At 64.5% G+C, this 56,946-nt stretch carries 54 protein-coding genes (1 of these 54 only partly in view); 25 read left to right on the forward strand and 29 right to left on the reverse strand.

All coding sequences use genetic code 11. From position 1 onward, the window contains the following. Positions 1–96 precede the first annotated feature (96 nt). The 4 genes from G8O24_RS17820 to G8O24_RS17835 form a co-directional block, all read right to left on the reverse strand. Positions 97–3,033 (reverse strand): multidrug efflux RND transporter permease subunit, encoded by a 2,937-nt coding sequence (locus G8O24_RS17820; protein ID WP_244645888.1) that lies wholly within the window; start codon positions 3,031–3,033, stop codon positions 97–99. A 6-nt stretch (positions 3,034–3,039) separates the two neighbouring features. Next, positions 3,040–4,233, reverse strand: coding sequence for an efflux RND transporter periplasmic adaptor subunit (locus G8O24_RS17825; protein ID WP_188101477.1), 1,194 nt, complete (start codon positions 4,231–4,233; stop codon positions 3,040–3,042). A gap of 353 nt (positions 4,234–4,586) precedes the next feature. Then, a complete protein-coding gene (locus G8O24_RS17830) occupies positions 4,587–5,615 on the reverse strand; it encodes an SAM-dependent methyltransferase (protein ID WP_188101478.1) in 1,029 nt (342 codons plus the stop codon). Continuing rightward, complete coding sequence (locus G8O24_RS17835) at positions 5,612–6,421, reverse strand: DUF1295 domain-containing protein (RefSeq protein ID WP_188101480.1); 810 nt, start codon at positions 6,419–6,421, stop codon at positions 5,612–5,614. Before G8O24_RS17835 ends, G8O24_RS17830 begins: the two co-directional genes overlap by 4 nt. A gap of 183 nt (positions 6,422–6,604) precedes the next feature. Here G8O24_RS17835 and G8O24_RS17840 point away from each other — a divergent pair, with 183 nt between their 5' ends. From G8O24_RS17840 to G8O24_RS17860, 5 genes are all read left to right on the forward strand, one after another. Next, on the forward strand, positions 6,605–7,627 hold the full coding sequence (locus G8O24_RS17840; protein WP_188101482.1) for a flagellar motor protein MotA: 1,023 nt from the start codon (positions 6,605–6,607) through the stop codon (positions 7,625–7,627). A gap of 16 nt (positions 7,628–7,643) precedes the next feature. Next, positions 7,644–8,015, forward strand: coding sequence for a VOC family protein (locus tag G8O24_RS17845; RefSeq protein WP_188101484.1), 372 nt, complete (start codon positions 7,644–7,646; stop codon positions 8,013–8,015). Positions 8,016–8,039: 24 nt separating this feature from the next. Further along, positions 8,040–9,068: a peptidoglycan -binding protein gene (locus tag G8O24_RS17850; protein ID WP_188101485.1), complete on the forward strand. Its 1,029-nt coding sequence runs from the start codon at positions 8,040–8,042 to the stop codon at positions 9,066–9,068. Then, the gene (locus G8O24_RS17855; RefSeq protein WP_188101487.1) at positions 9,068–9,514 is read left to right on the forward strand and encodes a GNAT family N-acetyltransferase; all 447 of its coding nucleotides are present in this window, start codon (positions 9,068–9,070) and stop codon (positions 9,512–9,514) included. The genes G8O24_RS17850 and G8O24_RS17855 overlap by 1 nt, the downstream gene beginning before the upstream one ends. Before the next feature lie 73 nt (positions 9,515–9,587). After that, positions 9,588–9,842 carry a hypothetical protein gene (locus G8O24_RS17860; RefSeq protein ID WP_188101488.1) on the forward strand — a complete coding sequence of 85 codons (255 nt, stop codon included), beginning with the start codon at positions 9,588–9,590 and terminating at the stop codon, positions 9,840–9,842. A 28-nt stretch (positions 9,843–9,870) separates the two neighbouring features. Here G8O24_RS17860 and G8O24_RS17865 read toward each other — a convergent pair whose 3' ends face one another. Together G8O24_RS17865 and G8O24_RS17870 are read right to left on the reverse strand one after the other, a co-directional pair. Further along, positions 9,871–10,185 carry a hypothetical protein gene (locus G8O24_RS17865; protein ID WP_188101490.1) on the reverse strand — a complete coding sequence of 105 codons (315 nt, stop codon included), beginning with the start codon at positions 10,183–10,185 and terminating at the stop codon, positions 9,871–9,873. Positions 10,186–10,307: 122 nt separating this feature from the next. After that, entirely contained in the window at positions 10,308–12,158 is a 1,851-nt protein-coding gene (locus G8O24_RS17870; RefSeq protein WP_188101491.1) for an ABC transporter ATP-binding protein/permease, read from the reverse strand. A gap of 219 nt (positions 12,159–12,377) precedes the next feature. Between G8O24_RS17870 and rpmE the strand changes: the two genes are divergently transcribed. After that, positions 12,378–12,605 carry a 50S ribosomal protein L31 gene (gene rpmE / locus G8O24_RS17875; protein ID WP_024337552.1) on the forward strand — a complete coding sequence of 76 codons (228 nt, stop codon included), beginning with the start codon at positions 12,378–12,380 and terminating at the stop codon, positions 12,603–12,605. A 250-nt stretch (positions 12,606–12,855) separates the two neighbouring features. Here the strand turns inward: rpmE and rcdA are convergent, their stop codons facing one another. Then, complete coding sequence (gene rcdA / locus G8O24_RS17880) at positions 12,856–13,365, reverse strand: protease adaptor protein RcdA (protein ID WP_188101493.1); 510 nt, start codon at positions 13,363–13,365, stop codon at positions 12,856–12,858. Between the two features lie 502 nt (positions 13,366–13,867). Beyond that, positions 13,868–14,059, reverse strand: coding sequence for a DUF1192 domain-containing protein (locus G8O24_RS17885; protein ID WP_188101495.1), 192 nt, complete (start codon positions 14,057–14,059; stop codon positions 13,868–13,870). A 114-nt stretch (positions 14,060–14,173) separates the two neighbouring features. On the opposite strand from G8O24_RS17885, the gene G8O24_RS17890 reads away from it, so the two are divergent. Then, positions 14,174–15,172, forward strand: a complete 999-nt coding sequence (locus tag G8O24_RS17890) for an NAD(P)H-quinone oxidoreductase (RefSeq protein ID WP_188101497.1) — start codon at positions 14,174–14,176, stop codon at positions 15,170–15,172. A 165-nt stretch (positions 15,173–15,337) separates the two neighbouring features. Beyond that, positions 15,338–18,214 (forward strand): EAL domain-containing protein, encoded by a 2,877-nt coding sequence (locus tag G8O24_RS17895; RefSeq protein WP_188101499.1) that lies wholly within the window; start codon positions 15,338–15,340, stop codon positions 18,212–18,214. A 144-nt stretch (positions 18,215–18,358) separates the two neighbouring features. Here the strand turns inward: G8O24_RS17895 and G8O24_RS17900 are convergent, their stop codons facing one another. Then, positions 18,359–18,628 (reverse strand): DUF7662 domain-containing protein, encoded by a 270-nt coding sequence (locus G8O24_RS17900; protein WP_188101501.1) that lies wholly within the window; start codon positions 18,626–18,628, stop codon positions 18,359–18,361. 144 nt (positions 18,629–18,772) lie between these two features. On the opposite strand from G8O24_RS17900, the gene G8O24_RS17905 reads away from it, so the two are divergent. Further along, positions 18,773–20,266 carry a sensor domain-containing diguanylate cyclase gene (locus G8O24_RS17905; RefSeq protein ID WP_188101503.1) on the forward strand — a complete coding sequence of 498 codons (1,494 nt, stop codon included), beginning with the start codon at positions 18,773–18,775 and terminating at the stop codon, positions 20,264–20,266. Between the two features lie 3 nt (positions 20,267–20,269). On the opposite strand, the gene galU is transcribed toward G8O24_RS17905, so the two are convergent. Then, positions 20,270–21,145, reverse strand: coding sequence for a UTP--glucose-1-phosphate uridylyltransferase GalU (galU, locus tag G8O24_RS17910; RefSeq protein ID WP_188101505.1), 876 nt, complete (start codon positions 21,143–21,145; stop codon positions 20,270–20,272). A gap of 203 nt (positions 21,146–21,348) precedes the next feature. Between galU and G8O24_RS17915 the strand changes: the two genes are divergently transcribed. Both G8O24_RS17915 and G8O24_RS17920 read left to right on the forward strand, forming a co-directional pair. Beyond that, positions 21,349–22,734, forward strand: a complete 1,386-nt coding sequence (locus G8O24_RS17915) for a lytic murein transglycosylase (protein WP_188101670.1) — start codon at positions 21,349–21,351, stop codon at positions 22,732–22,734. Positions 22,735–22,880: 146 nt separating this feature from the next. Next, positions 22,881–24,572, forward strand: a complete 1,692-nt coding sequence (locus tag G8O24_RS17920) for an SGNH/GDSL hydrolase family protein (protein WP_188101507.1) — start codon at positions 22,881–22,883, stop codon at positions 24,570–24,572. A gap of 112 nt (positions 24,573–24,684) precedes the next feature. Here the strand turns inward: G8O24_RS17920 and G8O24_RS17925 are convergent, their stop codons facing one another. Together G8O24_RS17925 and G8O24_RS17930 are read right to left on the reverse strand one after the other, a co-directional pair. Beyond that, positions 24,685–25,059, reverse strand: a complete 375-nt coding sequence (locus tag G8O24_RS17925; protein WP_188101509.1) for a CsbD family protein — start codon at positions 25,057–25,059, stop codon at positions 24,685–24,687. Positions 25,060–25,132: 73 nt separating this feature from the next. Beyond that, complete coding sequence (locus tag G8O24_RS17930) at positions 25,133–25,870, reverse strand: SDR family NAD(P)-dependent oxidoreductase (RefSeq protein WP_188101511.1); 738 nt, start codon at positions 25,868–25,870, stop codon at positions 25,133–25,135. Positions 25,871–25,968: 98 nt separating this feature from the next. Between G8O24_RS17930 and G8O24_RS17935 the strand changes: the two genes are divergently transcribed. Further along, positions 25,969–26,748 (forward strand): SDR family NAD(P)-dependent oxidoreductase, encoded by a 780-nt coding sequence (locus tag G8O24_RS17935; RefSeq protein ID WP_188101513.1) that lies wholly within the window; start codon positions 25,969–25,971, stop codon positions 26,746–26,748. Positions 26,749–26,846: 98 nt separating this feature from the next. Then, positions 26,847–27,734 (forward strand): TauD/TfdA dioxygenase family protein, encoded by an 888-nt coding sequence (locus G8O24_RS17940; RefSeq protein WP_188101515.1) that lies wholly within the window; start codon positions 26,847–26,849, stop codon positions 27,732–27,734. Between the two features lie 91 nt (positions 27,735–27,825). Here G8O24_RS17940 and G8O24_RS17945 read toward each other — a convergent pair whose 3' ends face one another. Beyond that, the gene (locus G8O24_RS17945; RefSeq protein WP_188101517.1) at positions 27,826–28,470 is read right to left on the reverse strand and encodes a YqgE/AlgH family protein; all 645 of its coding nucleotides are present in this window, start codon (positions 28,468–28,470) and stop codon (positions 27,826–27,828) included. A 143-nt stretch (positions 28,471–28,613) separates the two neighbouring features. Between G8O24_RS17945 and G8O24_RS17950 the strand changes: the two genes are divergently transcribed. Beyond that, the gene (locus G8O24_RS17950; RefSeq protein ID WP_188101519.1) at positions 28,614–29,453 is read left to right on the forward strand and encodes a protein-disulfide reductase DsbD domain-containing protein; all 840 of its coding nucleotides are present in this window, start codon (positions 28,614–28,616) and stop codon (positions 29,451–29,453) included. 111 nt (positions 29,454–29,564) lie between these two features. Then, on the forward strand, positions 29,565–30,947 hold the full coding sequence (locus G8O24_RS17955) for an oligosaccharide flippase family protein (RefSeq protein ID WP_376708083.1): 1,383 nt from the start codon (positions 29,565–29,567) through the stop codon (positions 30,945–30,947). Positions 30,948–31,064: 117 nt separating this feature from the next. Here the strand turns inward: G8O24_RS17955 and G8O24_RS17960 are convergent, their stop codons facing one another. The 12 genes from G8O24_RS17960 to cysG all read right to left on the reverse strand — a co-directional run bounded on the left by G8O24_RS17960 (position 31,065) and on the right by cysG (position 42,370). Further along, entirely contained in the window at positions 31,065–31,853 is a 789-nt protein-coding gene (locus tag G8O24_RS17960; RefSeq protein ID WP_188101523.1) for a 3-hydroxybutyrate dehydrogenase, read from the reverse strand. A 1-nt stretch (position 31,854) separates the two neighbouring features. Next, on the reverse strand, positions 31,855–33,030 hold the full coding sequence (locus G8O24_RS17965; RefSeq protein WP_188101525.1) for a DUF3734 domain-containing protein: 1,176 nt from the start codon (positions 33,028–33,030) through the stop codon (positions 31,855–31,857). Between the two features lie 79 nt (positions 33,031–33,109). Beyond that, positions 33,110–33,613, reverse strand: coding sequence for a CAP domain-containing protein (locus G8O24_RS17970; protein WP_188101526.1), 504 nt, complete (start codon positions 33,611–33,613; stop codon positions 33,110–33,112). Between the two features lie 176 nt (positions 33,614–33,789). After that, on the reverse strand, positions 33,790–34,824 hold the full coding sequence (locus tag G8O24_RS17975) for a sulfate/molybdate ABC transporter ATP-binding protein (RefSeq protein ID WP_188101529.1): 1,035 nt from the start codon (positions 34,822–34,824) through the stop codon (positions 33,790–33,792). After that, a complete protein-coding gene (gene cysW / locus G8O24_RS17980) occupies positions 34,814–35,725 on the reverse strand; it encodes a sulfate ABC transporter permease subunit CysW (RefSeq protein WP_188101531.1) in 912 nt (303 codons plus the stop codon). The genes G8O24_RS17975 and cysW overlap by 11 nt, the downstream gene beginning before the upstream one ends. Positions 35,726–35,736: 11 nt before the next feature. Then, the gene (gene cysT, locus G8O24_RS17985; protein ID WP_188101533.1) at positions 35,737–36,573 is read right to left on the reverse strand and encodes a sulfate ABC transporter permease subunit CysT; all 837 of its coding nucleotides are present in this window, start codon (positions 36,571–36,573) and stop codon (positions 35,737–35,739) included. 36 nt (positions 36,574–36,609) lie between these two features. Then, positions 36,610–37,623: a sulfate ABC transporter substrate-binding protein gene (locus tag G8O24_RS17990; RefSeq protein WP_188101535.1), complete on the reverse strand. Its 1,014-nt coding sequence runs from the start codon at positions 37,621–37,623 to the stop codon at positions 36,610–36,612. Positions 37,624–37,735: 112 nt separating this feature from the next. Then, the gene (locus G8O24_RS17995) at positions 37,736–38,467 is read right to left on the reverse strand and encodes a phosphoadenylyl-sulfate reductase (RefSeq protein ID WP_188101536.1); all 732 of its coding nucleotides are present in this window, start codon (positions 38,465–38,467) and stop codon (positions 37,736–37,738) included. Beyond that, on the reverse strand, positions 38,464–38,979 hold the full coding sequence (locus G8O24_RS18000; protein ID WP_188101539.1) for a DUF934 domain-containing protein: 516 nt from the start codon (positions 38,977–38,979) through the stop codon (positions 38,464–38,466). Before G8O24_RS18000 ends, G8O24_RS17995 begins: the two co-directional genes overlap by 4 nt. Continuing rightward, complete coding sequence (locus G8O24_RS18005) at positions 38,966–40,621, reverse strand: nitrite/sulfite reductase (RefSeq protein WP_188101540.1); 1,656 nt, start codon at positions 40,619–40,621, stop codon at positions 38,966–38,968. Before G8O24_RS18005 ends, G8O24_RS18000 begins: the two co-directional genes overlap by 14 nt. Positions 40,622–40,631: 10 nt before the next feature. After that, complete coding sequence (locus tag G8O24_RS18010; RefSeq protein WP_188101542.1) at positions 40,632–40,949, reverse strand: DUF2849 domain-containing protein; 318 nt, start codon at positions 40,947–40,949, stop codon at positions 40,632–40,634. Beyond that, positions 40,946–42,370 (reverse strand): siroheme synthase CysG, encoded by a 1,425-nt coding sequence (cysG, locus tag G8O24_RS18015; protein ID WP_188101544.1) that lies wholly within the window; start codon positions 42,368–42,370, stop codon positions 40,946–40,948. The genes G8O24_RS18010 and cysG overlap by 4 nt, the downstream gene beginning before the upstream one ends. Before the next feature lie 236 nt (positions 42,371–42,606). Between cysG and cysD the strand changes: the two genes are divergently transcribed. The 3 genes from cysD to G8O24_RS18030 all read left to right on the forward strand — a co-directional run bounded on the left by cysD (position 42,607) and on the right by G8O24_RS18030 (position 47,782). Further along, positions 42,607–43,401, forward strand: coding sequence for a sulfate adenylyltransferase subunit CysD (gene cysD / locus G8O24_RS18020; protein ID WP_188101672.1), 795 nt, complete (start codon positions 42,607–42,609; stop codon positions 43,399–43,401). Between the two features lie 19 nt (positions 43,402–43,420). Continuing rightward, a complete protein-coding gene (cysC, locus tag G8O24_RS18025) occupies positions 43,421–45,337 on the forward strand; it encodes an adenylyl-sulfate kinase (protein WP_188101546.1) in 1,917 nt (638 codons plus the stop codon). A gap of 279 nt (positions 45,338–45,616) precedes the next feature. Next, positions 45,617–47,782, forward strand: a complete 2,166-nt coding sequence (locus G8O24_RS18030) for a malate synthase G (RefSeq protein WP_188101548.1) — start codon at positions 45,617–45,619, stop codon at positions 47,780–47,782. Positions 47,783–47,851: 69 nt separating this feature from the next. Here G8O24_RS18030 and G8O24_RS18035 read toward each other — a convergent pair whose 3' ends face one another. Further along, complete coding sequence (locus tag G8O24_RS18035; protein ID WP_063694217.1) at positions 47,852–48,007, reverse strand: Thivi_2564 family membrane protein; 156 nt, start codon at positions 48,005–48,007, stop codon at positions 47,852–47,854. Between the two features lie 271 nt (positions 48,008–48,278). Between G8O24_RS18035 and G8O24_RS18040 the strand changes: the two genes are divergently transcribed. Next, the gene (locus G8O24_RS18040; protein WP_188101549.1) at positions 48,279–50,372 is read left to right on the forward strand and encodes a methyl-accepting chemotaxis protein; all 2,094 of its coding nucleotides are present in this window, start codon (positions 48,279–48,281) and stop codon (positions 50,370–50,372) included. Between the two features lie 5 nt (positions 50,373–50,377). Here the strand turns inward: G8O24_RS18040 and G8O24_RS18045 are convergent, their stop codons facing one another. Together G8O24_RS18045 and G8O24_RS18050 are read right to left on the reverse strand one after the other, a co-directional pair. Further along, positions 50,378–51,031, reverse strand: a complete 654-nt coding sequence (locus G8O24_RS18045) for a DUF2865 domain-containing protein (protein WP_188101551.1) — start codon at positions 51,029–51,031, stop codon at positions 50,378–50,380. A gap of 6 nt (positions 51,032–51,037) precedes the next feature. After that, positions 51,038–51,832, reverse strand: coding sequence for a L,D-transpeptidase (locus G8O24_RS18050; RefSeq protein ID WP_188101553.1), 795 nt, complete (start codon positions 51,830–51,832; stop codon positions 51,038–51,040). Positions 51,833–52,035: 203 nt separating this feature from the next. On the opposite strand from G8O24_RS18050, the gene G8O24_RS18055 reads away from it, so the two are divergent. The 6 genes from G8O24_RS18055 (at position 52,036) to G8O24_RS18080 (ending at position 56,603) form a co-directional block, all read left to right on the forward strand. After that, the gene (locus G8O24_RS18055; protein ID WP_188101555.1) at positions 52,036–53,148 is read left to right on the forward strand and encodes an AI-2E family transporter; all 1,113 of its coding nucleotides are present in this window, start codon (positions 52,036–52,038) and stop codon (positions 53,146–53,148) included. 77 nt (positions 53,149–53,225) lie between these two features. Beyond that, a complete protein-coding gene (locus G8O24_RS18060) occupies positions 53,226–53,597 on the forward strand; it encodes an ElaB/YgaM/YqjD family protein (protein ID WP_188101556.1) in 372 nt (123 codons plus the stop codon). A gap of 90 nt (positions 53,598–53,687) precedes the next feature. After that, positions 53,688–54,140, forward strand: coding sequence for a hypothetical protein (locus G8O24_RS18065; protein WP_188101558.1), 453 nt, complete (start codon positions 53,688–53,690; stop codon positions 54,138–54,140). 189 nt (positions 54,141–54,329) lie between these two features. Next, positions 54,330–55,472 (forward strand): OpgC domain-containing protein, encoded by a 1,143-nt coding sequence (locus G8O24_RS18070; protein ID WP_188101561.1) that lies wholly within the window; start codon positions 54,330–54,332, stop codon positions 55,470–55,472. Positions 55,473–55,567: 95 nt separating this feature from the next. Next, positions 55,568–56,182 carry a TetR/AcrR family transcriptional regulator gene (locus G8O24_RS18075; protein ID WP_376708082.1) on the forward strand — a complete coding sequence of 205 codons (615 nt, stop codon included), beginning with the start codon at positions 55,568–55,570 and terminating at the stop codon, positions 56,180–56,182. A gap of 61 nt (positions 56,183–56,243) precedes the next feature. Then, on the forward strand, positions 56,244–56,603 hold the full coding sequence (locus tag G8O24_RS18080) for a RidA family protein (protein WP_188101563.1): 360 nt from the start codon (positions 56,244–56,246) through the stop codon (positions 56,601–56,603). Between the two features lie 13 nt (positions 56,604–56,616). Here the strand turns inward: G8O24_RS18080 and G8O24_RS18085 are convergent, their stop codons facing one another. Continuing rightward, positions 56,617–56,946, reverse strand: the 3' end of a protein-coding gene (locus G8O24_RS18085; RefSeq protein ID WP_188101565.1) for a CHASE domain-containing protein. The gene runs 1,329 nt beyond the window's last position; only the last 330 of its 1,659 coding nucleotides appear in the window; the start codon falls outside the window, past its right edge; the stop codon is at positions 56,617–56,619.

Consider the following 56,946-nt stretch of genomic DNA (forward strand, 5'->3'; position numbering starts at 1 on the left):
ACAGCAGCGACAGCGCGTCGATTTCGAGCGGCAGCTTGTTGATCAGCGCCATCCTGCCCTCGGCCTCCGCCCTGGTCGCGGCGCAGACCGGCGTCGTCAGATTGCAGAGGAACATCTCATCAGGATCGGGCGGAAGCGCAAGCGGCAGGCTTCGATGGTCGCTTCGACCAGCGGCTTGCCTTCCTTGCGCAGATCCTTGGCGAACTCGATGATCAGGATCGCGTCCTTGGCGGCAAGGCCGATGATGGTGATCAGGCCGACCGTGAAATAGACGTCGTTGGGCAGGCCGCGCAGCATCGCCGCGACCACGGCACCGACGATGCCGAGCGGCACGGTGAGCAGCACCGCGAGCGGAATGGTCCAGCTCTCGTAGAGTGCGGCGAGACACAGGAACACCACGAACACGGACAGCGCGAGCAGGAACGGCGCCTGCGAGCCCGACAGCTTTTCCTGCAGCGACTGGCCGGTCCATTCGTAGCCGAAGCCGCGCGGCAGCTTGCCGGCCAGCTTCTCCATCTCGGCGATGGCATCGCCCGAGGTGAAGCCGGGCTTGGCCTCGCCGGAGATGCGCACGGCCGGATAATAGTTGAAGCCGGCGATCTGGGTCGGGCCGCGCGACCATTCGACCGTCGCGAAGGAGGAGAACGGCACCAGCTTTCCGTAGGCGTTCTTGACGTTGTAGTTGAGGATGTCCTCGGTCTTCATGCGATCGCGGCTGTCGGCCTGCACCACGACGCGCTGCATGCGGCCGCGATTCGGGAAGTCGTTGATGTAGTTCGAGCCGAGATTGGTCGAGATCGTGTTGTTGATGTCCTCGAAGGTGACGCCGAAGGCGCCGGCCTTCTCGCGGTCGATCACGAGATTGACGACGCCGGCCTCGGGCAGGCCTTCGATATAGACCTTTTGCAGCACCGGGCTGGCATTGGCGTCCGCGATCAGCTGGTCGGCGGCGCGCATCAGGGCCGGATAGCCCTTCTGGCCGCGGTCCTGCAGGCGGAACGAGAAGCCGGAGGAGTTGCCGAGATTGTCGATCGGCGGCGGCTGCAACGCGGAGATTTTTGCGTCGCGGATCGATGATCCGAGGTCGCGGTTGATGCCGTCAACGATCGCCGCGGCGGACTCCTTCGGTCCGCGCTCCGACCAATCCTTCAAGGTGATGAAGGCCTGCGCCGTGTTCATGCCCTGGCCGGAGAAGCTGAAGCCGGTGAGGAAGGTGACGTTGTCCACGCCCGGCCGCTGCGCCAGATATTTTTCCACCTTCTCGATCACCGCCTCGGTGCGGCCGTAGGACGAATCCGATGGCGTCTGCACGTCGGTCGTCACAAAGCCCTGGTCGTCTACGGGTAGGAAGCCGCCGGGCAGGCTGACGAAGGCGAAGGACAGGCCGACCAGCAGCGCGGCGTAGACCAGCATCAGGCGGCCGGTGCGCTTCAGCGAGAAGCCGACGGTGCGGGAATAGCCGTCCTTGCCGCCTTCGAGCATACGGTTGAACCAGCCGAACACGCCGCGCCTGGCGTGGCCGTGGCCGGCCGCGACGGGCTTGAGCAGCGTCGCGCACAGCGCCGGCGTCAGCGACAGCGCCAGGAACGCCGAGAAGCCGATCGCCGCGACCATGGTGACCGAGAACTGGCGATAGATGATGCCGACCGAGCCCGGGAAGAACGCCATCGGCACGAACACCGCCATCAGCACCAGCGTGATGCCGATGATGGCGCTTGATATCTGCGACATCGCCTTGCGCGTCGCCTCCTTCGGCGGCAGGCCTTCCTCGGCCATGATGCGTTCGACGTTCTCGACCACGACGATGGCGTCGTCGACGAGGATGCCGACCGCCAGCACCATGCCGAACATGCTGAGCATGTTGATGGAGTAGCCGGCGAGCAGCAGCGTGGTGCAGGCGCCCAACAGCGCCACCGGCACCACGATGGTCGGGATGATGGTGTAGCGGATGTTCTGCAGAAACAGGAACATCACCACGAACACCAGCACCACCGCCTCGAGCAGCGTCGTCAGCACCTTCTTGATCGAGGCCTCGACCACGGGCGTGATGTTGTAGGGGATTTCATAGGAGATGTTGGCCGGGAAGAAGCGCGACAGCTCCTTCATCTTCTCTTCCACCGCGCTCGCGGTCGCCAGCGCATTGCCGGTCGGCGACATCAGCACGGAGAGGCCCGCGGTCGGCTTGCCGTTCAGGCGGGTGTTGAACTGATAGCTGAGACCGCCGACCTCGATGCGCGCGACGTCGCGTAAGCGCACGGTCGAGCCGTCGGCATTGGCGCGCAGGATGATGGCGCCGAATTCCTCCGGCGAGGACAGCTGGCCCTTGACCAGCACCAGCGCCGACGTCCGCTGGGTCGCGGTCGACGGCTCGGCGCCGATGCTGCCCGAGGCGACCTGGGCGTTCTGCGCCGCGATCGCCTTGTTGACGTCATCAGCGGTCAAGCCATAGCCGACCAGCTTCGCCGGATCGACCCAGACGCGCAGGCTGCGTTCGGTCGAATAGAGCGTGGCGCGGCCGACGCCGGGAATGCGCCTGATCTCACCGAGCACGTTGCGGATCATGAAGTCGCCGAGGCCGACTTCGTCCAGGCTGCCGTCGGTCGAGTTCAGCGTGATGATCTGCAGCACCGCGCTGGAGGCTTCCTCGATCAGAATGCCCTGCTGGATCACCGCGCGCGGCAGGCGCGCCTCGACGCGCTTGATGCGGTTCTGCACCTCGACCGAGGCCGCGCTGGTGTCGGTGCCCGGCTGGAAATTGGCAATGATCTCGACCTGGCCGAGCGAGTCGCTGGTCGATTCGAAATTGAGGATGCCGGAGGCGCCGTTGAGCTCCTCCTCGATCAGCCGCGTGACGCTGTTGTAGAGATTCTCCGGCGAGGCGCCGGGGTAGCTCGTCGAGATCGAGATCGAGGGCGGCGCGATGATCGGATATTGCGCGACCGGGAGCAGCGGGATCGAGATCGCGCCGATCAGACAGATGAACAGCGCGACGACCCAGGCGAAGATCGGCCTGTCGATGAAGAAGCTCGGCATGATCGATTACCGCGTGACCTTGAGCGCGTGCCTGTCGTCCGCGCTCGCCTCGGCCTCGGACCAGGATTGCGGCTTGACCTTGTCGCCGGCCGCGAACTTCTGGAAGCCTTCGACCACGACCTTGTCGCCGGCCTTGAGGCCCTCGGTGACGAACCAGATCCCATCCTGCACCGAGCCGGTGCGTACAGGCTGCACCGCGATACGGTTGTCGTCCTTGACGACAAACACCTCGCTGCCGCCGCCGCCATTGCGCTGGACCGCCTGCTGCGGCACCGCGATGGCATCGGAATCGAGGCCCTGGTCGAGGCGGACGCGCACATACATGCCCGGCAGCAGCTCGCGCCTGGGATTGCGAAACTCGCCGCGCAAGGTCACCTGGCCGGTATGGGCATCGACCTTGGCGTCGGAGAACAGCAGCTTGCCGTCGAGCCCATAGAGGGTGTTGTCGTCGAGCACGAGCCGCACCTTGACGGCATCGGCCTCGATGCGATCGAGATCGCCGCTTTCGAAGGCGCGGCGGAGCTGATTGAGTTCCGTCACCGACTGGGTGAAGTCGGCATAGACGGGATCGAGCTGCTGCACGGTGGCAAGATTGGTCTCGTTCTGCACCACCAGCGCGCCCTCGCTGACGAGGGCCGCGCCGACCACGCCGTCGATCGGCGCGCGCACGGTCGCGTAATCCAGATTGAGCTTGGCCCGCGCGAGCTCGGCTTTGCGGCCTTCGACCTCGGCCTTGGCTTGCAGCTCGGCGGCGATGGTCTTTTCGTTCTCGGCTTCGGGCGCGGCGCGCTGGCTGGTCAGCGTCGCGATGCGGCGCGCCTGCTGCTGCGCCTGCATCAGGGCGGCATCAGCCTTGGCGAGCGCGGCCTCATTGGCCATCACCTCGACCTCGAACGGACGCGGATCGATGCGATAGAGCGGATCGCCCGCCTTCACCTCGCTGCCCTGGCGGAACAGCCGCTCGACCACGATTCCCGAGACGCGCGGGCGCACCTCGGCGACGCGCGTCGGCGAGATCCGGCCGGGCAGCTCGCGCACCACGGCGCGCGGCTGCGGCTTCACGGTGACGATGCTGACGTCGGGTTCGGAAGGTTGGGCGGCGGAGACGGCGGAGGAAGATTCATCGCAAGCAACAAGCAGCGGCGCAAAGGCCGCGAGCATCATTGCAACGCATGCCGATCGCGCGCGAAGTCCTGACATGAAGTGGGGTGCCCCAAAATTGTTGAAACAGATCACGCATCGCGCAACGCCCGTCCTGGACAATTTCTGCGCGGCTGATGCGATCAAAATAGAATGCAGCTGCTGCGACGCAACGCATGCGGCGGGCGGCTCAATGTCACATCAGCTATCGCGCTGAGTTTTGGATGCTTTTCTGGACTCACCCGATTGTGAGTCGGGTTCCATCGTCACACACTGCGACAGAACATCGCAATCGGTCAGCGTCCGTGGAGCTTTTGATCCGTCGCCCTTCGAGGCCGCTGAAGGAGCGACCACCGTCGGGGTGACGGTGTGCAAGTCGGCGAAGCCGCGAACCCGCAAGCTGCTGAGGCTGATCAATCGGCCGCCTTCATCCGGTAGTGGCTGACGCCCCACTCGGTGCCATCGGCGTAGCCGAACAGGCCGGCGGTGGCGAGGAAGAACCAGCGCCAACGCCGCATCCACAACGCCGTTTCCTCGCCATAGACGTTGCGCAAGCAGGCCTCGATCGCGTCGCGATGGGCGTCGAAATTGGCGAGCCAGTCCATCGCCGTGCGCTGGTAATGCGTGCCGCTCCAGCGCCATTCCTTCTCGATCTCGAAGATGTCGTCATATTGCCTGACGAGCTGATGGCTCGGCATCACGCCGCCGGTGAAGAAATGCTGCGCGATCCAGTCTTCGCGATTGGCGCGGTCGAACAGATAGGAGCCCGCGCGGTGGGTGAAGATGTGCATGAAAAAGCGCCCGTCCGGTGCGAGCCATGAGCGCACGCGCGTCATCAGCTTGCGCCAGTTCATCATGTGCTCGAACATCTCGACCGAGACGATGCGATCGAACTGGCCTTCCGGCGCGAACACGTTCATGTCTGCCGTGACGACGCGCAAATTCAGCAGGCCGCGCTGCCGGGCGATGTCCTCGATATAGGCGCGCTGCGACTGCGAGTTCGACACGGCGGTGATCTTGGCATGCGGAAATTGCCGCGCCATCCGGAGCGACAGCGATCCCCAGCCGCAGCCGAGCTCGAGGATGGTCTGGCCGTCGGCGAGGCCGGCGTGCTCGACGGTCTGGCGCAGCGCCTCCTCCTCCGCCTCCTGCAGAGTCGTTGCACCGTTGCTGTAGAAGCAGGAGGAGTATTTGCAGGTGGGGCCGAGCACCTGCGCGAAGAAGCTTTGCGGCACCTCGTAGTGCTGGGTGTTGGCGGCGTCGGTATGCTCGGCGATCGGCCGCAGCATCATCTTGCCCGCGAAGGCCGCATCGTCCGACGCGCCGTGCGCGGCGAGGCGCGTTGCGGTGCGCGAGCACAGGCGCTGGATGGCGGCGCGCACGATCAGGTCCGGCAGCGGCACGCGTTCGGCAGTCCCGATGATCGTGGACACGACGCTCATGCGGCCATTCCCTCTCGCGGTGGCAACGGAAAGAACATGCTGGTTCGGGATTGATAGACGCGGTAACGCTCGCCGCGCGATCGCAGCATCTGCGCTTCCAGAGGCGGGATCCCGGTGACGTGGACCAGGATCCAGTACATGAAGACGGGAGCCAGTAGGCTGGCCCAACCCCAGGGGTAGCCGGCCGAGAGGCCAATCACGGGATAGGCGAGCCAGCCGAGCCATTCGAAGAAATAGTTTGGGTGACGCGACCAGCGCCAGAGGCCCACATCGCAGACCTTGCCGCGGTTGGCGGGGTCGTGCCGGAAGCAGCGCAGCTGCGCATCCGCCAGTGCCTCGCCGGCGATCCCGATCAGCAGGATCGCGGCGCCGACGACGTCCTGAACGCGCAGGGCGGGCAGCGGGACATGCGCGGCGACGAAGATGGCAAACACCAGCGGTACCGAGCCCAGTGCCTGGTTCTGCAGGAAGACGAACATCCGCCTGGGCGCATTGAGCCCCCAATCCGCGGCGAAGGCGGCATAGCGGGGGTCGTCGGTAATCCCGATGGTGCGAATCGCGATATGCGTCCCCAGCCGGAGCGACCAGATCGCGACGAGGCCGGCGACCAGCCATTGCCTGGCACCGGACCCCTCTCCCGCGATTGGCCACAGCGCGCTGCACGCTCCGACCAGCCCGACCGAGAAGGTCCAGATCGTGTCGACCCAGCCGGAATTGCCGGTCCGCTGCTGCACCACCCAGGCGAACGCCATCAGGGCCGCGAGCGAGAGCGCGATGGAAGCCAATCCCCAAAGAAACGTCGCCATGCAAAAAATCCGACTTAAGCCTGTGGAATGCCGAAGTTTTGCAAAATACGCAGGTATCAAAGCGCGGTTTCAGCCTGGGGTTCCCACCGCCGTCCCGAAATCCGCACATCCGGCGCTTTTTTTGGGCGAGCGCTGTGCCATAGTGCGGAGGCAAGCAAGCTTTCGTAACGGATGACACTGGCCATGCCGTCTGGCGCCTCGCCCCGCTCCACCATCGACATCGAGTACACGAAACTGTCCTCGCCCAGCGTCTTCCTGGTGCGGATGCTGGTCTTCCTAGTGCTGTGCGCCCTGGTTGGCGTGGTGCTCTACAAGCAGATCGTCCAGGCCTTCTTCGCCAATCCGGGGCTCAACGCCCTGATCGGGGCAGTGCTGTTCATCGGCATCGTGCTGGCCTTCCGTCAGGTCATCCGGCTCTACCCCGAAGTCTCCTGGGTCAACAATTTCCGGATCGCCGATCCCGGCCTGGCGCCGGCGCGGCACCCCAAGCTGCTGGCGCCGATGGCGGCGATCCTCGGCGGCGAGCGCTCGGGGCGGATGAGCATCACGCAGACGACGATGCGGCACCTGCTCGATTCGATCGCAACGCGCCTCGACGAGGCCCGCGACATCTCCCGCTACATGACCGGCCTCCTGGTCTTCCTCGGCCTGCTCGGCACGTTCTGGGGCCTGATTGAGACGGTCGGCTCGGTCGGCAAGGTGATCGACGGTCTCAAGGTCGGCGGCGATGCCGGGGCCCTGTTCGACACGTTGAAGGAGGGCCTGGCCGCCCCGCTCGGCGGCATGGGCATCTCGTTTTCCTCATCGCTGTTCGGCCTCGCCGGCTCGCTGATCCTCGGCTTCCTCGACCTGCAATCGAGCCAGGCGCAGAACCGCTTCTACACCGACCTCGAAGACTGGCTCGCCACCACCGTGCGCGAATACGGCAGCGGCGAGGTCGCCGCAGTCGCGAGCAGTGGCGGCGGCGTCGCCAGCGGCGAGCTCCAGGCCGCGGTCGAGCGCCTGCGCTCCGTGCTGGAAGAAGGCAGCGCCAGCCGCGGCACCACGGCGGCGATGGCAAGCCTTGCCGAAGCGATCCAGGCGCTGGTCTCGCACATGCGGACCGAGCAGCAGATGATCCGCGAATGGGCCGACGGCCAGGGCGAGCAGAACCGCGAGATCCGTCGCCTCCTGGAGCGCATCGCACGCCAGCCCGAGAAGAGTTAAGCGAACGGGACCGGCCATGCTGGATCACGTCACCATCGGCATCACCGACATCGAGAGATCGAAGGCGTTCTACGACCAGGCCCTTCGCCCCCTGGGGATCGCACGCCTCTATGCCGAAGGCGAGCGCTTCGCCGGCTATGGCGTCCGCCCGAAAGCCTTCTTCTGGATCGGCCTGCGCGAGCCGGCCCAGACGGGCGCGCACATCGCCTTCACGGCACCCGACCGGGCGGCGGTCGAACGCTTTTACGATGAAGCGATCGCCGCGGGCGGCAAGGACAACGGACCTCCCGGGTTGCGTCCGCATTACCACGCCAACTACTACGGCGCGTTCGTGCTCGATCCGGACGGCCACAACATCGAAGCCGTCTGCCACCTGCCGCAAAGCTAGCGCAGACAACGCAAAGGCACTCCAATGGCTCTTGCCCGTACCCGCCGCAGCGAAGGCGCCTTCAACTACTGGCCCGGATTCGTCGACGCGCTGTCGACGCTGGTGCTGTCGATCGTGTTCCTGCTCTCGGTGTTCCTGGTCGTGCAGTTCTTCCTGTCGCAGGAGGTGACCGGCAAGGACAAGGCGCTGGAGCAGCTCAACGCCAGGATCGCCCAGCTCACCGAGCTGTTGTCGCTGGAGAAGCTCGGCAAGCTCTCGCTTGACGACCAGGTCTCGCAGCTCAAGGCCGGCCTGGCCTCGGCCGAGAGCGAGCGCGACCGCATGAAGGGCCTCTATGAGGGTCTCGCCAATGCCGGTAACGACGCGCAGGGCAAGACCGCCGAGCTCGGCAAGGCGTTGGATTCCGAGAAGGCGGTCTCGGCGCGGGCGCTGGCGCAGATCGAGGTGCTGAACCAGCAGATCAGCGCGCTGCGCCGGCAACTGGCCGCGCTGGAAGAGGCGCTGGACGCCAGCGAGAAGCGCGACAAGGAATCGCAGAACCGCATTGCCGATCTCGGCTCCCGCCTGAACGTCGCGCTGGCGCAGCGGGTGCAGGAATTGTCGCGCTACCGCTCCGAGTTCTTCGGGCGCCTGCGCGCCATTCTCGGCAACCGTCCTGATATCCGCGTGGTCGGCGACCGCTTCGTGTTCCAGTCCGAAGTGTTCTTCGACACCGGCCAGGCAACGCTGCTGCCCGAGGGCCGCGCCGAGCTCGACACCGTCGCGGCCGCGCTGATCGAGCTCGACAAGAAGATCCCGAACGAGATCGCCTGGGTGCTGCGCGTCGACGGCCACACCGACGTGCGGCCGGTCAACGGCCCGAACTTCAAGTCGAATTGGGATCTGTCTGCGGCGCGCGCGATCTCGGTGGTGCAATATCTTGTTACGCTCGGCGTGCCGGCGCAGCGCCTGGTCGCCGCCGGCTTCGCCGAATTCCAGCCGCTCGACACCGGCAACACCGAAGATGCCTACAAGCGCAATCGCCGTATCGAGCTGAAGTTGACGGAACGGTAGTGAGCACGCTCCGCCTCCGCCCCTACGAGGCCGCCGACGAAGCGGCGGCGATCGACCTGTGGCATTGCACCTGGCAGCGGGCCTATCCGCAGATCGACTTCGCCGCGCGCCTGGACTGGTGGCGCGAGCGCTGGCGCAAGGACCTAGTGCCGAAGGCCCAGATCGTGGTCTCGGAACAAGACGGCACACTCACCGGCTTCGTCACCATCGACGCCGACGGCTATCTCGATCAACTCGTGGTCGATCCCCATCATTGGGGTTCGGACGCGGCAAGGCTGCTGGTGGACGAAGCCAAGCGCCTGTCCCCGTCAGGCGTGACGCTGCTCGTCAACAAGGACAACGCCCGCGCCATCCGCTTCTATGAGCGCAATGGCTTTGCCCCAGCCGGCGACGACGTGAACCCCACCTCGGGACGGCCGGTGCTGAAGATGGCGTGGCGGCCGTGACGTCCGTCACGGAAAATCCCGACAGGCCTGCTAAGGGTAGCCCACCGGACGCAGCAATGGTGGGAGACGATCGATGCGGTTGAGCGATTTGGCCAAGGGGTCCTCGGTGTTTCTGGCCGTCATCGTCGCCGGCTACGTGTCGACTGTCTATGTCGACCAGCATCTGGTGCCGCCGACCAAGACGGCGAGTGCGCCCGCGCCGACGAGCACTTCCGATCCAACCGGCAGCCCCCCTCCGAGCGGTGGGGCAGCCTGCATCGGCGAGGGCGGCAGCTGGAAGAACTGGCCGTTTCCAAACGTGCCGATGGGCTCGCCGAAGTGCCCGTGATGTCCGCTCGTCGGGGTTCCCAAGCTCGCTATTTCTTCGGCGCCGAACCGTCCTTGAGCGAAGCGTTGTAATCGGCCTGCGAGCTGTTCATGTTGGAGCTGTTGCTGTCACGCGCTGCCCCAACCGTGTTGGCCTCCCCTGGTGCGTGTGAAGCCGTGCCGGGCTTGTCCTGGTTTGCGACGTAGCCGGACTCACCGGAATTACGGGTCTTGATGCCCTTGTCGGCGTCAGTTTGCACGTTCTGATTCACCCCGGCCTGAGGGGTCGGGCCGGTTTGCTGAGCGGCAACAGGTGTCGCGATGAGCGGAAGCACGGCAAGTAGTGCGGCGACATGCGATCGCATCGGCTATCCTCCATTGAGCCCCTGCCCAATGCGACAACGTTCGCGTCTTCGAACATTTCCGTGACGATCGCCAAAAACTTGCGACCGCAACGCTGACACAGTTCAGATGGCCGGAAGCGCCCTCACGCCCCCTCGAACTGCAACCTCGCGAGCCGCGCGTAAAGTCCGTTCGCTGCGACGAGCTCGGCATGGGTGCCCTGCTCGACGATCCTGCCCTGGTCCATCACCAGGATGCGGTCGCAGGACAACACGGTGGCGAGACGATGCGCGATCACCAGCGTGGTGCGGTGGCGCATCAGTTCCTCCAGCGCGGTCTGCACCAGGGTCTCGCTTTCGGCATCGAGCGCGGAGGTGGCTTCATCGAGCAGCAGCAGCGGCGCATCGCGCAGGATCGCGCGGGCGATCGCGATGCGCTGGCGCTGGCCGCCCGACAGCGTCACGCCGCGCTCGCCGAGCGGGGTCTCGAAACCTTCGGGCAGGCGGCGGATGAACTCGGCGGCGTGCGCGAGCTCGGCGGCACGCTCGACCTCGGCATCATCAGCATCGGGCCGGCCAAAGCGGATGTTCTCACGCGCGCTTGCGGCGAACACGTTGGATTCCTGCGGCACCAGCGCGATGCGGGAGCGGAAGTCGCAGGGATCCGCCGATTTCACCGGCACGCCGTCGAGCGAGATCGCGCCGCCCTTGGGATCATAGAACCGCAGCAGCAGATGGAAGATCGTGCTCTTGCCGGCGCCGGAGGGACCGACGATCGCAACCTTCTCGCCGGGGCGCACCGTGAACGATACCGCGTCGAGCACCTTGACATCGGGCCGCGCAGGATAGGCGAAACTGACGTGGTCGAAGCCGACCTCGCCGCGTCCCGGCACCGGCAGCGCGCGCGGCGATGCGGGCGGTGCGATCTCCGGCTTGACGTGCAGGATCTCGAACAGGCGTTCGGCCGCGCCCGACGCCGCCGACACCTCGCCCCAGACCTCGCTGAGCTGGCCGAGGCCGGCGGCCGCAAAGGCCGCATAGAGCACGAACTGGCCGAGCCGGCCCGGCGTGATGGTGCCTGTCAGCACGTCGTGAGAGCCGATCCAGAGGATCCCGACCACGCTTGCGAACACGATGAAGATGACGATGGCGGTGAGAACGGCGCGGGCTTGCGTCGACGTGCGCGCGGCCTCATAGGCCTGTTCGACCTCGCCACCAAAACGCTTCGCAGCCAGTCCCTCGCTGGTATAGGCCTGCACGGTACGGATCGCGCCGACCAGCTCGCCGGCATAGGCGGAGGCATCGGCCAGCGTGTCCTGCGCATTGCGCGACAGGCGCCGCACCCAGCGACCGAAGGCGACCAGCGGCAGCACGATCAGGGGGATCGCCAGCAGCACGAAGCCCGAAAGCCGTGGGCTCGTAATCACCATCATGGCTGCCGCGCCGAAGAACATCATCAGATTGCGCAGCGCGATCGACACGGACGCACCGACCGCGGACTTGATCTGCGTGGTGTCGGCAGTGAGGCGCGACACCAGTTCGCCGCTGCGTGCGGAATCGAAGAAGGACGGCGACAGCGAGAGCAGATGCGCAAACACGTCGCGCCGGAGATCGGCGACAATGCGCTCGCCGATCGTCATCACGAGGTAATAGCGCGAGGCGCTCGCCAGCGCGAGCACGGCGACGACGGCGATCATCACCGAGAAATAGCTGTTGATCAGCGCGATGCCCTCGGGGGTGAGGCCGAAATCGATCATCCGTCGCACCGCGACCGGCACCAGCAGCGTGGTCAGCGCCGCGACCGTCAGTGCGACGAAGGCAAGCGCGGCGCGGCCACGATAGCGGCTGACATAGGGCGCAAGCGCCATCAGCGGGCGCAGCTTCGCCCGGCCCTTGGCGGGCTGCTCGATCAGTTCGGCTTCGAGCGAGGCGGCCTCGGCGGGAGCGGTTTGGCCCTCGTCGGGATACTGGTCGTCAAGCCGTTCCACTGCGCTCATGAGATCGGACCCAGGAAGTGAGATCAGCTCCACATAGGCCGGTGCAAGGGTAGTGGCAAATCCGGTAAGTCCCTTAGGGGACGGCCCGGTTCACCTGTCCGCACAATGGCTTGTTTCAAAGGGAGCAGCTTGTCTTGAAGGGGTCTCTGGGGTATAGACCCCGCCAAATCCGTCATTCAATAGTCACTCAAGCCGGGCGCGGGCGCCCTAGGAATTGCCATGAAAGCCGAAATTCATCCGGATTATCATACGATTAAGGTCGTGATGACCGACGGAACCGAGTACCTGACCCGCTCCACCTGGGGCAAGGAAGGCGACACGCTGAACCTCGACATCGACCCGAAATCGCATCCGGCCTGGACCGGCGGCAGCGCTCAGATCATGGACCGCGGCGGCCGCGTCTCGCGCTTCCAGAAGAAGTTTTCGGGCTTTCTCAAAAAGGATTGATCTGGCCGAAAAGGCTGGAGACGAAAAACGCCCCCGGAGCTCCCGGGGGCGTTTTTGTTTGTTGGGTTGCGCGATCCGTTCCGCTGCCAGACCCCTCATCCTGAGGCGCGATTGGCGCGATGCGAAGCATCGCGCTGGGAGCCTCGAAGGATGAACGGCCGAGATGCAGCCGGGCCGTCGCCCTTCGAGGGCCGCTGAAGAAGCGGCCACCTCAGGATGACGGTTCGACGACCGAGACTGTTGATCGCCCCTACCGCTCGAACGCGGCCTTCAGCGCGTTGAGATGCGGCACCAGCGGATTGCCGATCGGGATGTGATCGACCGGCGGGGTGTGGATGGTGGTGTCGAGACGGCGTACGCGGGTCTGCAGGCTCATCGAGCGATGGATCAGGTCCTGGAGCTGCGCCGGCAGCTTCTCGATGGTGTCGGCGGGGCCGGGATCGGCGGCGGTCAGCTTGACCTTGGTCTTTTCGCGGTTGGCCTGGACCAGCGTCATCTCGCCTTCCTTCACCGCTCGGTGCAGCAACAACCACGAGGCAAGCTGCATCAGGCGCGTGGTGAGGCGCATGCTCTCGGTCGCATAGGTGAGGCTGACGGCACGGTCGAGCGCCTTGGCCTCGACGCGGCCGGCACCGTCCAGATAGGCGGCGGTCTCTTCGACCAGATCCATGCCTTCGCGGAACAGGGCGCTGAAGGCCGCAGAATTGGTGAACCGCTCGCTGAGTTGAACGAGAGCGCCGTCGGCCTGCAAACGTTCCATGGTTAACGCCCCTTACGCAACTGTTTACCCGTCCGGCTTTGGCGCCGGCTTATGATGAACAAATCATTGCGCGGGGGAAGCGCGGAGTCCAGCGACAAGCGCGGATATGGTTTCCGCGCGTCATTCCCAGGAATTCAACCGGAACGGGACGAGCTTGGAGGTAAAAAAAGAGCCGCCGGAGACCGGCGGCTTTGAAAGTTGATAACAGGGAGGCGTCAAACAGAGTGGACAGGAGCCACTCGGTGTCCAAACGAGGACAGCTCCAGTCATAAACTCGAAAGCTTAATGGGGCGTAAACGAACGATTATTTTGAGGGTTCGTTAGCCATGTCGGTCAATGGCCGAGCGGGATGTACCCTCATTGTCGCCCCGGCGAAGGCCGGGGCCCATAAGCACGGAAAGCATGATCGCGTGAGCAGGTAACTCCGAGTCATCGCCAAACGACGTACACGGAGTATGGGTCCGGGCCTTCGCCGGGACGACAGCTGTCGGTGTGGCGGCTTCTACGACTTGAAAAAACTGTTCGCCGCATCGCGTGAGGCGCGCTTCTTGGTAGCGGCTTCTTCCAGGCGGACGATCTCGGTGTTGAGCAGGGTGACGCGCTCGGTCAATTCCTCGACCGACAACAGTGAGAGATCCTGTCCGATCTCATGCGTGATCTTCTTACGCGGGCGGTCGTCATCTTCCATCGGCATCGTGGTTTCCTCCGTCCGCGGACCGGACCACACGGTTGAGGTGGTTGCCAGCCCGGGCCGCGCTGGCTAATCAAGGCCTCGTTGCCCCCCCGCACCTTTGCTCAAGGACACATCATGGACAAGCTGCCCGCGCAAATGACCGTGGTCGCCATCTCCAAACCCGGCGGACCCGAGGTGCTGGTGCCGGAACAGCGTCCCGTTCCGCAGCCCGGTCCTGACGAGATCCTGGTCAGGGTGCAGGCCGCCGGCGTCAACCGGCCCGACGTGGCGCAGCGCTCCGGCGCCTATCCGCCGCCGCCCGGTGCCAGCGACCTGCCGGGCCTGGAAATCGCCGGCGAGGTGGTCGCCGTCGGCAACAACGCCAGGAAGCATAGGAACGGCAACATCGTGATGTCGCTCGTCGCCGGCGGCGGCTATGCGCAATATTGCATCGCGCAAGATGCCCAGGCGATGAGCGTGCCGCCCGCGCTGTCGATCAAGGAGGCCGGTGCGCTGCCGGAAACCTTGATGACGGTCTGGCACAATGTGTTCGAGCGCGGCGGCCTCAAGGCCGGGGAGACGCTGCTGATCCATGGCGGCTCGTCCGGCATCGGCACCATGGCAATCCAGCTTGCAAAAGCGTTCGGCGCAAAAGTGTTCGTCACCGTCGGCTCGCAGGACAAGATCGATGCCTGCCTCAAGTTAGGTGCCGACCGCGCCATCAACTACAAGAACGAAGACTTCGTCGCCGTGGTCAAGGAAGAGACGGGCAAGGTCGGCGTCAACCTGATCCTCGACATGGTCGCCGGCGAATATGTCGACCGCAACTATGACGCCGCCGCCGTCGACGGCCGCATCGTGCAGATCGCGACCCTCAACGGCCCCAAGATCACCGCCAACATTGCCAAGGTGATGGTCAAGCGCCTGACGCATACCGGCTCGACCTTGCGCCCCCGTAGTAATGCGGACAAGGCTGCAATGGTCGCGGCAATCGAGGCGAAAGTGATGCCGCTTTTGCGCGACGGCCGGATCAAGCCGGTGATGGACAGCTCTTTCCCGCTGGAAAAGGCATCCGAAGCCCACCGGCGCATGGAGACCTCCGCACATATTGGCAAAATTGTGTTGGAGGTCTAGGCCGCTGGCCCACCGGACGCGCCGGAAACCCTTTGATTTTCCTCGCTTTCGTGGCATCTATCGCGAAATGCCGAACAACTTCCGTCCGGTCTGAAATCGCCTTTACGTGCCAGTCTTACGCTCGCTCTTGCACTCAGAGTTTGCGTCGAACGCGGAGAACTGACCTTGCGTCTGATCAGGTGCCTCGCGTCCATCGCGCTGGGCCTCATGATTCTTGTCGCCGCGTCGCCAGCACGCGCGCTTGACGCTGTCAGCGTCCGCAGCGACGCGCCCGCGATCGACCTCACCGCCGTGCTCGAGCACCAGCGCAGCGACACCGACCGCATCCAGGTCTCCACCGCGCCCGGAACCGACGGCATCGTCCGCCGCATCGAGGTGCGCGCCCGTGAGGGTGGTCAGAACTGGGTGGTATTTGCGCTCGCCAACAACACCGACGACCAGCTCGACCGCCTGATCGTCGCGCCGCATTACCGCATCGTGTCCTCGGGCCTGTTGTGGCCCGACCTCGGGCTGTCACGCATCGCGACCATCACGCCCTCCACCGGCGACCGGCCCGAGCGGCAAGAAAGCCCGACGGCCGACGTGTTCCGTGTCACGCTCGACCCCGGCGCCGTCGTCACCTTCGTGGCGGAACTGCGCACCGATAAGCTGCCGCAGCTCTATCTGTGGGAGCCGGAGGCCTACAAGGACAAGGTCAACTCGTTCACGCTGTACCAGGGCATCGTGATCGGCATCTCCGGACTTCTGGCGCTCGTTCTCACCATCCTGTTCGTGGTGAAGGGCAGCATCATGTTCCCGGCGGCGGCGGCGCTGGCCTGGGCGGTGCTGGTCTATATCGGCGTCGATTTCGGCTTCTGGGGCAAGGTGCTCGACATGTCGAACAACGCCGAGCGCATCTGGCGCGCGGCGGGTGAAGCGATCCTGGCGGCGACGCTGCTGGTGTTCCTGTTCGCCTATCTCAATCTCAGTCGATGGCACGTGCGCTACTCGCACATCACCGTGGGCTGGCTCGCCTTCCTGGGCTCGCTGGTCGCGCTCGCGCTGTTCGACCCGGCCGTCGCCTCCGGCATTGCACGCATCTCGCTGGTGCTGATCGCCTTCGCCGGCTTCGCCCTGATCGTCTATCTCTCAACCCATGGCTTCGACCGCGCGGTGCTGCTGATCCCGACCTGGTTCCTCCTGGTCGTCTGGGTCGTGGCCGCCGGCATGACCGTCGCCGGCTCCGTCACCAACGATATCGTCGGCCCTGCTTTGCTCGGCGGCCTCGTGCTGATCGTGATGCTGATCGGGTTCACCGTCATGCAGCACGCCTTTGCCGGCGGCGGCGCCACCACCGGCGTCGTCTCCGACATCGAACGCCGCGCGCTGGCCCTGGCCGGCTCCGGCGACCTGATCTGGGACTGGGACGTTTCCGCCGACAAGGTTTTTACGAGCCCCGAGACCGAGGCCCTGCTCGGCCTCAAGCGCGGCACGCTGGAAGGCCCGGCCGCCTCGTGGTTAGAGGTGCTGCATCCCCTCGACCAGGACCGCTTCCGAGCCGCGCTCGACAGCGTGCTCGACCAGCGCCGCGGCCGCCTCGTCCAGGATTTCCGCCTGCGCACCCCCGACGGTCATTTCATGTGGTTCGCGTTGAAGGCGCGGCCTGTGGTCGGCTCGGACGGCGAGGTCTCGCGCGTGGTCGGCACCCTCACTGACGTCACTGACCTGCGCAACGCGGAAGAGCGCCTGCTGCACGATTCCGTGCATGACAATCTCACCGGCCTGCCCAACCGCAAGCTGTTCATGGACCGGTTGGGTGCCGTCGCGCATTTTGCCAAATCGATGCCGACGCTGCGCCCGACGCTGATGGTGATCGACCTCGACCGCTTCAAGCAGGTCAACGATTCCGTCGGCATCGCGGTCGGCGATTCCATTCTGCTGACCTTGGCCCGACGCCTCACCCGCATCCTGAAGCCGCAGGACACGCTGGCGCGGCTCGCCGGCGACCAGTTCGGCCTGATCCTGCTCTCGGAGCAGGACCCGGCACGGATCACCAACTTCGCCGAGACCATCCGCAAGACCATCCGCGCGCCGATCGCCTTCAACGACCGCGAGATCTTCCTGACGGCTTCGATCGGCATGGCGCTGTCCGATCCGCAGACGCAACTGACGGACGAGATCATCAAGGACGCCGAGCTGGCGATGTATCACTCCAAGCGCATCGGCGGCGACCGCATCGACGTCTACAAGCCGGCGATGCGCGCGCGGAAGACCGACCGCCTGACGCTGGAGAGCGAGCTGCGCCGTGCCATCGAGCGGCAGGAGCTCACCATCCTGTACCAGCCGATCGTCCGGCTGGAGGATCGTTCGGTCGCCGGCTTCGAGGCGCTGGCGCGCTGGGATCACCCGAAGCTCGGCCGGATGGCGCCCTCGGAATTCATCACGATTGCGGAAGAGACCGGCCTGATCGTCGACCTCGGCATGTTCGTGCTCGACCAGACCGCCAAGCAGCTCTCGATCTGGCAACGGGCGATGCGCTCGCGCGAGCCGATCTTCGCATCCGTCAACGTCTCCTCCCGGCAATTGCTGCGCCATGATCTGATCCACGACATCAGAACCGTGCTGTCACGCTCCTCGGTGGCGCGCGGCACGCTGAAGCTGGAACTGACGGAATCGCTGGTGATGGAGAATCCGGAGCACGCGGCGCAAATGCTGACGCGGATTCGCGAGCTCGGCACAGGTCTCTCGCTCGACGATTTCGGCACCGGCCATTCCTCGCTCGCCTATCTGCAGCGCTTCCCGTTCGACACCATCAAGATCGACCAGTCCTTCGTCCGCACCACCAATCGCGGCACGCGGCCGGTGATCCTCAAATCGATCATCGCGCTCGCGCACGATCTCGGCATGGACGTGGTGGCGGAAGGCGCCGAGACCGATTCCGACGCGGTGGAGCTCTATCAATTGGGCTGCGAATACGCGCAGGGCTTTGCCTTCGGCGAGCCGATGGACGCCGATGCGGCGATGCGGCTGCTCACGGAAGTGCGGCTGGAAGCGGCGAGCTGATGCTCGCAACACCTGAGGTGCTGTAGGGTGGGCAAAGGCGCATTTGCGCCGTGCCGACCATCCGCAAGTGGTGGGCACGCTTGCGCTTTGCCCACCCTACGAGACTTCTCCCACAAGGGGAGAAGGGAAGAACGGATCGCCGCTTTATCCCGGCCTTCGCCCATCCTTCTTCCGCTTCGTGAACCGCACGCTCTGCCCGTCGGGCATCCGTGTCGCCACGAACCCCGCGGCGAGGCAGGCCTCGCGTTGCGGCATCTGGATGTCGGGGCTGCGCAGGCTGTCCCACCATGAGGCACGGTTGGCCGCACGCGGCAGGGCCGCGCCGATGATCTCCTCGATCTGCTCAAAGCTCAGCACGAATTCCATCTGCTTCTGCCGCATCAAGTAATCGCGTAGCGCGTCGTAGTCGTTCACCGCCGTCCTCACCTCTTGTCCGCGGCCTGATCTGCCCGAAAGCGACACCGGCGGAAACCAAATCTTAACTCATTGCCGCAGCGCCGTCGCGATTTAAACACTATGCAAGCTTTCGGGCGCATCCACTGATATCGGGAGCAAGCGATGTCTGGATGGCGCGAAGTCACGGCCCGCCGGCCGTGGCGCATTTCGGCGAAGTTGCTGATCATCTCGTCCGTCGTGACGGTGATCGGCTTTTCCGCCATTTGCGTCAACGTCATGCTGGACATGCGCCGCGGCGAGGAGGCCCTCGCCCGTCAGACGCTGGAGAACCTCGCCACCTCCATCGACGCCGACATCAGCCGCAATATCGAGATCTACGATTTGTCGCTGAAGGCGGTCGCCAACAACATGCTGCTGCCCGAGATCGCCACGGTCTCGAAGCCGGTCCGTCAGCTCATCCTGTTCGACCACGCGACCACGGCGCGGCATTTCGGCGCCATCCAGGTGTTCGATGCCGACGGCAAGCTCACCATCGATGCCTCCACGCTCGACCCGCAGGCGGAGAGCCGCGCCGACGAGGACTATTTCCGGATCCACCGCGACAATCCCGACGTCGGCCTTTACATCAGCCGGCCGATGCTGTTCCGCGGCGCCTATTCGATCGTGCTGAGCCGGCGCATCAGCGATACCGACGGCGGCTTCCTGGGCGTGGTCGCGGGCTCGGTCCGCTTCAGCTATTTCCACGAGCTGTTCGAGCGGCTCAGCCTCGACCCCGAGGACACCATCACGGTGCTCAAGCGCGACCGCACCATCATGATGCGGCGGCCGTTCGACCTCGACATCATCGGCAAGAACCTCGGAACGCAGCAGCAGTGGAAGCCCGACAATCTCAGGGCCGGGGGATCCTACGCCGGAAAGGGACCGGTCGACGTCACGCCGCGGCTTTACGTGCGCAGCAGCGGCACGGGTCCGCTGTTCGTCGTGGCGGGCAAGCCGCTCGGTGCCGTGTTCGAACTCTGGCAGAAGGAAGCCTATCGCATCGGCGCGGTGGTGCTGGCGCTGATCGTGTTCGTGCTGGCATCGACGCTGGTGCTCGCCCGCGAGATCGGCCGCCGTGCCGACGCCGAAAGCAGGCTGGAGGAAATGGCGACGACGGACGCGCTGACCGGCTTGCGCAACCGCCGCAAGTTCGATTCCGTCATCGACATCGAATGGCGGCGCGCGATGCGTCAGAGGACGCAGATCGCGCTTCTGATGATCGATGCCGACCATTTCAAGGCCTATAACGACACGTTCGGTCACCAGGCCGGCGACGAGGTGCTGGTCGGCATCGCCATCTGCATCTCGGATTCGGTCCGGCGCGCCGGCGACTGCGCCGCGCGCTATGGCGGCGAGGAATTCGCCGTGCTGCTGCCGAACACCTCGGCCGCCGACGCCTACAAGGTCGCCGAGACGATCCGTGCCAAGGTGCAGGGCTGGTCCGGCGGCGCGACGGGATCGACCGTGTCCTGCGGCATCGCCAGCCTCGCGCCCACCGCCGGCATGGATTGGCCTATTCTGGTCGCCGCCGCTGACAAGGCGCTCTATGCCGCGAAAGCCGGCGGCCGCAACCAGTCGGTGGTCGCGAGCCTGCCGCAGCTGTCGCTGGTGGCGTGAGGCCTACTGCCCCAGATACTTCTTCATCTCCGCGATCAGGCCCTCGCGCAGCTCGGGCCGCCTCAGCGCATAGGCGATGTTGGCGCGGAGGAAGCCGGGCTTGGAGCCGCAATCGTGGCGCTCGCCCTCGAACTCGACGCCGTAGAACTTCTGCGATCTGGCAAGACCGATCATGGCGTCGGTGAGCTGGATCTCGCCACCGGCGCCGCGCTCCTGGGTCTGAAGGATCTTGAAGATCTCCGGCTGGAGAATGTAGCGGCCGGTGATCGAGAGGTTGGAGGGCGCAGTGCCCTTGGCCGGCTTCTCGACCATGCCGTCGACCTCGAACATCTTGCCGTTGCGTTTTCCGACGCCGCAGATGCCGTATTGATGGGTGAGATCGTCGGGAACGGGCTCGACCGCGATCAGATTGGATTTCTCGCCGAGCGCTGCAGCCATGTCGATCATCTGCTTCAGGCAGCCGGGCGTGTTGAGCACGAGCTCGTCGGGCAGCACCACCGCGAACGGCTCGTTGCCGACGATGTCGCGCGCACACCAGACCGCGTGACCGAGGCCGAGCGGCGCCTGCTGGCGGGTGAAGCTGACGGCACCGGCCTCCGGCTGGTACTGCGCCAGGATCTCCAGTTCGGCCTTCTTGCCGCGCTGGCTGAGCGTGGTGTCGAGTTCGAACATCCGGTCGAAATGATCTTCGATGACGTTTTTGTTGCGGCCGGTGACGAAGATGAAGTGCTCGATGCCGGCTTCCCGCGCTTCGTCATAGACGTACTGGATCAGCGGCTTGTCGACGATGGTGAGCATTTCCTTCGGCATCGCCTTGGTGGCGGGCAAGACGCGGGTGCCGAGGCCGGCGACGGGGAATACGGCTTTGCGGATTTTCATGTGATTGATCGAATACCTTGGGGGCACGTGAAAGGAGCAATGGCGTCTTGCTAGCCGTTTTGCAGCCGGTAACAAAGGCGGATGTTGGGCTCCGTTTCAGAGAATTTGCGAAAAAGGTGACCAGCAAAAATTCACCTTTGTTAAGATATTGGCAACCGTAACGAGGCCTCCTGATGGCGGATTTTCGGCCGGCGGGTGCGGATATGGGACGATTGGTGACAGCGGTAACTTCATCCTTGACCGGCGCAACAATGCTTGCGGCCTGCCTGCTGTTCCCTGCCTCGGCACAAGCCCAGGGACAACAAGGGCAAAACGGCCTGTCGAACTTGTTCGGCGGTATTTTCTCAGGCGCGAGCCCGGCGCCTTCGCAACCTGCACCCGGCCCCGGCGGCGCCCAACCGTGGTCGGGCGAGGATGGCGCTTCCGGCCATCCGCTGATGACGGCGGCTGCGATCCGCGAGGCGGCCGGCAATTTCGAGAATTGCGTAGCTGGCATGTGGCCTGATGCCGCACGGCGCGGCATCTCGCAGGACAATTTTCAGCGCTTCACCGCGGGCCTCACGCCCGATCTGCGCATCATGGATCTGATGGATTCGCAGCCCGAATTCACCAAATCGATCTGGGACTATCTCGACATCCTCGTGAACGACAACCGTCTTGCCAAGGGCAAGGAAGTCCTCGCCACCTACAAGGCGCAGTTCGACGCGACCGAAAAAGCCTATGGCGTCGATCGCTACATCGTCGCCGCGATCTGGGGCATCGAGTCCAACTATTCGACCCAGATGGGCGACCGCAGCGTGCTGCAATCGACCGCGACGCTCGCCTGCATCGGCCGCCGCCAGGCCTATTTCAGGGATGAGTTCCTCTCCGCGCTGGAGATCCTCAACCGCGGCGATCTCAGGCCGGAGCAGATGCGCGGCTCCTGGGCCGGCGCGTTCGGGCCGACGCAGTTCATGCCGACCGCGTTCAAGCGTTTTGCCGTGGACGGCGATGGCGACGGCAGGCGGGACGTCGTCGACAATCCCACCGACCTGATCGCCTCCACCGCCAACAATCTGAAAAAGGACGGCTGGCAGAGTGGCCAGACCTGGGGCTTTGAGGTCGTGGTGCCGCAGGGCTTCAACTACATGCTGGCCGACCGCGCCAAGATGATGACGATCGCGCAGTGGGAGAAGCTCGGGCTGAAGCGGGCGACGGGCCAGCCCTTCCCGCATCCGGCGGAAAAAGCCTATCTGCTCGCGCCGGCCGGCGCGCAGGGACCAGGCTTCCTGATGCTGCAGAACTTCCGGGTCATCATGAAATATAACCCGGCCGAGGCCTATGCCCTGGCGATCGGCCATTTCGCCGACCGGCTGCGCGGGGGGCAGCCCTTCGTGCAGCCCTGGCCACGGCAGGAGCGCGAATTGTCGCGGAGCGAGCGGCTCGAGCTCCAGCAGCTTCTGGCCCAGCGCGGCTTCTACAAGGGGACCCCGGACGGCCAATTCGGCGGCCAGACCCGGGACGCGCTGCGCAGCTTCCAGGCCTCGAGCGGGCTGCCAGCGGACGGATTTGCCACCTCCGACGTGCTGGACCGGCTGCGCGGGCGGTAAAAACGGCCCGAAACTAACCCTGAAGCCGGATTCCGGCCGATCGGCGGTGCATGGCCGAAGAATCTGCAAGAGAAATTGCCCGTTTGGCGCCCGATTCCGTTATTATACCGAGCCAACTCCAGACCCCGTTGCGCGCCCGAGATCGCATGTCGAAGCCAAAATCCTTGTTCAAGGCGCTGACCGAGACCGGCCCGCTGATCGCGCTGGGGACGGCGCTCGCGATCCTGGTCTTTGTCGCCGGGTCCGCCTCGGCGCAGGGGTTCTTCAACTTCCCCGGTTTCGGCGGCCCGCCGCAGCGCCAGGCTCCGCCACGGCAGGGCGGAGGCGGAGGCTGGTTCGGCGGCGATTTCTTCGCGCCATTCCAGCAACAGCAGCCGCAGGCCCCACGCCAGGATTTTTCGCGCGCGCCGGCGCCAGCCAAGCGCGACACCATACCCGACAAGAATGTGCTGGTGATCGGCGACGCCATGGCCGACTGGCTCGCCTATGGCCTCGAGGACGCCTACACCGAGCAGCCCGACATGGGCGTGATCCGCAAGCACAAGACGACGTCCGGCCTGATCAAGTACCAGCCGAAGGGAGAGCCTTCCGATTGGGCCGCGGCCGCGAAGGGTATTCTGGAGACCGAGAAGCCCGACGTCATCGTCGTCATGCTCGGCCTCAACGACCGCATCGCGATCCGCGAGCCGGTCACCGAGAAGCCGGCAGACAAGGATAAGGACAAAGACAAGAAGAACGACAAGGGCGCGCGCGCCAAGCCGCAAGGCAAGGGTGACGCCAAGCCCGACACGGCTGCCAAGCCGGACGACAAGCCCGTCGATACCGACCTGCCGCAGGACGACGCCGACAACGCCGATACACCGGCCGCCGCACCTGAGAAGACCGCACGCAACCCGAACGGCCTCTACGAATTCCGCGACGACCGCTGGGTCGAGCTCTACGGCAAGAAGATTGAGGAGCTCGCCGGCATCCTCAAAGCCAAAGGCGTGCCCGTGCTCTGGGTCGGGCTGCCCGCAATCCGCGGACAGAAGGGCACCGCGGACATGCTGTTCCTGGATTCGCTCTATCGCGAAGGCGCGGCCAAGGCCGGCATCACCTATGTCGATGTCTGGGACGGCTTTGTCGACGAAGCTGGCCGCTTCCTGCAGAAGGGCCCTGACTTCGAAGGCCAGATCCGCCAGCTGCGCAGCGGCGACGGCGTCTATTTCACCAAGCCCGGCGCGCGCAAGCTCGCCCATTATGTCGAGCGCGAGATCACGCGCCTGTTGGCGGGACGCTCCGGTCCGATCGCGCTGCCGAGCGAGCCGGCGACGCCGGATACCAGCGCCGAGCCCGGCAAGCCGGCGCCGCGGCCGCTGGCTGGCCCGATCGTGCCGCTGGTCGCGGCCTCGATCTCGACCGATCAATTGCTGGGTGGACCGGGCACGCGCCCGGCGGCCGTCGATGCGCTGGCAGCAAGGACGTTGGTGAAGGGTGAGCCACTCGCCGCGCCCGCGGGCCGTGCCGATGATTATTCCTGGCCGCGCCGCGAAGTCGGCCGCGAACAGGCCAAGGGCGATACGCCGGTTGCGGCGACGACGCCTGACGGTGGTGGTGCCGCTGCACCGGGCACGCCGGGCGTAGCCGCCGCGATCGCGCCGCCGAAGCTGGCGCCGAAGAAGCCCGCGCCACCGCAGCAGCCGGCGCAGGCCACACCGTCCATGCGAGACTTCTTCGGCTTCGGCGCGCCGCAGCCGGCGCCGCGTCAACTCGCGCCCGGGCCACGCAACCCGAATCCCAATCCCGCGATCCCGCGACCGCCTGGCAATGTCGGGCGTTCGGCTGAAGTGGTTCGGTAGTTGTTGTCATTCCGGGCGCGCCGCTTGGCGCGAACCCGGAAATCCATTCAACAGCATTGATAGTCGCACGATGGATTCCGGGCTCGCGCTTCGCGCGGCCCGGAATGACCGGTTAGCCGTAGTAGCGCCAGCGCGGCGGCGGGCGACGGACGGGGCGCGACATCAGGAGCGCGAGCGCGAAACCGATGCCGCCGGCAACCAGCAGCGCGCCAAGCGGATTGTCCTGCACCTTCTGGGCAATCGCCTGCGAACCGTCGCGCAGGGTTTCGGCCGGCTTGTCATACGCGTCCTTGGCGTAGCTCGTCGCCGTGTCCGCGGCGTCACGCACGGCATCCTTGGCTTGGCCGTACAAATTCTGCACGGTGCCTGCGGCTTCCCGCGCCTTGCCCGACGCCTGCGTCTTGGCATCACCTGCGATGTCTCCAACCGCGCCTTCCGCGCGCCCGGCGAATTCCTTGGCCGATCCGACAATCCGATCCGTATCCATGATGCTCCTCCTCGGGGGTCTGCCCAAGTAACCGATCAGGAGGGGCACAGTTCCCTCGGTTCGGATGCCCGTCTCAAAGAATAAGCCCACCATCGACGACGAGTGTCTGTCCAATGATGTACGACGACAGCGGCGAGGCCAGGAACAGAGCGGCGCCCGCCATGTCGGCCGGCGTGCCCAATCGCCGCAGCGGAATGCGCGCGAGCGCGCCTTCGAGCCGCTTGGGATTGTCGGTCGTCACCTTCGTCATCTTGGTGTCGACGAGGCCGGGCGCGATGCCGTTGACGCGGATGCCATCTTCCGCCCAGGCCTCGCCCAGCGTCCGGGTCAATCCGACCGCACCGGTCTTCGAGGCGTTGTAGGCGGGATTGCCCATGGTGGAATGATAGGCCGCGGTCGAGGACACCACGATCAACGCGCCCCTGGAATCCCGCAACATGGAATGAAATCGCGTCGCGCACGCCATCAGGCTCATCAGATTGACTTCGACCACCTTGCGAAAGCCGGTCATCTCGAACTCGCCGCGTCGATAGATCACCGCGCCTTGCGCGAGCACCAGGATGTCGAGCTTCTCGAACGACGGCTTGAATGTTTCGATGGCGCTCGTCTTGCTGACGTCGAGCTGCGCGTAGGCCAGACCCGTGAGATCGGAGCCCTCCTCCGCCTGGTAGTCCGCTGCACGGGCGCGCGTGCCGCACACCGCAACGCTAGCGCCTCTCGTGCGAAAGGCTTGCGCGATGCCGTTGCCGATACCGCTGGAACCACCGACGACCAGCACCTGCCTGCTAGAGAAATCGAGCTCGTTCGCCATCGCGGCCTCCCCTTTTGTTTTGCTTGTTTGACCTGTCTGCAGATCGATGCCAGCCTTGTCCATCTCATCACAAGAAACAAGAGACACGAGGAAACGCCATGCCCGAATTCAAAGAGCTCAGCCGCTCCGTGAAGGGCCTCACCGTTCTCATCACCGGCGCGGCAAGCGGCATGGGGCGCGCCACCGCGCGCGTGTTCGCAGCCGAGGGCGCCAGCGTCGCGGTCACGGACCATGACGGGCAAGGCGCGCAGGCAGTCGCGAAAGAGATTGTGGCGAACGGCGGCGCAGCGAAGGCATGGCAGCTCGACGTCGCCGATGGCGGTGAAATCAAGCGGGCGGTCAATGATGTCGCGGTACAATTCGGCGGGCTCGACGTGGTCGTCAACAATGCCGGCATCTCCGTGCGGGTTGCGATCGACGATGAGGCCTACGAGGACGCCTGGGCCCGGGGCATCGCCGTGATGCTGACGGCGCATCCGCGCATCATCCGCGCCGCGCTGCCGCACTTGCGCAAGTCGAGGAGCCCGCGCATCGTCAACATTGCCTCCACCGAGGCGCTCGGTGCCACCGCGTTGCACAGCCCGTACTCCGCCGCGAAGGGCGGCGTCGCGAGCCTGACGCGTTCGCTCGCCGTCGAGCTCGGCCGCGAGGGCATCACCGTCAACTGCATCTGCCCGGGCCCGATCCGCACCGCCATCACCGAGCGCATCTCGGAGGAGCACAAGACCATCTACGCCAAGCGCCGCACTGCACTCGGCCGCTACGGCGACCCTGAAGAGGTCGCGCATATGACGCTGAGCCTGTGCTTGCCGGCGGCATCCTTCCTCACCGGCGCGGTGATCCCGGTCGATGGCGGGCTGATGGCGCGGAACGCGTAAGAGCCATGCAGGCGAAGCGTTGACAACCATCCATGCGGGAGTAGCTTTTTCATCGACAGAGCGGGACCAACCGCTCGCAATCCGCGGGAGAGAATGCCATGACGATCGCCATCCGGCAGCTTCAGAAGCATTTTGTCGGCGAGGTCTCCGGCCTCGACCTGCGAACGCCTCTCACGCCGGATCAGGCCCGCGACATCGAGTCCGCGATGGACAAATATGCGGTGCTCGTCTTCCATGATCAGGACATCACCGACGAGCAGCAGATGGCCTTTGCGCTGAATTTCGGTCAGCGCGAGGACGCGCGCGGCGGCACGGTCACCAAGGAAAAGGATTACCGGCTGCAGTCCGGCCTCAACGACGTCTCCAATCTCGGCAAGGACGGCAAGCCGCTCGCCAAGGACAGCCGCACTCATCTGTTCAACCTCGGCAACTGCCTCTGGCACTCCGACAGCTCGTTCCGGCCGATCCCGGCAAAATTCTCGCTGCTGTCGGCCCGCGTGGTGAACCCGAAGGGCGGCAACACCGAGTTTGCCGACATGCGCGCGGCCTATGATACGCTCGACGACGAGACCAAGGCGGAAATCGAGGACCTCGTCTGCGAGCACTCGCTGATGTATTCGCGGGGATCGCTCGGCTTCACAGAATATACCGACGAAGAAAAGCAGATGTTCAAGCCGGTGCTGCAGCGGCTGGTGCGCACCCATCCCGTGCATCGTCGCAAGTCGCTGTACCTGTCATCGCATGCCGGCAAGATCGTCGGTATGAGCATGCCGGAAGGACGGCTCTTGCTGCGGGACCTGAACGAGCACGCGACCCAGGCCGAGTTCGTCTACGTCCACAAATGGAAGCTGCATGATCTCGTGATGTGGGACAACCGCCAGACCATGCACCGCGTCCGCCGCTACGACCAGTCCCAGCCCCGCGATATGCGAAGAGCGACGGTGGCGGGGACCGAGCCGACGGTGCAGCAGCAGGCGGCCGAGTAGGTCCTGCTCACACTACCGTCGTCCCGGACAAGCGCCCTTAGGCGCGCGCCGATCCGGGACGACGGCGGTGAGTGACGCGCGACAGCACCAGCTACGCGTGCCCGGCCTCGTTCGACAGCATGCCGGGATCGATGCCGATCTTGCGCAGCGCGCGGCCGTATTTCTCGTCGACGTCGTCGCCGAAGATCAGATCGGCATCCGCGTCGCAATGCAGCCAGCCATTGCTCTGAATCTCGGTCTCGAGCTGGCCCGGGGCCCATCCGGCATAACCAAGCGCGAGAATGGCGTGTTTGGGACCGGAACCGTTCGCGATCGCGCGCAGGATGTCGACGGTGGCGGTGAGGCAGACACCGTCGTCGATCCGCAACGTCGCGTTCTCGATGTAGAAATCGCTGGAATGCAGCACGAAACCGCGCCCGGTGTCGACCGGACCGCCGCGCAGCACCTTCATGCTTTCGGCATTCTCGGGCAGCTTGATGTGCTCGCCCTTTTTGACGATGCCGAGCTGCTCCAGCAGCTCCGGAAAATCGATGCTGCCGGCCGGGTGGTTGACGATGATGCCCATCGCGCCCTCGGCCGAATGCGCGCAGAGATAGATCACCGAGCGCTCGAAGCGTTCATCGCCCATCACCGGCATGGCTATCAGGAGCCGGCCGTCGAGATAGCCGGCCGAATTGGGGAGCGCAGGGCCCGCTCTGCGGGTGCTTTCGCCCGTTCTCTTGCCTGTGGGAGCCATCGGTGAAGCACTCCGGTTTCCATTCCTATCCTGATGTCGGGCCGCGCGGCTGTCAAATCAAGGCTTGCAGAGATCTGATTCGAGTGCACCCATCACAAGCAATTCAATGGTTTGCCCCGGGGAGACCCTGTTAAAGACGTGTCATGCTGACAAGAGTTCCCCTGCATGCGGCGATTGGCGTCGCGACAACCCTGCTTGCGTCGTCGTTGGCGACGGTCGTTCATGCCGACGATGCCTCGCCGTGGCAGCGCGACGGACATTCCGCGGTGCGCCTGCTGGCGGGATCGCGCAGCGGTGCGGTGCTACTCGGCGGTATCGCCGTCCAGCTCCAGCCCGGCTGGAAGACCTATTGGCGCACGCCGGGTGATTCCGGCGTTCCGCCGCGGTTCGACTTCTCCAAGTCGGACAATGTCGAAGCGGTGACCGTGATGTGGCCGGCGCCGCAGAAATTCGACGACGGCGCCGGCGGCCATTCGATCGGCTATCACGACCAGATCGTGCTGCCCTTGCGTATCGTCGCCAAGGCCGCCGACAAGCCGGTGACGCTGCGCGCCGAGATCAACTACGCGGTCTGCGAAAAGCTCTGCATTCCCGTCGAGGCCAATCTCGAGCTCGGCTTCAACAACGTGGCCTCTACCGAAGACGGCAATTTGCGCGCGGCCCTCGACACCGTGCCGAAGCCCGCCAATGTCGGCGACCCCAATGCGCTGACCATCCGGGACGTCAAGCGCGATGGGCCCAAGAACGTGGTGGTCGATGTCGTTGCGCCCGAGAACAGCAAGGTCAATCTGTTCGTGGAAGGGCCGACGCCGGAGTGGTCGTTGCCGATTCCCGATGCGGTCGAACACAGCCCGCCCGGGGTCAAGCGTTTCTCGTTCGAGCTCGACGGATTGCCGCCGGGCGCCAAGCCGGATGGTGCTGCGCTGAAATTCACACTGGTCGGGCCGGAGAAATCGTACGAGTTCAATACGAATCTCGAGTGAGCCGAGAGCTGGCGCTCCACGCTCAGCTGTCGTCCCCCACCCAACCGAATCTTAACGAATGGTTGCTATCCCGGACACGCCGCAACATGCGGGGCGCCTGGGGATCTCGATTTGGCCGTGATGGATGCAGAACCCGCAACGACCGGATCGGCCGGGCTGATTGCGCGGCTGCGCGCCAGGCTGACCGGCGGCTCGAGCGAAGCATCGCTGACACGGCGGCTCGCCGGCACCATCTTCATCATCCGCGTCATCAGCGCGGGCCTCGCCTATTTTTCGCAGGTGCTGTTGGCGCGCTGGATGGGCACGTCCGACTACGGCATCTATGTCTATGTCTGGACCTGGGTGCTGCTGCTCGGCAGCATGATGGACTTCGGCATCTCGTCCTCCGCGCAGAAGATCATTCCGGAATATCGTACCAACGGTAACCACGCCTTGCTGCGCGGTTTTCTTTCCGGCAGCCGCTGGCTCACCTTTGCCGTCTCCGCGCTGGTGTCGCTGGCTCTCGCCGGCATCGTCAAACTGCTGTCACCGTGGATCGACCCGGCCGAACAGCTGCCGCTCTATATCGGCTGCATGACGCTGCCAGCCTTCGTCGTCGCCAACACCCAGGACGGCATTGCCCGCTCGCACGACTGGATGCAGCTCGGCCTGATGCCGCAATTCATCATTCGCCAGGCGCTGATCATCGGCATCACGGCTGCAGCCTTCCTGCTGGGCTACCATCTCGGCGCGGTCGCGGCGATGGTGGCGAGCGCAGCTGCGGTGTGGATCGCCATGACCGGGCAGATGGTGGTGCTGAACCGCAAGCTCGCCAATCATATCGCGCAAGGCCCCAAGGCTTACGATTTCGGCGGCTGGCTCGCGGTGTCGCTGCCCATCCTGCTGGTCGAAAGCTTCTACCTGCTCTTGTCCTACACCGACGTGCTGGTGCTGCAGCAATTCCGTCCCTCCGACGAGGTCGGCGTTTATTTCGCCGTCGTGAAGACGCTGGCGCTGGTGTCGTTCATCCACTACGCGATGTCGGCGACGACGGCGCATCGCTTTGCCGAATACAATGCCAGCGGCGACAAGGCGCGGCTGTCGGCCTATGTCGCGCACGCCATCGCCTGGACGTTCTGGCCGTCTCTCGCTGCGACCATCGTGCTGCTCGCGCTCGGCAAGCCGCTGCTGTGGCTGTTCGGACCGCAATTCGTCGTCGGCTACGACATCATGTTCGTCGCCGCCATTGGCCTCGTGGTGCGTGCCGCGATCGGGCCGGTCGAGCGGCTGCTCAACATGCTCGGCGAACAGAAGATCTGCGCGCTGGCCTATGCGCTCGCCTTCGTCATGAACGTCGTGCTCTGCATCGCGCTGGTGCCGCGCTTCGGCGGCCACGGCGCCGCCGCCGCGACCTCGATCTCGCTCACCTTCGAAACGGTGCTGCTGTTCTGGATCGTGCGGCAGCGCCTGGGGTTGCACGTGCTGGCGTTCGGGAAAAGCGATCTCAGATCGTAGCACAAAGCTACAATTCGTAGGGTGGGCAAAGCGAAGCGTGCCCACCACATTTTTCGATTGGAGACAGATCGTGGGCACGGCGCTCTTGCGCCTTTGCCCACCCTACGGCACCGAGGATTACTCCGCGGTCCAGCCGCCGTCGATCGAGAGATTCGTGCCGGTGATCTGCGCGGCATCGTCGCTGCACAGGAACAGCGCGAGGGCCGCGACCTGCTCGGACGTCACGAACTCCTTGGTCGGCTGGGCGTCGAGCAGCACGTCGTTGATGACCTGCTCGCGCGTGAGGTTGCGGGCCTTCATGGTATCGGGGATCTGCTTCTCGACCAGCGGCGTCCAAACATAGCCGGGGCTGATGCAGTTGCAGGTGATCTTGTGGGTCGCAACCTCCAGCGCCACGGTCTTGGTCAGGCCGGCGATGCCGTGCTTGGCCGACACGTAAGCCGATTTGAAGGGCGAGGCGACCAGCGAATGCGCCGAGGCCGTGTTGATGATGCGGCCCCAGCCCTTCTTCTTCATGCCGGGTACCGCGGCGCGGATGCCGTGGAAGGCCGAGGACAGGTTGATCGCGATGATCTGGTCCCACTTCTCGACCGGGAATTCCTCGATCGGCGAGACAAACTGGATGCCGGCATTGTTGACGAGGATGTCGACCGAACCGAAGGTCTTCTCGCCGAGCGCGATCATGCCGGCGATCTCGGCCGGCTTGGTCATGTCGGCGGGCGAATAGATCGCCTTCACGCCGAAATCGGACTCGATCTTTGCGCGCTCCTTCTCGATGTCTTCGGGAGAGCCGAAGCCGTTGATGACGACGTTGGCGCCGGCGCCGGCGAAGGCACGCGCGTAGGCGAGCCCGATGCCGCTGGTCGAGCCTGTTACGACGGCGTTCTTGCCTGACAGAGTACCCATGTTATTCGCTCCTTTTTGGCCGGGGCGCGGTGACGTCCCCGGTGAGATCGTAGGTCACCATGGTCTCGCCGGACTGCGGCTTCTCCAGCCAATCCTTGTGGCGCATCGACAGGTGCACGTCGCGCACGCCGGCTTCCCAATGCTCGACCATGGCGACATGCGAGAAATCGTAGTCCTTGGACGAGGATTCGTAGTTCTTGCTGCGGTAGATCAGGTGCACCACGGTGACCGTGCTCTCACGAGATGCCTTGGCAAGGAATTCGACGGAAGGGTCATTCTTGAGATAATCGGGCAATTTGGCAATCAGGTCCCGCACCGCCCGGCGGGCGTTGTGGATCTGCTTGTTCTTGTCGGTGTTCATTCGCGTGCGGCTAGAGAAGCGGATGTCCTTCTCGCGCTCGGTGGCCTCGAGCAGCGAATTTGGCAAATCGCCGCGGGCGGAAAACAAATCGACCTGGAAGATCAGCATGTCGCGATCGACTTCGGCATCGAGCACATAGTCAAGCGGCGTGTTGGAGGCGATGCCGCCGTCCCAATAATGCTCGCCATCGATGATGACGGACGGAAAGCCCGGCGGCAGCGCGCCCGATGCCATGATGTGCTCGGGGCCGATTTTCTTGCCGAGCTTCTTGAACTCGTAATTGTCGAAATATTTGAAATTGCCCGAGGTAACGCCGACCGCACCGACGGAGAAGCGCGTCTTGAGATCGTTGATGCGGTCGAAATCGACCAGCCGCTCCAGCGTTTTCTTCAGCGGAGAAGTGTCGTAATAGCTTTCGGCCTCGGGATGGCCCGGCGGCCACATCGGCGCGGGCGGCACGCGCGGGACGAAGAAGCCAGGGACGCCGAAGGTCGCGATCAGCGCCGCGCTGGTGGAGTTGAAGAGCTCGCGGCTGTGATCGCTCTTGCCGATGGGCTTCCACGGCACCGGCGCGGAGACCATCTCCCAGAACTCTTTCAGCCGCTTGACGCGGGTGTGGCCCTCGTTACCGGCGATGATGGCGGCGTTGACTGCGCCGATCGAGATGCCGGCGACCCATTCGGGCTCAAAGCCGTAGCCGCACAGCGCCTGAAACGCGCCGGCCTGATAGGAGCCGAGCGCACCACCGCCCTGCAGGACCAGGACGCGTTGCGCATTCGCAGGGATATTGGCGATTTCCGGGCTATGATCGGTCATGCGGGGAACAGTAGCAAAAGAGGGGCCACCGTGGCGACAGTTCACCGCGGCGTCAATGCGTCCCCGGATCAAGACTGGCTTATCGGGACTCCGTCGAGGCCAGGATCATGGTCCAGAACACCTTGTACTTGGTGCCAGGAGCATAGCTCGCCGCGATGCCCAATTTTGTGACACCGCTCTTGAGCATGTTGGCGCGGTGCGGAGGCGAGTCGCGCCAGCCGGAAAACGCTTCCGCCAGCGTGTGATAGCCGGCCGAGATGTTCTCGACCGCCACGGTCGCGGGATAGCCGCCGGCACTGAGCCGCTTGCCCAGGGGGGCGCGGACGTCATGGTCCATCTTGTTGGCGGCGGCCATGGCATTGGACTGGGATTCGGCGAGCCGCATCAGTTCAGGGTCGATCTCGACGGCGCCGAGGCCGTTGTTCTGGCGGTACTGCGAGATCATGATCGCGGCGGCTGGCGCATCGAGCTTGGCGCCCGGGACCGACATATCGGCATACATCGACGGCTGCTGGACCGGCGCTTCGTTGCCGGCGCAGCCGGCGAGAAGCAAAGTGAGAAGGATCGCGGCCGCAGCGCGCATGTTCAGGGGCCCCCAAATGAGGGGCCGTTGTTGCATACCAACCGTGGCTGAAAGGTGAATTTTGAGGAAAATCGTAGCTGGCATTCCGGCGCGATGCGAAGCATCGAACCCGGAATCTCACGCTACAATCTCGGGATTCCGGGTTCGCGCTGGCGCGCGCCCCGGAATGACGGTGCCTAGCCCGCAAATATGCGGAAGCGGCGGGGCGCGAGGCCGACGGTATCGCCAGCACGCAGTTCCCGGTCACGCGGCGCGTCGATCTCGATGGTCTGGCCGCCTGACAATGCCACCTCGGCCCGCTGCACCGGGCCGAAATTGCGGACGTGCTGCACGGCGCCCTCGAAGGCGCCGGAGCCCGGCGGGCCCACCAGCATGTCGTGTCGCCGCACGAACAGTTTTGACGCGCCAGACGCCAAGCCCTCTGCCTTGAGCGCAAGCGGCCGGTCGCCGAGCCTGACGACATCGCCCTCGACGTGGACCGGCAGCTCGATGGATTCGCCGATGAAGCCGTGGACGAAAGCGGTCGCCGGCGTCTCGTAGACATCATCGGGCGAGCCGATCTGCTCGATCCTGCCCTTGTCCATGACGACGACCCGATTGGCGACTTCCAGCGCCTCCTCCTGGTCATGGGTGACGAAGATCGAGGTCACGTTGATCTCGTGATGCAGCGAGCGCAGCCATTTGCGCAGCTCTTTCCGCACTTTCGCATCGAGCGCACCGAACGGCTCGTCGAGCAGGAGGATGCGTGGCTCGATCGCAAGCGCACGCGCCAGCGCGATGCGCTGGCGCTGGCCGCCGGAGAGCTGGCTCGGGTAGCGGTCGGCGAGCCAGTCGAGCTGAACGAGATCGAGCAGCTCCTTGACCCGGGCGCGGATCGTCGCTTCGTCCTTGCGGACCGCGCGCGGCTGCACGCGAAGTCCAAAGGCGACGTTCTCGAACACGCTCATGTGGCGGAACAACGCGTAGTGCTGGAATACGAAGCCGACATGGCGCTCGCGCGCGCCCTGTGCCAGCGCATCCTCGCCGTTGAAGGACACCTCGCCAGAGTCGGGCCAGTCGAGCCCGGCGATGATGCGCAGCAAGGTGGTCTTGCCGGAGCCGGAGGGACCGAGCAGTGCCAGTAGTTCGCCATCGTCGACCTTGAGATCGACACCGTCCAGCGCCTTGAAGCTGCCGAACTTCTTGACGAGATTTTTGACTTCAATGGTCATTGACGTCCTGTCCTTCGTCGAGATGACGTTCGAGAATGGTCTTCGCGATCAGCGTGATCAGCGCCAGCATTGCGAGCAGCGAGGCAATCGCGAACGCCGCGACGAACTGGTATTCGTTGTAGAGGATCTCGACCAGCAGCGGCATGGTGTTGGTCTCGCCGCGGATGTGGCCCGACACCACCGACACTGCACCAAACTCGCCCATCGCGCGCGCATTGCAGAGCAGGACGCCGTAGAGCACGCCCCATTTGATGTTGGGCAGCGTGACGCGGAAGAAGGTCTGCAAGCCGGACGCGCCGAGCGAGGTCGCGGCTTCTTCCTCCTGCGTGCCCTGTTCCTGCATCAAGGGGATCAGCGCGCGCGCCACGAAGGGGAACGTCACGAAGGTGGTCGCGAGCGCAATGCCGGGCACCGCGAACAGGATCTGAATGTCGTGATCCCTGAGCCAACCGCCGAAATAGCCCTGCGCGCCGAACAGCAGGACGAAAACAAGGCCCGAGATGACAGGGCTGACCGAGAACGGCAGATCGATCAGCGTGATCAGGAAGGTCTTGCCGGGAAATTCGAACTTTGCAACCGCCCAGGCGGCGACCAGGCCGAAGACCAGATTGAGGCTGACCGAGATCGCGGCGACGACCAGCGTCAGCTTGATCGCCGCCAGCGCCTCCGGCTCGGCCAGTGCGGCGAAATAAGCCAGAATGCCCTTGGAGAGGGCTTGCGCGAACACCACGACCAGCGGCAGCACCACAAAGACGGAGAGGAACGCGATCGCCAGCGTGATGATGACGAGGCGCACCGCCCTGGGCTCGGTGCGGAGATTGTTGCGCGCGGCGGCCGCATGCGCGCGTGACTTCGCGTCGGGCGAGGACAGCGAAACGTTATCGGCGATCTGCATCGTCATCGCATTCCGCCCTAGTGCATCGGAATCCGGTCCTGCGCCCAGCGCTGCAACCGGTTCACCGCGAAGATGATAACGAAGGAGACGACGAGCATGACCACCGCGATGGCGGTCGCATCGGCGTAGCGGAATTCAGAGAGGCGGATCACGATCAAGAGCGGCGCGATCTCGGAGACGTTCGGCAGGTTGCCCGCGATGAATATGATGGAGCCGTATTCGCCGACCGCGCGGGCGAAGGCGAGCGCAAGCCCAGTGAGCAGCGCCGGCGCCAGCGACGGCAGGATCACGCGGACGATGGTCTGCCAGCGGCTGGCGCCAAGACTGCCCGCGGCCTCCTCGATCTCGGGGTCAAGATCCTGCAGCACCGGCTGCACCGTGCGCACCACGAAGGGGATGCCGATGAAGATCATGGCGACGAAAATGCCGACGGGCGTGAACGCCACCTTGATGCCGAGCGCAGCAAGCGGCGCGCCGAGCCAGCCTTTCTCGGCAAACAGCGAACTCAGCGCGACGCCGGCGACGGCCGTCGGCAATGCGAACGGCACGTCGACGATGGCATCGAAGATTCGCCGGCCGGGAAAACGATAACGCACCAGCGCCCAGACGATGATGCTGCCCATCACGAGATTGACGCAGGCCGCTGCGAAGGCAAGGCCGAACGACACCCGCAAGGCATTCAAGGTTCTCCGGCTGGAGAGGATGGCCCAGAACTGCTCGGGGCTCAGCTCGAGCGACTTCAGGAACAGCCCGGCGAGCGGAATCAGGATGATGACGGACAGCCAGGTCAGCGTCAGTCCCATCGTGAGACCGAAGCCCGGCAATGTCCGGCGTCGTAAAGCGATTGCGCTCACCAGGCCCCCTGCGAAAACCCCTTCGACAGCGCCTGATCAGTTCTTGTAGATCTGATCAAAGACGCCGCCGTCGGCGAAATGCTCTTTCTGCGCCTTGGTCCAACCACCAAAAACGTCGTCGATGGTGAATAGTTCGACCTTGGCGAAGGAATTTTCATACTTTTTGGCGATCTCTGCGTCGCGCGGACGATAGAAGTTTCGCGCGGCGATCTCCTGACCCTCCTTCGTATACCAGAACTGGAGATAGGCCTCGGCAACGCTGCGGGTCCCCTTCTTCTCGACGACCTTGTCGACCACCGCGACCGGCGGCTCTGCCAGGATGGATTGGCGCGGCGCGACGATCTCGAACTTCTCCGGGCCGAATTCCTTCAGGGCGAGGTAAGCTTCGTTCTCCCACGCGAGCAGCACGTCGCCGACGCCACGCTCGACGAAAGTAACGGTCGAACCACGTGCGCCGGTGTCGAGCACCGGCACTTGCTGGTAAAGCTTGGCGATGAAATCCTTGGCCTTGTCGGCCGAACCGAACTTCTTCTCGGCGTAACCCCAGGCCGCGAGATAATTCCAGCGCGCGCCTCCAGACGTCTTCGGGTTCGGCGTGATGACGGCGACGCCCGGCTTGATCAGGTCATCCCAGTCCTTGATGCCCTTCGGATTGCCCTTGCGCACCAGGAACACGATGGTCGAAGTGTAGGGCGAGGAATTCTGCGGGAGCCGCTTCTGCCAATCCGCGGCAGTCAATCCCTTGGCCGCAATCGCGTCGATGTCGTACGCGAGCGCGAGGGTCACGACATCCGCCGGCAGGCCATCGATGACGCTCCGCGAGGACGCGCCCGAGCCGTTATGCGACTGCTTGATCTCCACGCTCTTGCCGGTTTCCTTCTGATAGGCGGTCGCGAACGCCTTGTTGAAGTCGACATAAAGCTCGCGCGTCGGATCGTACGACACGTTCAACAGATTGATATCAGCAGCGAGAGCCGCGCTTGCCACGAGTCCCGACGCGAGAAGCCCTGCAGCGAGCGGAACGATACGGCGCATCATGTCCATCTCCATTCATTTCGACGACGCCAATATCGCCGAAGGTATGCAGGCGAAACTCGTGGCGAAACACTCTCAAGTCAACGGAACCGGATTCTCTTGTTCGCAAACCCGCAGCGCGACCGTGCTACGAAGTCTTCGTCGTGTGGATGCCGCATTCTGTCTTGGCGCGGCCGCGCCAGCGACCGGCGCGCTCATCCTCGCCCTCGGCCGTTCTGCTCGTGCAAGGCATACACCCGACCGAACGAAAACCCGATGCAGCAAGCGGATGACGCGGCAATTTAGCGCGGACGAAGATCGCTTCGAGCTCCTCACGCGAGACATTGGCAAACGGGTTGAACTTCAACCGCACGCCATCGTCCTCGACGACAGGAATGTCGGCGCGCGTATTGCCCTGGAAACGTTTGCGGCCGTTGAGCCAGGCCGAGAACGGCTTGAGCGCACGCGCGAGCGGCTCGACTTTGCGGATACGGCAGCAGGCGTCGGGATCGGAGAACCAGAGGTCGCGATCCGGATCGTCGCGCGACAGCGTCTCCTCGGCCGGCTTGATCGAGCGGACGTCTTTCAAGCCAAGCGTTGAAATCAAGGTGTCGCGATAGGCCAGCGTTTCTTCGAACAGCCAGCCGGTGTCGAGGAAGATCACGGGGATCGCCGGATCGACGTCCGCCATGACCTTGAGCAGGGTGGCCGATTCCGTCCCGAAGGACGACACCAGCGCGAGCTTTTCGCGGCCAACCGCCTTCAGCGCGACCGAGATGACCTCCGCGGGAGACGCGTCGCGCAAGGCGCGATCGAGCTCCTCCGCCGAAGGCAGCACGGATGCAGACGTCGAGGAGACCCGGGGCGCGATGGCGTTCACGTACCAACACCCTCCGAATGACGCAGCTGCATGCGTCGATGCAAAGCCGTGATGCGGCCATCGCCGGTCGGCTGATAGAACACCGAATAGCGCTTTGCGGTCTGCATGAAGGCTTCCGCGTCGGCCTGCTTCTTGACCTCGAAGGAATCGAAGCCGGCGCGCAGCATAAACACGAACTGATCGCGCAGGACCTGGCCGGTCGCGCGCACTTCGCCGCGATAATTGTGACGCTCGCGCAGCAGCCGCGCCTGGCTGTAGGCGCGCCCGTCCCGGAAGGTCGGGAACACCAGCGCCACGGCGGCGACCTTGCCGAGATACGGCACGAGCTCGTCGATGTCGCGGTTGTTCGGCCAGATCACGCCGACCTTGTCGGCACGCTTGAGCAGCGCGTCGGCCTCGCCGATGAAACGCTCGGCCGGCACCAGGATGTCGCCGCTCTCGGGCAGCGGCGTGTCGACGGCAAGCTTGACGAAGCTGTCGTCGACGATTTTTCCGCCGTTAACGAGTGGCATAGACGCGCTCCTTGAAGGGTTCCACGCCGAGGCGCTTCACGGTGTCCATGAACAGCTCTTCGGGCCGCTCGCGCAACGCGAGATAGGCTTCCACGACGTCCTCGATGACGTCGGCGACTTCGTCGAACTTGACGCCGGGACCAATCAGGGTGCCAAGCGCGGCGTTCTCGTCGGCGCGGCCGCCGATGGTGATCTGATAGACCTCCTCGCCGTTCTTCTCGACGCCGAGAATGCCGATATGACCGACATGGTGATGGCCGCAGGCATTGATGCAGCCGGAGATGTTGATGTGGAGACGGCCGATCAGGCTCGCCAGCTCGTGATTGGCGAAGCGCCGCGTCAGCTCCTGCGCGATCGGAATCGAGCGCGCGTTCGCCAGCGAGCAATAGTCGAGACCCGGGCAGGCGATGATGTCGGTGATCAGATTGACGTTCGGCGTCGCGAGGCCAAGCTTGTCGAGCGCCTTCCACAGCGCCGGCAGATCGCGCTTGGCGACATGCGGCAGCGCCAGGTTCTGCTCGTGGCCGACGCGGATCTCGCCGAAGGAATAGACGTCGGCGAGATCGGCCAGCGCATCCATCTGCTCGGCCGTGGCATCGCCCGGAGGCTTGCCGATCGGCTTCAGCGAGATGGTGACGATGGAATAGCCCTGAACCTTGTGCGGAGCCACCGAGTTCTTACGCCATGCCTCGAAGTCGGGGTCAGCCGCGGCCTGGCGCAACTCGTCCGGCATGTGAGGCAGCTTCTCGTAAGCCGGATAAGTGAAGCGCGAGCGGATATCCTCGATCACCTCGTCGTCGATCTGGAGCGAGGAGTTGCGGATATGCTGCCACTCCTCCTCGACCTCGCGCGAGAACTTCTCGATGCCGAGCTCGTGCACCAGGATCTTGATGCGCGCCTTGTAGATGTTGTCGCGGCGGCCGTACTGGTTGTAGACGCGCAGGATCGCCTCGATATAGCTGAGAATATCGCGGCCATGCACGAAGTGCTTGATCGTCTTGGCGATGAACGGCGTACGGCCGAGCCCGCCGCCGACCAGCACCTCAAAACCGGTCTCGCCCTTTTCGTTCTTGATCAGCTTGAGCCCGATATCATGGATCTTGATCGCGGCACGGTCGTGATCGGACGCGGTGATCGCGATCTTGAACTTGCGCGGCAGGAAAGAGAATTCCGGATGCAGCGTGGTGTGCTGGCGGATCAGCTCCGACCAGATGCGCGGATCCTCGATCTCGCCCGGCGCGACGCCGGCCCACTGGTCCGAGGTGACGTTGCGCATGTTGTTGCCGGAGGTCTGCATCGCGTGGATGCCGACCTTGGCGAGATCTTCCAGAGCGTCCGGCAACTCGGCGAGCTTGATCCAGTTGAACTGGATGTTCTGCCGCGTCGTGAAATGGCCGTAGCCGCGGTCGTATTTGCGCGCGACATGGGCGAGCGCCCGCAACTGGTTCGTCGCCAGCGTCCCGTAGGGAATCGCGACGCGGAACATGTAGGCGTGCAATTGCAGATAGACGCCATTCTGCAGGCGCAGGATCTTGAACTCGTCCTCGGTGAGCTCGCCGGACAAGCGGCGCTTCACTTGATCACGGAACTCCGAGACGCGCTCGTTGACGAGCGTGCGGTCGATTTCGTCGTAAGCGTACATAAGCGATGCCTTAAACCTGGGCCGGCTGTCCGATGGTCACACCGGTGCGACGGATCTGTTCGCGCAGATTGCCGGGTTCGATCTTGCCGTCTGCGCCGACCTGCACCGGGGCGATATAGGCACCCACGGCGCCGACGTCATCGGCCACGGATTCCGCGAGCAACGCCTTGGCCTCGTCGGAGTTGCGCACGATAGCAGCCTCCGAGAGATCCGCGGACCAGCTCTTGGCAGCGGTGCGATATACCACGATGCCGTCCCAGGTGCGGTTGGCGGTCACCACCGAGGGTCCGGCGATTTTGATCTTCTTCTGTTCAAGCGGGGAGGTCATTCGGCTGCATCCAATAGGTCAGAGATGATTTGGTTTGGCGTTTGACGGCAAAGCGAACCGGCATGCCGGACCACGTCGCCGATGATGAGAATGGCAGGACCACCATTGGCCTGCCGCACGAGCTCGGGCAGGTCGCGCAGCGTGCCGATCGCGCCCTGCGCATCCGGCCGCGTCACGCGCGCGAACACGCCGACCGGCGTCTCCGGCGAACGGCCGGCGGCAAACAGCCCTGCGCGAACCGCAGGCGCAGCCGTCGCGCCCATGTAGACCACGACGGTCATCTTCGTATCGGTCAGCGTCGACCAGTCCACCGCCTCCGCGTCACGCGCCTTGTGCGCGGTGAGGAAGGTGATCCGGGTGGCTTCATGACGGTAAGTGAGCGGCACTTCGAAATCGGCAGCGCCGCCAAGCCCTGCGGTGATGCCGGGAACGATCGAATAGGCAACACCGGCCGTGCGCAGCGCTTCGACTTCCTCGCCGCCGCGGCCGAACACGAAGGGATCACCGCCCTTCAGACGCACGACCCGCTGGCCGGCTTGCGCGGCCTCGATCATGCGCTTGTTGATGGCGTCCTGGCCGATGCCGGGCTTGCCGACACGGCGGCCGACCGCAACACGCGTGGTGTCGCGGCGGATGCGATCGAGAATCTCAGCGGAGATCAGCTCGTCATGGAAGACGATGTCCGCATCCTGCAACGCGCGCAGCGCCTTGATGGTGAGAAGATCGGGGTCGCCGGGACCGGCACCGACCAGCGCGACGGAGCCTTGCGGCTTGTCGGCGCGTGCGAAATCGGAGGGATCGGCGATGGCCTTGAGCGCGGCGGCGGCTTCAGCCCCGCGGCCCGCGAGCACGGACGCGCCGATCGGACCGTCGATCACGCGCTCCCAGAAACGGCGGCGCAGCGGAAATTCGGCGATACGCTCGTTGATCGATTTGCGAAAGCCGCCGATGAACTCGGCGAGTTCGCCAATGCGCGCCGGCAGCAGCGCCTCGATCTTCTCGCGCACGCGACGCGCCACCACTGGCGACGTGCCGCCGGTGCCAACGGCGACCACGACATCGCCGCGATCGACGATCGCCGGGAAGATGAAGCTGGAATGCTCGAGATCGTCCATGACGTTGACCGGCAGACCAAGCGATTTCGCCCGCGCCGACATCGCCACGCCAACGTCGCCTGCGCCGGCGCAGACGACGGCGATGACGCCGGCAAGATCAGCCGTAAGCGGATCGTCGTTGGCGATCTCGATACGCGCCGCGTCCCCGGCGTTCAGACCCAGATCCTGATTGCCGTCCGTCGCATGCACGCGAATGCGCGCACCGGCAGCGGCGAGCACGCGCATTTTTGCGCGCAACAGCTCACCCGCACCGATGAGGACCACCGGGCCGGCCTTGAGATCGAGGAACACCGGCAGGAACCGCATGCGATACTCGCTTCCCCCACATCCGGGGTTGACTGGAATTATTTTCTATATATGTGTCGTTTCGAGCGCGCAAAGAGAAATTTTTTTCTTCTCTTCTTCATCGCAACTATAGAATTTTCGCCTCCAAACGCAAAGTGGCAGAGATGCATCTTCTCAAGGGCAATTCCGGCGCAGATGGGCTGGGCTTCGCAGCTTCCGTTTCCGAGCAAAAAGCGGTCGAGCAGACCGCCCCCAGCATGGATCATCTCGACCAGCTTGAGGCCCAGAGCATCTACATTTTACGCGAGGCCTTTGCCCGTCTGAAGAAGATCGCCCTGCTGTGGTCCCTCGGCAAGGACTCCAATGTCATGATCTGGCTGGCGCGGAAGGCGTTCTTCGGTCGCGTGCCGTTCCCCGCGCTTCATGTCGACACCGGCAAGAAGTTTCCGGAAATGTATCACTTCCGCGATCACTACGGGAAGGAGTGGGAGCTCGATCTGCGCGTCGAGCCCTGCCCACCGATCGATGCCGTCGACCCAACGCTGCCGCCGGCCGCCCGTTCCGCCGCGCGCAAGACCGAAGGCCTGAAGATGGCGCTGGCCAAATACGGCTTTGACGGCCTGATCGCCGGCATTCGCCGCGACGAGGAAGCCACCCGCGCCAAGGAGAGGGTGTTCTCGCCGCGCGGCCTGGAAGGCAATTGGGACGTGCGCGACCAGCCGCCGGAGTTCTGGGATCATTTCAACGCTTCGCCGCCGCAGGGCGCGCATTTGCGCATCCATCCGATCCTGCATTGGACCGAGGCCGACATCTGGGCCTACACCAAGCGCGAGAACATCCCGATCATCCCGCTCTATCTCGCCAAGGACGGCAAGCGCTATCGCTCGCTGGGCGATCAGGACATCACCAATCCCGTAAACTCGAATGCATCGACCATCGACGAGATCCTGGCTGAGCTCGAGCAGACCAAGGTGCCGGAGCGTGCCGGCCGCGCGCTCGACCACGAGACCGAGGACGCTTTCGAGCGCCTGCGCGTCGCCGGCTATCTCTGATCAAGGACGCATCGCGGTCATGAACATGCTCGTCACCCCCACCTCGCCCGCCACGCCGAACGGCACCACGCGACCGCAGGTTCGCATCGTCATCGTCGGCCATGTCGATCACGGCAAGTCGACGCTGGTCGGCCGCCTCCTGCATGAGACAGGCAGCCTGCCCGACGGCAAGCTCGAAATGTTGAAAGCCGTCAGCGCGCGGCGCGGCATGCCGTTCGAATGGTCGTTCCTGCTCGACGCGTTGCAGACCGAGCGCGACCAGGGCATCACCATCGACACCACGCAGATCCGTTTCCGCACCAATTCGCGCGACATCGTGTTGATCGACGCGCCCGGCCATGCCGAATTTCTGCGCAATATGATCACCGGCGCCTCGCAGGCCGACGGTGCCGTGCTGATCATCGACGCGCTGGAAGGCGTGCGCGACCAGACCCGTCGTCACGGCTATCTCCTGCATCTGCTCGGCGTGAAGCAGGTTGCCGTGGTCGTCAACAAGATGGATCGCGTGAATTTCAGCGCCGATCGCTTCAAGGAGATCAGCGACGAGATTTCCGCCCATCTCAACGGGCTTGGCGTGACGCCGACGGCCGTGATTCCGATCTCCGCGCGCGACGGCGACGGCGTCGCCGAGCGCACCGACCGGATCGGCTGGTACAAGGGCCCGACCGTGGTCGAGGCGCTCGATCGGCTCGAGCCGGCGCGGCCGCTGGAAGCGCTGGCGCTGCGTCTGCCGGTGCAGGCGATCTACAAGTTCGACGACCGCCGCATCGTCGCGGGCCGCATCGAATCCGGCAGCCTCATTGCCGGCGACGAGATCGTGATCATGCCGGCCGGCAAGATCGCCAAGATCAAATCGGTCGAGAGCTGGCCTGTGACGCCGGTCACCGGCCGTCAGGGCGCCGGCCGCTCGGTCGGCATCACGCTCGACCGCGAACTGTTCATCGAGCGCGGCGACATCATCGCGCATGCGAGCACCGCCCCGCGCGAGACGCGGCGCTTACGCGCGCGCATCTTCTGGCTGCACGACAAGCCGCTCGCCAAGGGCGATCAGCTCTTGGTGCGTTGCGGACCGAAAGAAAGCCGCGCCACCGTCGTCGCCATCGAAAAGGCGGTCGACCCGGGCGAGCTCTCCAGCAGCGAGAACAAGGCGATCGGCCGCAATCATGTCGGCGAGATCGACATCTCCCTGTCCAATCCGATTGCGACCGATCCCTACACCGAGAATCCGCGCACCGGCCGCCTGGTGATCGAGGTGTCCGGGCGCATCGCCGGCGGCGGCCTCGTGCTGTCGGTGGATGCCGGCCAGCGCGCCGTGCCTGTCGATATCGTGCCGGTGGAATCGGCGCTGCGCGCCGACGAGCGCTCCGCGCGCTATCGCCACAACGGCGCCGTGGTCTGGCTCACCGGCCTGCCCGCCTCCGGCAAGTCGACGCTGGCGAAGGCGTTGGAGCGGCGTCTGTTCACCAATGGCGGCTCGCCGATCCTGCTCGACGGCGACACGCTGCGCGCAGGCCTCAACAGCGATCTCGGCTTCTCCGCCGCCGACCGCAGCGAGAACATCCGCAGGCTTGCCGAGGTCGCGACGCATCTCGCCCGCAACGGCCATATCGCCATCGTCGCCGCCGTCTCGCCTGCGCGCGAGGATCGCGCCACCGCCCGCCGCATCGCCGATACCGCATTCCGCGAGATTCACGTCGCGACGCCGGCCGAGGTGTGCGAGGAGCGCGATCCCAAGGGTCACTACAAGAAGGCCCGTGCCGGCGCGCTCGCGTCGTTCACTGGCATCGGCGACGACTACGAGGCGCCGCAGGCGGCCGAACTCGTGATCGACACGTCGACGCGGACCGTGACCGAGGCGACGGACGAGATCGAGCAGATGCTGAAATCATCAGGCGTGCTGTTCGACGAAGTCGTGGACCTCGCCGCAAATATTTGAGGCGCCAACTATCGCACCACATCATCGGTGTCGTCCTGGCGAAAGCCAGGACGACGGGGATTGAGATCTCGCCTATTGCATTAGCAACGGACGCCAAGGGCGCCTTCCGGATACCACCCTGCCCATCTTTCCTTGACATTTTGACAAACCCCTGGGGGTCTTCTCACCGCCCCGATTTTGGGGCTAATTAGGTCCCGAAAGCTGCCCCGCGTGGGCGCATTTTGCTGCGGTCGGGTCAAAAGCAGCCAAAAACAGCCATTTCCAACAAGAAAGACCATCATGAAACGCGTCGATGCCCACGGATTGAAGATCGCCCCCGTCCTTTTCGATTTCATCGCGAAGGAAGCCGCCCCGAAAACCGGGATCGCGCCGGATGCGTTCTGGGCAGGCGTAGCCGCCATCATCAAGGAGTTGGGGCCGAAGAACCGGTCGCTGCTCGCCTTCCGTGATCAGCTCCAGGCCAAGATCGACGACTGGCACCGCGCCCACAAGGGCAAGCCGTTCGACCTGGACGCCTACACCGCCTTCCTGAAGGAGATCGGCTATCTCGTCCCCGAACCCGCGACGCAGACGGTCGAGACCGCCAATGTCGACGAAGAGATCGGCAAGATCTGCGGCCCGCAACTGGTCGTGCCGCTCACCAACGCGCGCTACGCCCTGAACGCGGCGAATGCGCGCTGGGGCTCGCTCTATGACGCCTTCTACGGCACCGACGCGATCCCGCATGATCCCACGGAGAGCGGCAAGGGTTACAACAAGGCCCGCGGCGACAAGGTGATCGCCAAGGCCAAGGCCTTCCTCGATACCGCCGCGCCGCTCGCGACCGGCAGCCACACCGACGTCACCGCCTACAGCGTGGTCGCGGGCCAGCTCGCGGTGAAGCTGAAGAGCGGCAACGCCACCGCGCTGAAAAACGCCGCACAGTTCGCCGGCTTCCAGGGCGATGCGGCTGCGCCTTCGGCCGTGCTGCTGGTCAACAACGGCCTGCATATCGAAGTCACGATCAACCGCAACAGCGCGATCGGCAAGGACGATCCGGCCGGTGTCGCCGACATGGTGATGGAAGCCGCGGTCTCCACCATCCTCGACATGGAAGACTCGGTCGCCGCGGTCGATGCCGAGGACAAGGTGCTGGTCTATCGCAACACGCTCGGCCTGATGAACGGCACGCTGTCGGCTGATTTCGAGAAGGGCGGCAAGACGCTGACCCGCTCGCTCAACGCCGACCGCAGCTACAAGACGCCCGACGGCAAGGGCGAGGTCAAGCTGCACGGCCGCAGCCTGCTGTTGATGCGCAATTGCGGTCACCACATGTTCACGGACGCAGTGCTGGACGAGAGCGGCGAGGAAGTGCCGGAGGGCCTGCTCGATGCCGCCGTCTCCGGACTTCTTGCCATTCATGATTTGAAAGGCAACTCCAAGGTCAAGAACAGCCGCACCGGCTCTGCCTATATCGTCAAGCCGAAGATGCACGGCCCGGACGAGGTCTCGTTCACTTGCGAGATCTTCGACCGCGTCGAGAAGATGCTGGGCCTGCCCGAGAACACGCTCAAGGTCGGCATCATGGACGAGGAGCGGCGCACCACCGTCAACCTCAAGGCCTGCATCCAGCGCGCCTCCAAGCGCATCATGTTCATCAACACCGGCTTCCTCGACCGCACCGGCGACGAGATCCACACCTCGATGGAAGCCGGTCCCATGATCCGCAAGAACGAGATGAAGGCGCAGGCCTGGATCAAGGCTTACGAAGACTGGAACGTCGACATGGGCCTGATAGACGGTCTGCCCGGCCATGCCCAGATCGGCAAGGGCATGTGGGCTGCCCCCGACAAGATGGCGGACATGCTGGCGCAGAAGCTCGCGCATCCGCAGGCCGGCGCCACCACCGCCTGGGTCCCCTCGCCGACCGCCGCGACCTTGCACGCGCTGCACTATCACCAGGTCAACGTCATTGCGCGCCAGCAGGAGCTGACCAAGGGCGGGCCCCGCGCGAAGCTTTCCGACATCCTCACCATTCCGGTGTCGAAGTCGAACTGGGCGCCCGATGATGTCAAGCAGGAGATCGACAACAACTGCCAGGGCATTCTGGGTTATGTCGTGCGCTGGATCGACCAGGGCGTCGGCTGCTCCAAGGTGCCTGATATCCACGATGTCGGCCTGATGGAAGACCGCGCGACCTTGCGCATCTCCAGCCAGCATCTCGCCAACTGGCTGCACCAGGGCGTCATCACCGAAGCGCAGGTGATGGAATCGCTCAAGCGCATGGCCGTCGTCGTCGACAAGCAGAACGCCGGCGATGCCATCTACAAGCCGATGGCGCCCGCCTTCGACGGCGTCGCCTTCAAGGCGGCCTGCGACCTCATCTTCAGGGGACGCGAGCAGCCGAACGGCTATACCGAATACATCCTCACCGCGCGCCGCCGCGAGGCCAAGGCGCTGGGTTGAGACCGATTGTTCGAACACCAAAAGCCCCGGCGCAAGCCGGGGCTTTTTTGTTGGAGATCGGATGGCCCGCTAGAACACCGCGAGATATTTCAGCAGCGACACGATGCCGATGATGATGACGATGACGCGCGCGATCTGCTTGGCGCGGCCGTCCATCGGCAGCATGTTGATGAGATAGAGCACGAGGATGATGACGAGAAAGGTGACGAGTACGCCGACCAGCATCGCGAGGGCCCCCTTCAGGCAAATTGCTAACGAGGTCCTAACGCCCGTCTCGCGCGCCGGTTCCGCGCGCGCAACCCTTTGCAACTTCTAGTAAATGCGTAATTCTACCGGTAGGCCGCCTGCCTAAAATTTTACCCTTTTCATTTCAGATGTCGAAACCGTCCGGATTGTGCCGCGAGCGGAATGTAATTGTCGATGCTGTCGCGCCCCTGTTTTTCGATTTTGTCCGGGGTTCTCGACGCACGCTGATAGTGGGAATTGGGGGACTTCGATGCTCAATCGCCTGACCGTGTCTGCACTGCTGAAGGCAGTGATCGCGATCACGTCGATCTGCGTGGTGATCGCACTTTCGCTCACCGCCTGGGAGTCGTGGGATCGCCTCAGGACCGCGAGCCGTATCTCGCAGATCGCCGACGCCTCCGCCGATCTGTTCAAGGCGATGCACAATCTGCGCACCGATCGCTCGACCACCTCGCGGCTCCTGAACGCGACCGAGCCGATGGACACCGAGATCGAGAAATATCTCCGCGCGCTGCGTGATGCGCAGATGCCGGCAATGGCACGGGCGCTGGTGCTGCTGCCCGACATGGACTTCCCACAATCCGGCACGCTGGTGCCGGAGCTCGCGCGCCTCAACAAGCTGCTGATCGAGGAGCAGAAGGAATTTTGGGAGAACGTGGCCAAGCCAAGGGAGCAGCGCCGCGCGGGCCTGAGCAAGGAATACATGGAGACGACGCAGGGCCTGCTCGACGTGCTCGACAATCTCTCGAACACGTTGGCCGCCACCGTCAACCACCAGGACGCCGAGATCGACCAGTTGCTGTCGATCAAACAGAATGCCTGGCTGCTCCGCAACACGGCCGGAGAGGCTTCGCTGATCGTCTCGACCGGACTTGCGGCCGGCAAGATCACGCCGGAGGGCCGCTACAACTATACCCAATATGTCGGCGGCACAGCCGCGATGTGGAAGGCGCTGGAATTGTCGACCTCCGGCATGCAATTGCCGTCGGCGCTCTCGTCCGCCATGGCCGCGGCCAAGACCGCCTATTTCGAGCCGCAATATCTGGCCTTGCGTGATCGCCTCGCGGACGCGTTGGTCAAGGGCGAGAAGGCCGAGATGACGGCGAACCAGTGGAGCCCGATCACGGTCGGCCGCATGGCGAGCGCGGTCGCGGTGGCTGAAGCTGCGCTCGACTCCGCCAAGGCCCATACGCTGGAGCAGCGCTCCGCCGCACAACGCGCACTGATCACGCAGCTCGTGCTGCTGACTTTGGCCATCGGCCTCGCCGTCGGCGCGAACGTGCTGGTCAGCCGCCGCGTCATCACCCCGCTCAACACCATCCGTGACGCGATGCTCAAGGTCGCCGGCGGCGATCTCGCCGTCGATAGCGGCTATCTCGATCGCAAGGACGAGATTGGCGCGCTTGCCGGCGCGCTCGAGACCTTCAAGCAGCAGGCCAGCGAAAAGCTCAGGATTGAAGAGCAGGAGCGGGAGCGCAATGCAGGCGCTGCCGCGCGCCAGCGTGCGGTCGAGGCCTATGTCGGGGAGTTCGAGAGCGCGGTGCGCAAGACCCTTGGCGAACTCAACGATGCGTCGGGCCGGATGCGCAAGACCTCGGGCGATCTTTCTGCCGTGTCGCGCCAGACCAACGAGCGCGTCCAGGTCGCCGGCAAGGCCTCCAATGACGCCTCGATGAGCGTCGACAGCGTCGCGGCGGCTGCGGAAGAGCTCTCGGCCTCGATCAATGACATCAGCCAGCAGGCCGCGCATGCCGCAGGCATCGCCAGCCGTGCCGTCAACCAGGCACGCGAGACCGACGGCACCGTCCAGGGCCTGGCGCAATCCGCCGGTCGCATCGGCGAGGTCGTCGGCCTGATCAACACGATCGCGGCGCAGACCAATCTGCTCGCGCTCAATGCCACGATTGAAGCCGCCCGCGCCGGCGAAGCAGGGCGCGGCTTCGCGGTCGTTGCCTCCGAGGTGAAATCCCTGGCGAGCCAGACCGCAAAGGCGACCGAGGAAATCTCGGAGCAGATCGCCGACATCCAGAAGGTCGCCGGCGACGCAATCAACGCGATCCAAGCGATCGGCGGCATCATCGGCGAGGTCAACGAGGTCGCAACCGCAATCGCCGCCGCCGTGCAGGAGCAGGGCGCAGCCACGCAGGAAATCACGCGCAGCACGCAATATGCGGCACAGGGCACCAAGAACGTCTCGGACAACATCACCGGGGTGAAGGCGGATGCGGACGCCGCTGCCGCCGCTGCCGACAACGTGAGAGGCGCGTCAGAAATGCTCGAGACCCAGAGCAACCAGCTCGGCCACGAGGTCACCGATTTCCTCGGCAAGATCCGCGCGGCGTAAGCGTTCTACTCCTTGGCCACGACCGGCAGCTGACGGAATTTGGCGCGCATGGACCCCGGCAATGGCGAGAAATTCATCGCGATACCCCGGCGATCGTTGGCGTTGCGATTGGCGACGACGAGGCCGTCGCTACCGGCAACGATATCGCCCTTGCGCAAGGTTGGATCGTCCTCGGCCTTGACCGACGCAAGGCCGACCGGGTCCTTGCCGTTGCAGGTACAGCCGGACACGATCTCGTTGCGATAGCGGAAGGCGTTAGGCAGCTCGGAATAGGACTTTCCGCGGTCGGTGGTGGCGTCATCGATGTTGCTGCCATAGACCAGCGAGGTCTCCGACGCCGGGCAGAAGCTCTTGCAGGACTGCGCCTTGCTCTCGGCATCCGCGCCCTGGGCCGGGAAGTAGCGGCCGTCACAGCCACGCACGCAATAGGCCGTGCCGCCGCCATAGGACGCGCGTTGACGCGGCGCCTCGTAGCGCGGCATGTCGTCATTCGGGAATGGAACGCGGATCTCCGGCGGCGGCCGCATGCGGAAGCCGCCGAACAGCGCCGAGAAGAAATCCTCCGCATGCGCCGAAGGCGTCAGCGCCAGGCCGAGCGAAGCGATCGCGGCGAACGCGGCCGCCCCGCAAGCCAGTCTGCTGATGGAACGTCTCATCATGGGACCTCACTCAACTCGCTCGCCTGTCGACGATGCCGGGATGTTCAGCGCCTGGCGCCCCGAGGGCAGCGTCGTCACCGCAGGCCGCTTGCGCCAGCTATCACTGCCCCTGTCGCCGCCACGCGCCATCAGCGGTGCGTTCTTCGGCAGCACCACGACCTTGGCGCCGATGCTGACGCGGTTGAACAGGTCGGTCACGTCCTCATTGGTGAGGCGGATGCAGCCGGACGAGACGAACTTGCCGATCGTGGTCGGATCGTTGGTGCCATGGATGCGATACTCGCTGGAGCCGAGATACATCGCGCGGGCGCCCAAGGGATTCCCGGGCCCACCAGCGACGAAGCGCGGCAGATAGGGTTGGCGCGCGATCATCTCCGCCGGCGGATGCCAATCCGGCCATTCCGCCTTGCGGCTGATGCTCTGCACGCCCGACCAGGTAAATCCCTCACGGCCGACGCCGACGCCGTAACGCATGGCACGCCCGTTACCGAGCACATAATAGAGATAGGTATTGGCGGTATCGATGACGATGGTGCCGGCCGGCTCGTTGCGGTCGAAGCTGACGATCTGTCGGCGGAGGCGATCCGGCAGCACCGCATCCTCGTCGGCCGTCTGCGGCGCTTCGCTGATGTAGCCCTGCGAATAGGTCGGGTCCTGCTGATAGGCCTGCGCCTGGATTGGCGCATAGCCAAGCGTCTGTGCCTGAACCGCGCACGGTGCCGCGAGCAAAGCGGCCGCGAATGCACAAGCGCTGGCGACGCGCGGCGAGAAGCTGCGACGGACGGCCGATAACTTTGTCATGTGACGCCCCGTTGGATGCATCTGGGTGATGCTGCTGCCCCGTCAACGCAGCGATACCGACTCAAGTTCCGCGGCGCGGCGAGGCAACTGGGTCACAGTCAAGCGACCACAACTTCACGAAACCGCGATGGAACCTCGACCTCGCGCGCGCGTTTTCCCGTCATCAATGGGCGCGCGGAAAGCTTCCGTGCGGGAGAAATATTGTGCGCGTCCTTCCCGGCGAACGACTGATGTCCGGCCCCGACCAGGGCACCCCGCTTCCCGACAGTCCTGTCGAACTGCCCCCGGTGATCCGGCGCACCGAGTTCGTTGCCTTTGCACTCGCCGGCCTGCTCCTGATCGCGATCGTCGCCGTATTGTATGTCGCCAAAGCCTTCTTCCTACCGGTGGTGATGGCCGTCGTCGCCGGCACCATGCTGTCGCCGGCCGCGACCTTCCTGGAAAAGCGGCGGGTGCCGCGCGCCGTCGGGGCGGTGCTCATCGTGGTCGCGGTAAGCGCGGTCGTCGCGTTCGTCTTCGCCCTCATTGCTTCCCCGGTGATGGCCTGGAGCTCACGCCTGCCGGAGCTGGCCGGGCAGCTCAAGGACAAGATGCACGTCTTCGACCGCCCTCTCGCGCTGTGGCGGGAGCTTCAAATCATGGTCGGCGGCTCGGAGCAGCTGCCAAGCCTGCAACTCCCCAAGGTCGAGTGGGTGCAACCGACGCTGGAATTCCTGTCGCCGACCTTTGCCGAATTCCTGCTGTTTTTCGCGACCCTGATCCTGTTCATCGCGAGCTGGCGCGACCTGCGGCGCGCTCTCATCATGACGTTCGGCGAGCGTGACGCGCGGCTGCGCACGTTGCGGATCCTGAACGAGATCGAGGTCCATCTCGGCAATTATCTGCTAATGGTGACCGTCATCAATATCGGCGTCGGCATTGCCGCCGGCCTCGTTTGCGCCATCACGGGCATGCCCAATCCAGCCGGCCTCGGCGCCCTCGCGGCAACGTTGAACTTCATCCCCATCATCGGGCCGGTCGCGATGTTCGTCATTCTGGTCGTCGTCGGGCTGGTCGCTTTTCCGACACTCGGTGCCGGGCTGATGGCGGCACTGGCCTTCGGCGGCATTACGTTCATGGAAGGCCACTTCGTCACGCCGACCATCATCGGCCGCAGGCTGGCGCTGAACGCGCTTGCCGTATTCATCGCGCTGGCCTTCTGGACCTGGCTGTGGGGACCCATGGGCGCCTTCCTGTCGTCTCCGCTGCTGATCGTCGGGCTCATCCTGAAGGAGCACCTTCTGCCGGAGAATTCGCCGCAGCTTCCGCAGGAATGACCGGTTTCCACGTCGGAACTTCCGTCGCCACGAAACGTTCTCCGCCCAGGTAAACCGCCGAACACTTCGGAGCTCTGATGTCCATGACCGACGCCGAAGCCAGGATGAGAGACTGGACCGACAAAGCCACCGCAGAACGTCTCGAGAAGGATGTAGCAGCCGTGAAAAGCGATATCGCCGCCCTCACCGACCAGATCACCGACGCGCTTAACACCTTCGCCAATGCCACGGGCAAGCAGGCCCGGCGTGGCTACAAGCAGGCGCGCGACAACATGGATTCGACGCTCGACGACTTCTCCGAGCGGGGCGGCGCTATGATGGATGCGGCCCAGAATGCCTACGGGTCGATCGAGGAGACGCTGGAAGACGCCATCACGCAGCGGCCGCTCGCGACCGTCGGCGTCGCGCTCGGCATTGGCTTCCTGATCGGCTTCGCCTGGCGCCGCTAAGGTGTGGAACGGTCTTGAGGGTCACGACGCCACCAGCGCCGTGACCGTTGCGGCGACGAATTCGCGTGTTGAGATCTGAGGAGCAAGACCGTGTTTCAGCGTATCATCGACAGCATCAGCGCATCGACGGGCACGACAGTCCGGCTGACGTCGCTGGCGGCCGGTGCGGCGTTCGCGCTGTTCATCACGACATGCTTCCTTTGCGCGGCGGCCTTCATCTCGGTGCTGCAAAAATACGGACCGGTGCAGGCCTGCCTCGCGGGCGCCGGCATTTTCTTCCTGCTGACGCTCGCCGCCGCAGGGAGCTATTGGGGTTATAAGCGGGAGATGCGGACGCGCGCGCGCATCGCCGCGGAGCGCGCCGCGAAGGCGGCCCCCAGCATGCTCGCCGATCCCATGCTGCTCGCAACCGGGTTGCAGATCGTCCGCGCCATCGGCGTCAAGCGGCTGTTGCCGATCCTGGCCATCGGCGGCGTCGCACTCGGCATCCTCGCAAGCCGCGCCGGCGCTGTGGATGAGACTTCGGCCGAGCCAGCGGAGTGAGGTCGAGGCCGCATTAAGAAAGTTGCGTTGCCGGCCGACCAGAGCCGGCTGGTCGGAATTGGATGGCCCGATTCTGCGCAATTTTTCGCCAGCCGCGGCCAATTCGCCCTTCTCACGTAATCGCTACTCGGATAGGCAGGCGGTTGCCGCTAAAAGCATCGCCCCTGATTCCAGAAGTCATTTTCCGTAATGAAACCGTCCGTCAAGGCGAACCTTGCCGCATTTCAACACGACGCCAGGCTCTATCTGACGCTCGGCATTGCCAATTGGTCGATATTCGTCGACCACATCCCGAACAATGTCGTCAATCTGCTGACGCTGCGCAATTTCGGCTTCAGCGGCGCAGCCGACCTGTTCGTGTTCGTGGTGGGCTATGGCGTCGCCGTCATTTACGGCAGGATGGCGCTGGAGCGCGGCTATGTCGTCGCGGCGACCCGTGTCTTCCGCCGCGTGTGGCGGCTCTATGCCGCCTATGTCGTGCTGTTCGTGATCTATATCGACGCCATCGCCTATGTCGCCTCGCAATCGATGGCGCCTGATATCATCGAGGAATACAACATTTCCGGAATCCTGGAGCATCCGCTGCGCATCCTGGTCCAGGGATTGGTGCTGCAGGAACAGCCGCTCAACCTCGACCTCCTGCAGCTGATGATTCCGCTGATGGCGTTCTTCCCGTTCGCCTTATGGGGTCTGCTACGACACCCGAACCTGACGCTGGCCGCCTCGATCGCGCTCTATCTCGCGGCGCGCTGGTTCGGCTGGAATTTTCACGTTTATCCCGACCAGGAATGGACGTTCAATCCGCTCTGCTGGCAGATGCTGATGGTGCTGGGGGGCTGGTTTGCGGTTACCGGCATCGCAGGTCGCGCCTTGCGCAACCTGTCCTGGCTTCGCGCGCTCGCGGGCGCCTATCTCGTCTCGGCGCTGGCCATCACCTTGATGCGCCATTCGCCGGCCCTGTCCGCCTACCTGCCTGACATCGTACTCAACGGTTTCTCGCCAACCGACAAGGAAAACCTCGCACCCTATCGCGTGCTGCATTTCCTCGCGCTCGCCTTGATCGCAACCCATCTCATCCCTGCCGGCCATCCGGGGCTGCAATTGAAGCCGCTCCAGATGGTGATCAAATGCGGCGAGGAATGGCTCGCCGTGTTCTGCATCGGCGTATTCCTGTCCTTCGCCGGACATCTCATCCTGATCACGGGCGCCAATCTGGTCGTGATGCAGATCGGGGTAAGCCTTGCCGGATTCGCGGCGATGACCGCAGTGGCCTATTATATCTCCTGGTCGAAGCGGCAGGACGAGCCGGCGGTCCTACGGCAGCGGGCCTAGTCGCGCGATTTCGCTAGGCTGGCGGCCGCCGCTACGCTAAGCGGAACGAGGCGGCGGTCACGAAGCAATGGCGGCCTCTGCGCAAGGAGACCGGCTTGGTCATAGCGAAAGGCACGTCTGATGCAGCCGCGGGCGCACCCCGGCGCGGCCGGCCGCGCTCGGTCGAGACCACCCATGCCATTCTGGAAAGCGCCTATACGCTGATGGCCGCGACCGGCCTTGCCGCGACCACGATCGACGCGGTCGCGCGACACTCCAACGTCTCCAAGATGACGATCTACAAATGGTGGCCGTCGCGGGAGGCGTTGCTGATCGATGCCTTTCTCCACCACGCCGCGCAAATGCTGCCGCTCCCTCCCACGAGCGCGGGCACACAAGCGGCGCGCGCACGCCGCCATGCCGCCGCCTATGCCGAAGCCCTGCAAGGCGAGTTCGGCAAGGTGCAGCTTGCCGTCATCTCCGAATGCATCTCCAAAACCGGCTCGGCCGAACTGTTCTATGCCCGCTACCTGCAATTTCGCCGCGACGCGCTGGTGGAGATGATCGCGAGCGGCCAGCGCGACGGCAGCATCCAGGCCGACGCCCCGGCGGAGGATCTCTACGACGCCATCTATGGCAGCCTGTTCTATCGCTACGTGTTCGGCATCGCGCCGATCACGCCGGCCTATGCGCGCAGCCTGGTCGACCTGGTGCTGCGGCCAAAGGGCTAAAGCAGGCGCGCCGAATGCGCGGAAATTTCATTTCGGGTCCCACAGGAGCATCCGTCTCATCATGATCAAACGCATCTTGCCCTACGAAGGCTTGCTCCACGAAGTGGTCGAGCATGCAGGTGTGCTCTATATCGGCGGAATTGTCCCCGAGGACACCAGTCGCGACATGTCCGGCCAAGCGAACGATGTGCTTGGCCAATTGTCGCAACTCCTGAAGACTCTCGGATCCGACATGGCCAACGTTCTGCAGGTGACCATCTTCATGACTGACCTGAGCGAGAAGGCCGCGCTCAATGCGGCCTGGAAGGCCTACTTCGCAGAAGCACATCTGCCTGCGCGTGCCGCCGTCGGCGTGGCCGATCTCGGCCCAGGCGTCAAACTCGAGATGACCGCCATCGCGGCTCGGCCGACATCGACCTGAGCCCCACGCCGGGTTATTTCGCCGGCCGCACCGGCGCCGAGATCTTGTCCGTGCGGTCGCGTTCGGTCATGTCGACCACCGTCTCCATCGGCGCGATCAGCTCGTAGACATAGGAGACCTCGGTGAAATAGCGCTTGGCGGTGCCACCGAGCGCTTCGGGCGCGACGCGGTCGAGCAGGATCAGGCCAAAATCCGAATCCGGCCGGCGCGTCGCCTCGCTGGTGTTGAACTCCTCCCAGCGGAACTGGAAGAGCTCCTCACCCGCTTCGCCCGTCACCGTCCAGTTTGCGGTGATGTGCGGATGCTTGCCGACCAGCGACAGGCCTTCGTCCGAATGCGAGGC

This window comes from Bradyrhizobium campsiandrae, from assembly GCF_014529705.1.
Classification (GTDB): Bacteria; Pseudomonadota; Alphaproteobacteria; order Rhizobiales; family Xanthobacteraceae; genus Bradyrhizobium; species Bradyrhizobium campsiandrae.

Coding starts and splice junctions, on each gene's coding strand:
- G8O24_RS18070 (WP_188101561.1), top strand. CDS start 54,330: ATGAAACCGTCCGTCAAGGCGAACCTTGCCGCATTTCAACACGACGCC.
- G8O24_RS17905 (WP_188101503.1), top strand. CDS start 18,773: ATGTCTGGATGGCGCGAAGTCACGGCCCGCCGGCCGTGGCGCATTTCG.
- cysW (WP_188101531.1), bottom strand. CDS start 35,725: ATGACGATGCAGATCGCCGATAACGTTTCGCTGTCCTCGCCCGACGCG.
- cysC (WP_188101546.1), top strand. CDS start 43,421: ATGAACATGCTCGTCACCCCCACCTCGCCCGCCACGCCGAACGGCACC.
- G8O24_RS17840 (WP_188101482.1), top strand. CDS start 6,605: ATGCCGTCTGGCGCCTCGCCCCGCTCCACCATCGACATCGAGTACACG.
- G8O24_RS17845 (WP_188101484.1), top strand. CDS start 7,644: ATGCTGGATCACGTCACCATCGGCATCACCGACATCGAGAGATCGAAG.
- G8O24_RS17945 (WP_188101517.1), bottom strand. CDS start 28,470: ATGGCTCCCACAGGCAAGAGAACGGGCGAAAGCACCCGCAGAGCGGGC.
- G8O24_RS17940 (WP_188101515.1), top strand. CDS start 26,847: ATGACGATCGCCATCCGGCAGCTTCAGAAGCATTTTGTCGGCGAGGTC.
- G8O24_RS18050 (WP_188101553.1), bottom strand. CDS start 51,832: ATGACAAAGTTATCGGCCGTCCGTCGCAGCTTCTCGCCGCGCGTCGCC.
- G8O24_RS17850 (WP_188101485.1), top strand. CDS start 8,040: ATGGCTCTTGCCCGTACCCGCCGCAGCGAAGGCGCCTTCAACTACTGG.
- G8O24_RS17920 (WP_188101507.1), top strand. CDS start 22,881: ATGTCGAAGCCAAAATCCTTGTTCAAGGCGCTGACCGAGACCGGCCCG.
- G8O24_RS17925 (WP_188101509.1), bottom strand. CDS start 25,059: ATGGATACGGATCGGATTGTCGGATCGGCCAAGGAATTCGCCGGGCGC.
- G8O24_RS17930 (WP_188101511.1), bottom strand. CDS start 25,870: ATGGCGAACGAGCTCGATTTCTCTAGCAGGCAGGTGCTGGTCGTCGGT.
- G8O24_RS18000 (WP_188101539.1), bottom strand. CDS start 38,979: ATGCCACTCGTTAACGGCGGAAAAATCGTCGACGACAGCTTCGTCAAG.
- cysG (WP_188101544.1), bottom strand. CDS start 42,370: ATGCGGTTCCTGCCGGTGTTCCTCGATCTCAAGGCCGGCCCGGTGGTC.
- G8O24_RS17830 (WP_188101478.1), bottom strand. CDS start 5,615: ATGAGCGTCGTGTCCACGATCATCGGGACTGCCGAACGCGTGCCGCTG.
- G8O24_RS17820 (WP_244645888.1), bottom strand. CDS start 3,033: ATGCCGAGCTTCTTCATCGACAGGCCGATCTTCGCCTGGGTCGTCGCG.
- G8O24_RS17870 (WP_188101491.1), bottom strand. CDS start 12,158: ATGAGCGCAGTGGAACGGCTTGACGACCAGTATCCCGACGAGGGCCAA.
- rpmE (WP_024337552.1), top strand. CDS start 12,378: ATGAAAGCCGAAATTCATCCGGATTATCATACGATTAAGGTCGTGATG.
- G8O24_RS17835 (WP_188101480.1), bottom strand. CDS start 6,421: ATGGCGACGTTTCTTTGGGGATTGGCTTCCATCGCGCTCTCGCTCGCG.
- G8O24_RS17960 (WP_188101523.1), bottom strand. CDS start 31,853: ATGGGTACTCTGTCAGGCAAGAACGCCGTCGTAACAGGCTCGACCAGC.
- G8O24_RS17970 (WP_188101526.1), bottom strand. CDS start 33,613: ATGCGCGCTGCGGCCGCGATCCTTCTCACTTTGCTTCTCGCCGGCTGC.
- cysD (WP_188101672.1), top strand. CDS start 42,607: ATGGATCATCTCGACCAGCTTGAGGCCCAGAGCATCTACATTTTACGC.
- G8O24_RS18035 (WP_063694217.1), bottom strand. CDS start 48,007: ATGCTGGTCGGCGTACTCGTCACCTTTCTCGTCATCATCCTCGTGCTC.
- G8O24_RS18030 (WP_188101548.1), top strand. CDS start 45,617: ATGAAACGCGTCGATGCCCACGGATTGAAGATCGCCCCCGTCCTTTTC.
- G8O24_RS17990 (WP_188101535.1), bottom strand. CDS start 37,623: ATGGAGATGGACATGATGCGCCGTATCGTTCCGCTCGCTGCAGGGCTT.
- G8O24_RS18060 (WP_188101556.1), top strand. CDS start 53,226: ATGTCCATGACCGACGCCGAAGCCAGGATGAGAGACTGGACCGACAAA.
- G8O24_RS17935 (WP_188101513.1), top strand. CDS start 25,969: ATGCCCGAATTCAAAGAGCTCAGCCGCTCCGTGAAGGGCCTCACCGTT.
- G8O24_RS17915 (WP_188101670.1), top strand. CDS start 21,349: ATGGGACGATTGGTGACAGCGGTAACTTCATCCTTGACCGGCGCAACA.
- G8O24_RS17865 (WP_188101490.1), bottom strand. CDS start 10,185: ATGCGATCGCATGTCGCCGCACTACTTGCCGTGCTTCCGCTCATCGCG.
- G8O24_RS17975 (WP_188101529.1), bottom strand. CDS start 34,824: ATGACCATTGAAGTCAAAAATCTCGTCAAGAAGTTCGGCAGCTTCAAG.
- G8O24_RS17965 (WP_188101525.1), bottom strand. CDS start 33,030: ATGACCGATCATAGCCCGGAAATCGCCAATATCCCTGCGAATGCGCAA.
- G8O24_RS17885 (WP_188101495.1), bottom strand. CDS start 14,059: ATGCCGATGGAAGATGACGACCGCCCGCGTAAGAAGATCACGCATGAG.
- G8O24_RS17950 (WP_188101519.1), top strand. CDS start 28,614: ATGCTGACAAGAGTTCCCCTGCATGCGGCGATTGGCGTCGCGACAACC.
- G8O24_RS18080 (WP_188101563.1), top strand. CDS start 56,244: ATGATCAAACGCATCTTGCCCTACGAAGGCTTGCTCCACGAAGTGGTC.
- G8O24_RS17890 (WP_188101497.1), top strand. CDS start 14,174: ATGGACAAGCTGCCCGCGCAAATGACCGTGGTCGCCATCTCCAAACCC.
- galU (WP_188101505.1), bottom strand. CDS start 21,145: ATGAAAATCCGCAAAGCCGTATTCCCCGTCGCCGGCCTCGGCACCCGC.
- G8O24_RS18005 (WP_188101540.1), bottom strand. CDS start 40,621: ATGTACGCTTACGACGAAATCGACCGCACGCTCGTCAACGAGCGCGTC.
- G8O24_RS18045 (WP_188101551.1), bottom strand. CDS start 51,031: ATGATGAGACGTTCCATCAGCAGACTGGCTTGCGGGGCGGCCGCGTTC.
- G8O24_RS18040 (WP_188101549.1), top strand. CDS start 48,279: ATGCTCAATCGCCTGACCGTGTCTGCACTGCTGAAGGCAGTGATCGCG.
- G8O24_RS17825 (WP_188101477.1), bottom strand. CDS start 4,233: ATGTCAGGACTTCGCGCGCGATCGGCATGCGTTGCAATGATGCTCGCG.
- G8O24_RS17860 (WP_188101488.1), top strand. CDS start 9,588: ATGCGGTTGAGCGATTTGGCCAAGGGGTCCTCGGTGTTTCTGGCCGTC.
- rcdA (WP_188101493.1), bottom strand. CDS start 13,365: ATGGAACGTTTGCAGGCCGACGGCGCTCTCGTTCAACTCAGCGAGCGG.
- G8O24_RS18010 (WP_188101542.1), bottom strand. CDS start 40,949: ATGACCTCCCCGCTTGAACAGAAGAAGATCAAAATCGCCGGACCCTCG.